General features: G+C 64.8%; 54 protein-coding genes (1 of these 54 running past the window's edge). 30 read left to right on the top strand and 24 right to left on the bottom strand.

The window, feature by feature from the left end:
- Positions 1-1,136, bottom strand: a 1,136-nt coding sequence (locus IF803_RS09545; RefSeq protein WP_461191972.1) for a HAMP domain-containing protein, incomplete at its 3' end; no start/stop codon positions are given.
- A gap of 277 nt (positions 1,137-1,413) precedes the next feature.
- Between IF803_RS09545 and IF803_RS09550 the strand changes: the two genes are divergently transcribed.
- Positions 1,414-3,402, top strand: coding sequence for a hybrid sensor histidine kinase/response regulator (locus IF803_RS09550; RefSeq protein WP_461191973.1), 1,989 nt, complete (start codon positions 1,414-1,416; stop codon positions 3,400-3,402).
- A gap of 15 nt (positions 3,403-3,417) precedes the next feature.
- Here the strand turns inward: IF803_RS09550 and IF803_RS09555 are convergent, their stop codons facing one another.
- Positions 3,418-3,600 carry a hypothetical protein gene (locus IF803_RS09555; RefSeq protein WP_225646739.1) on the bottom strand — a complete coding sequence of 61 codons (183 nt, stop codon included), beginning with the start codon at positions 3,598-3,600 and terminating at the stop codon, positions 3,418-3,420.
- A gap of 169 nt (positions 3,601-3,769) precedes the next feature.
- Positions 3,770-4,078, bottom strand: coding sequence for a hypothetical protein (locus IF803_RS09560; RefSeq protein ID WP_461191974.1), 309 nt, complete (start codon positions 4,076-4,078; stop codon positions 3,770-3,772).
- Between the two features lie 61 nt (positions 4,079-4,139).
- Here IF803_RS09560 and IF803_RS09565 point away from each other — a divergent pair, with 61 nt between their 5' ends.
- Both IF803_RS09565 and IF803_RS09570 read left to right on the top strand, forming a co-directional pair.
- Positions 4,140-4,340 carry a DUF3072 domain-containing protein gene (locus IF803_RS09565; protein ID WP_229162996.1) on the top strand — a complete coding sequence of 67 codons (201 nt, stop codon included), beginning with the start codon at positions 4,140-4,142 and terminating at the stop codon, positions 4,338-4,340.
- A 118-nt stretch (positions 4,341-4,458) separates the two neighbouring features.
- A complete protein-coding gene (locus tag IF803_RS09570; protein WP_016845793.1) occupies positions 4,459-4,713 on the top strand; it encodes a hypothetical protein in 255 nt (84 codons plus the stop codon).
- Positions 4,714-4,885: 172 nt separating this feature from the next.
- On the opposite strand, the gene IF803_RS09575 is transcribed toward IF803_RS09570, so the two are convergent.
- A complete protein-coding gene (locus IF803_RS09575; protein WP_028340665.1) occupies positions 4,886-5,143 on the bottom strand; it encodes a hypothetical protein in 258 nt (85 codons plus the stop codon).
- 112 nt (positions 5,144-5,255) lie between these two features.
- Between IF803_RS09575 and IF803_RS09580 the strand changes: the two genes are divergently transcribed.
- Positions 5,256-7,325, top strand: a complete 2,070-nt coding sequence (locus tag IF803_RS09580; protein WP_461191975.1) for an ATP-dependent helicase — start codon at positions 5,256-5,258, stop codon at positions 7,323-7,325.
- A gap of 161 nt (positions 7,326-7,486) precedes the next feature.
- Here the strand turns inward: IF803_RS09580 and IF803_RS09585 are convergent, their stop codons facing one another.
- Positions 7,487-8,218, bottom strand: a complete 732-nt coding sequence (locus tag IF803_RS09585; protein WP_304495393.1) for an adenylate/guanylate cyclase domain-containing protein — start codon at positions 8,216-8,218, stop codon at positions 7,487-7,489.
- Positions 8,219-8,303: 85 nt separating this feature from the next.
- Positions 8,304-8,555 (bottom strand): PilZ domain-containing protein, encoded by a 252-nt coding sequence (locus IF803_RS09590; protein WP_016845781.1) that lies wholly within the window; start codon positions 8,553-8,555, stop codon positions 8,304-8,306.
- Between the two features lie 264 nt (positions 8,556-8,819).
- Between IF803_RS09590 and IF803_RS09595 the strand changes: the two genes are divergently transcribed.
- Genes IF803_RS09595 through IF803_RS09605 form a run of 3 tightly spaced genes read left to right on the top strand, consistent with a single transcriptional unit; the run spans position 8,820 to position 11,851 of the window.
- A complete protein-coding gene (locus IF803_RS09595; RefSeq protein ID WP_461191976.1) occupies positions 8,820-10,226 on the top strand; it encodes an MFS transporter in 1,407 nt (468 codons plus the stop codon).
- A gap of 11 nt (positions 10,227-10,237) precedes the next feature.
- Positions 10,238-11,425, top strand: a complete 1,188-nt coding sequence (locus IF803_RS09600; protein ID WP_461191977.1) for an acyl-CoA dehydrogenase family protein — start codon at positions 10,238-10,240, stop codon at positions 11,423-11,425.
- Positions 11,426-11,449: 24 nt separating this feature from the next.
- Complete coding sequence (locus IF803_RS09605) at positions 11,450-11,851, top strand: VOC family protein (protein ID WP_461191978.1); 402 nt, start codon at positions 11,450-11,452, stop codon at positions 11,849-11,851.
- A 300-nt stretch (positions 11,852-12,151) separates the two neighbouring features.
- Here IF803_RS09605 and IF803_RS09610 read toward each other — a convergent pair whose 3' ends face one another.
- Entirely contained in the window at positions 12,152-12,889 is a 738-nt protein-coding gene (locus IF803_RS09610) for a Spy/CpxP family protein refolding chaperone (RefSeq protein ID WP_461191979.1), read from the bottom strand.
- Positions 12,890-13,343: 454 nt separating this feature from the next.
- Here IF803_RS09610 and IF803_RS09615 point away from each other — a divergent pair, with 454 nt between their 5' ends.
- The 9 genes from IF803_RS09615 to IF803_RS09655 all read left to right on the top strand — a co-directional run bounded on the left by IF803_RS09615 (position 13,344) and on the right by IF803_RS09655 (position 22,899).
- Positions 13,344-14,684, top strand: a complete 1,341-nt coding sequence (locus IF803_RS09615; RefSeq protein ID WP_028340671.1) for an ABC transporter substrate-binding protein — start codon at positions 13,344-13,346, stop codon at positions 14,682-14,684.
- A 116-nt stretch (positions 14,685-14,800) separates the two neighbouring features.
- Positions 14,801-15,739, top strand: a complete 939-nt coding sequence (locus tag IF803_RS09620) for a carbohydrate ABC transporter permease (RefSeq protein ID WP_028340672.1) — start codon at positions 14,801-14,803, stop codon at positions 15,737-15,739.
- Entirely contained in the window at positions 15,739-16,650 is a 912-nt protein-coding gene (locus IF803_RS09625) for a carbohydrate ABC transporter permease (RefSeq protein ID WP_028340673.1), read from the top strand. The genes IF803_RS09620 and IF803_RS09625 overlap by 1 nt, the downstream gene beginning before the upstream one ends.
- Positions 16,651-16,654: 4 nt before the next feature.
- Positions 16,655-17,755 carry an ABC transporter ATP-binding protein gene (locus IF803_RS09630; RefSeq protein WP_461191980.1) on the top strand — a complete coding sequence of 367 codons (1,101 nt, stop codon included), beginning with the start codon at positions 16,655-16,657 and terminating at the stop codon, positions 17,753-17,755.
- Between the two features lie 29 nt (positions 17,756-17,784).
- Positions 17,785-18,774 (top strand): hydroxyacid dehydrogenase, encoded by a 990-nt coding sequence (locus IF803_RS09635; RefSeq protein WP_028340675.1) that lies wholly within the window; start codon positions 17,785-17,787, stop codon positions 18,772-18,774.
- A gap of 69 nt (positions 18,775-18,843) precedes the next feature.
- Entirely contained in the window at positions 18,844-20,268 is a 1,425-nt protein-coding gene (locus tag IF803_RS09640) for an amidase (RefSeq protein ID WP_461191981.1), read from the top strand.
- A 142-nt stretch (positions 20,269-20,410) separates the two neighbouring features.
- Complete coding sequence (locus tag IF803_RS09645) at positions 20,411-21,061, top strand: hypothetical protein (RefSeq protein ID WP_461191982.1); 651 nt, start codon at positions 20,411-20,413, stop codon at positions 21,059-21,061.
- A gap of 40 nt (positions 21,062-21,101) precedes the next feature.
- Positions 21,102-21,890 carry a transporter substrate-binding domain-containing protein gene (locus tag IF803_RS09650; protein ID WP_461192030.1) on the top strand — a complete coding sequence of 263 codons (789 nt, stop codon included), beginning with the start codon at positions 21,102-21,104 and terminating at the stop codon, positions 21,888-21,890.
- Between the two features lie 172 nt (positions 21,891-22,062).
- On the top strand, positions 22,063-22,899 hold the full coding sequence (locus tag IF803_RS09655) for a DUF2147 domain-containing protein (protein ID WP_461191983.1): 837 nt from the start codon (positions 22,063-22,065) through the stop codon (positions 22,897-22,899).
- A 205-nt stretch (positions 22,900-23,104) separates the two neighbouring features.
- Here IF803_RS09655 and IF803_RS09660 read toward each other — a convergent pair whose 3' ends face one another.
- Entirely contained in the window at positions 23,105-23,509 is a 405-nt protein-coding gene (locus IF803_RS09660; protein ID WP_016847553.1) for a (R)-mandelonitrile lyase, read from the bottom strand.
- Positions 23,510-23,532: 23 nt separating this feature from the next.
- Positions 23,533-24,231 carry a ribonuclease activity regulator RraA gene (locus IF803_RS09665; protein WP_076828879.1) on the bottom strand — a complete coding sequence of 233 codons (699 nt, stop codon included), beginning with the start codon at positions 24,229-24,231 and terminating at the stop codon, positions 23,533-23,535.
- A 211-nt stretch (positions 24,232-24,442) separates the two neighbouring features.
- Between IF803_RS09665 and pxpB the strand changes: the two genes are divergently transcribed.
- The 4 genes from pxpB to IF803_RS09685 all read left to right on the top strand — a co-directional run bounded on the left by pxpB (position 24,443) and on the right by IF803_RS09685 (position 27,553).
- Positions 24,443-25,174, top strand: coding sequence for a 5-oxoprolinase subunit PxpB (gene pxpB / locus IF803_RS09670; protein ID WP_304495381.1), 732 nt, complete (start codon positions 24,443-24,445; stop codon positions 25,172-25,174).
- Positions 25,171-26,205 (top strand): 5-oxoprolinase subunit C family protein, encoded by a 1,035-nt coding sequence (locus IF803_RS09675; protein WP_461191984.1) that lies wholly within the window; start codon positions 25,171-25,173, stop codon positions 26,203-26,205. The genes pxpB and IF803_RS09675 overlap by 4 nt, the downstream gene beginning before the upstream one ends.
- Before the next feature lie 30 nt (positions 26,206-26,235).
- Complete coding sequence (locus IF803_RS09680; protein WP_092084758.1) at positions 26,236-27,009, top strand: LamB/YcsF family protein; 774 nt, start codon at positions 26,236-26,238, stop codon at positions 27,007-27,009.
- A gap of 151 nt (positions 27,010-27,160) precedes the next feature.
- Positions 27,161-27,553 carry a hypothetical protein gene (locus tag IF803_RS09685; protein WP_461191985.1) on the top strand — a complete coding sequence of 131 codons (393 nt, stop codon included), beginning with the start codon at positions 27,161-27,163 and terminating at the stop codon, positions 27,551-27,553.
- A gap of 74 nt (positions 27,554-27,627) precedes the next feature.
- On the opposite strand, the gene IF803_RS09690 is transcribed toward IF803_RS09685, so the two are convergent.
- From IF803_RS09690 to IF803_RS09700, 3 genes are all read right to left on the bottom strand, one after another.
- Positions 27,628-27,780: a hypothetical protein gene (locus IF803_RS09690; protein ID WP_016844408.1), complete on the bottom strand. Its 153-nt coding sequence runs from the start codon at positions 27,778-27,780 to the stop codon at positions 27,628-27,630.
- Between the two features lie 250 nt (positions 27,781-28,030).
- Positions 28,031-29,188: a CmpA/NrtA family ABC transporter substrate-binding protein gene (locus IF803_RS09695; protein ID WP_461191986.1), complete on the bottom strand. Its 1,158-nt coding sequence runs from the start codon at positions 29,186-29,188 to the stop codon at positions 28,031-28,033.
- Entirely contained in the window at positions 29,185-29,775 is a 591-nt protein-coding gene (locus tag IF803_RS09700) for an ANTAR domain-containing response regulator (protein WP_028332037.1), read from the bottom strand. The genes IF803_RS09695 and IF803_RS09700 overlap by 4 nt, the downstream gene beginning before the upstream one ends.
- Positions 29,776-30,511: 736 nt before the next feature.
- On the opposite strand from IF803_RS09700, the gene IF803_RS09705 reads away from it, so the two are divergent.
- From IF803_RS09705 to IF803_RS09715, 3 genes are all read left to right on the top strand, one after another.
- Positions 30,512-31,027: a Cache 3/Cache 2 fusion domain-containing protein gene (locus IF803_RS09705; protein WP_461191987.1), complete on the top strand. Its 516-nt coding sequence runs from the start codon at positions 30,512-30,514 to the stop codon at positions 31,025-31,027.
- Between the two features lie 425 nt (positions 31,028-31,452).
- Positions 31,453-32,772: a 30S ribosomal protein S12 methylthiotransferase RimO gene (rimO, locus tag IF803_RS09710; protein ID WP_461191988.1), complete on the top strand. Its 1,320-nt coding sequence runs from the start codon at positions 31,453-31,455 to the stop codon at positions 32,770-32,772.
- 233 nt (positions 32,773-33,005) lie between these two features.
- A complete protein-coding gene (locus tag IF803_RS09715; RefSeq protein ID WP_461191989.1) occupies positions 33,006-34,202 on the top strand; it encodes an acetylornithine transaminase in 1,197 nt (398 codons plus the stop codon).
- A 98-nt stretch (positions 34,203-34,300) separates the two neighbouring features.
- On the opposite strand, the gene IF803_RS09720 is transcribed toward IF803_RS09715, so the two are convergent.
- The 3 genes from IF803_RS09720 to pcsA all read right to left on the bottom strand — a co-directional run bounded on the left by IF803_RS09720 (position 34,301) and on the right by pcsA (position 36,885).
- Entirely contained in the window at positions 34,301-35,275 is a 975-nt protein-coding gene (locus IF803_RS09720) for a quinone oxidoreductase family protein (RefSeq protein WP_026192759.1), read from the bottom strand.
- A gap of 159 nt (positions 35,276-35,434) precedes the next feature.
- Positions 35,435-36,160 carry a TerC family protein gene (locus tag IF803_RS09725; protein WP_461191990.1) on the bottom strand — a complete coding sequence of 242 codons (726 nt, stop codon included), beginning with the start codon at positions 36,158-36,160 and terminating at the stop codon, positions 35,435-35,437.
- Positions 36,157-36,885 (bottom strand): phosphatidylcholine synthase, encoded by a 729-nt coding sequence (gene pcsA, locus IF803_RS09730; protein WP_461191991.1) that lies wholly within the window; start codon positions 36,883-36,885, stop codon positions 36,157-36,159. The genes IF803_RS09725 and pcsA overlap by 4 nt, the downstream gene beginning before the upstream one ends.
- A 133-nt stretch (positions 36,886-37,018) precedes the next feature.
- Between pcsA and IF803_RS09735 the strand changes: the two genes are divergently transcribed.
- The gene (locus tag IF803_RS09735; protein WP_461191992.1) at positions 37,019-38,203 is read left to right on the top strand and encodes a UbiH/UbiF family hydroxylase; all 1,185 of its coding nucleotides are present in this window, start codon (positions 37,019-37,021) and stop codon (positions 38,201-38,203) included.
- 12 nt (positions 38,204-38,215) lie between these two features.
- Here the strand turns inward: IF803_RS09735 and IF803_RS09740 are convergent, their stop codons facing one another.
- Positions 38,216-39,169: an AEC family transporter gene (locus IF803_RS09740; RefSeq protein ID WP_016845765.1), complete on the bottom strand. Its 954-nt coding sequence runs from the start codon at positions 39,167-39,169 to the stop codon at positions 38,216-38,218.
- Positions 39,170-39,290: 121 nt separating this feature from the next.
- Between IF803_RS09740 and hspQ the strand changes: the two genes are divergently transcribed.
- The gene (hspQ, locus tag IF803_RS09745; RefSeq protein ID WP_021081543.1) at positions 39,291-39,623 is read left to right on the top strand and encodes a heat shock protein HspQ; all 333 of its coding nucleotides are present in this window, start codon (positions 39,291-39,293) and stop codon (positions 39,621-39,623) included.
- A gap of 47 nt (positions 39,624-39,670) precedes the next feature.
- Here hspQ and IF803_RS09750 read toward each other — a convergent pair whose 3' ends face one another.
- Both IF803_RS09750 and IF803_RS09755 read right to left on the bottom strand, forming a co-directional pair.
- Complete coding sequence (locus tag IF803_RS09750; RefSeq protein WP_461191993.1) at positions 39,671-40,945, bottom strand: MFS transporter; 1,275 nt, start codon at positions 40,943-40,945, stop codon at positions 39,671-39,673.
- A 340-nt stretch (positions 40,946-41,285) separates the two neighbouring features.
- A complete protein-coding gene (locus tag IF803_RS09755; protein WP_028340693.1) occupies positions 41,286-42,116 on the bottom strand; it encodes an invasion associated locus B family protein in 831 nt (276 codons plus the stop codon).
- A 334-nt stretch (positions 42,117-42,450) separates the two neighbouring features.
- Between IF803_RS09755 and IF803_RS09760 the strand changes: the two genes are divergently transcribed.
- The 3 genes from IF803_RS09760 (at position 42,451) to IF803_RS09770 (ending at position 47,151) form a co-directional block, all read left to right on the top strand.
- Positions 42,451-44,235, top strand: a complete 1,785-nt coding sequence (locus tag IF803_RS09760; protein ID WP_461191994.1) for an extracellular solute-binding protein — start codon at positions 42,451-42,453, stop codon at positions 44,233-44,235.
- A 28-nt stretch (positions 44,236-44,263) separates the two neighbouring features.
- On the top strand, positions 44,264-45,817 hold the full coding sequence (locus IF803_RS09765) for an AMP-binding protein (RefSeq protein WP_461191995.1): 1,554 nt from the start codon (positions 44,264-44,266) through the stop codon (positions 45,815-45,817).
- 107 nt (positions 45,818-45,924) lie between these two features.
- Entirely contained in the window at positions 45,925-47,151 is a 1,227-nt protein-coding gene (locus tag IF803_RS09770) for a GGDEF domain-containing protein (protein WP_461191996.1), read from the top strand.
- Between the two features lie 63 nt (positions 47,152-47,214).
- Here the strand turns inward: IF803_RS09770 and IF803_RS09775 are convergent, their stop codons facing one another.
- Both IF803_RS09775 and IF803_RS09780 read right to left on the bottom strand, forming a co-directional pair.
- Positions 47,215-48,150: an arginase family protein gene (locus IF803_RS09775; RefSeq protein WP_461191997.1), complete on the bottom strand. Its 936-nt coding sequence runs from the start codon at positions 48,148-48,150 to the stop codon at positions 47,215-47,217.
- Positions 48,147-49,154, bottom strand: a complete 1,008-nt coding sequence (locus IF803_RS09780) for a M20/M25/M40 family metallo-hydrolase (RefSeq protein ID WP_461191998.1) — start codon at positions 49,152-49,154, stop codon at positions 48,147-48,149. Before IF803_RS09780 ends, IF803_RS09775 begins: the two co-directional genes overlap by 4 nt.
- Here IF803_RS09780 and IF803_RS09785 point away from each other — a divergent pair.
- Positions 49,140-49,274 carry a hypothetical protein gene (locus tag IF803_RS09785; RefSeq protein WP_461191999.1) on the top strand — a complete coding sequence of 45 codons (135 nt, stop codon included), beginning with the start codon at positions 49,140-49,142 and terminating at the stop codon, positions 49,272-49,274. The two genes, IF803_RS09780 and IF803_RS09785, sit on opposite strands and share 15 nt — an antisense overlap.
- 115 nt (positions 49,275-49,389) lie before the next feature.
- Here the strand turns inward: IF803_RS09785 and IF803_RS09790 are convergent, their stop codons facing one another.
- The 3 genes from IF803_RS09790 to IF803_RS09800 are packed head-to-tail and all read right to left on the bottom strand — an operon-like array spanning position 49,390 to position 51,662.
- Positions 49,390-50,055, bottom strand: coding sequence for an amino acid ABC transporter permease (locus IF803_RS09790; protein WP_018271600.1), 666 nt, complete (start codon positions 50,053-50,055; stop codon positions 49,390-49,392).
- 8 nt (positions 50,056-50,063) lie between these two features.
- The gene (locus tag IF803_RS09795; protein WP_304495366.1) at positions 50,064-50,858 is read right to left on the bottom strand and encodes an ABC transporter substrate-binding protein; all 795 of its coding nucleotides are present in this window, start codon (positions 50,856-50,858) and stop codon (positions 50,064-50,066) included.
- 27 nt (positions 50,859-50,885) lie between these two features.
- Positions 50,886-51,662, bottom strand: coding sequence for an amino acid ABC transporter ATP-binding protein (locus IF803_RS09800; protein ID WP_461192000.1), 777 nt, complete (start codon positions 51,660-51,662; stop codon positions 50,886-50,888).
- Between the two features lie 190 nt (positions 51,663-51,852).
- Between IF803_RS09800 and IF803_RS09805 the strand changes: the two genes are divergently transcribed.
- Complete coding sequence (locus tag IF803_RS09805) at positions 51,853-52,758, top strand: LysR family transcriptional regulator (RefSeq protein ID WP_461192001.1); 906 nt, start codon at positions 51,853-51,855, stop codon at positions 52,756-52,758.
- Positions 52,759-52,783: 25 nt separating this feature from the next.
- On the opposite strand, the gene mfd is transcribed toward IF803_RS09805, so the two are convergent.
- A protein-coding gene (mfd, locus tag IF803_RS09810) for a transcription-repair coupling factor (RefSeq protein ID WP_461192002.1) crosses the window boundary here: on the bottom strand, positions 52,784-56,197 show its 3' portion. The gene runs 105 nt beyond the window's last position; 3,414 of the gene's 3,519 nt are visible here — the last part of the coding sequence; its start codon lies beyond the right edge, outside the window; it ends in the stop codon at positions 52,784-52,786.

Raw genomic sequence — 56,197 nt, forward strand, 5'->3', positions numbered from 1 at the left:
GCAACGCCGGGCACCTGGGCCTGGCCGCCGAGCTTGCCTTCGGTGCCGACCTCGCGCGCCACGCGCGTCACTTCCGACGCGAACGAGTTGAGCTGGTCCACCATCGTGTTGATGGTGTCCTTCAGCTCCAGAATCTCGCCGCTGACGTCGACCGTGATCTTGCGTGACAGGTCGCCGCGCGCCACGGCCGTGGTCACGTTGGCGATGTTGCGCACCTGGGCGGTCAGGTTGCCGCACATCGCGTTCACCGAGTCGGTGAGGTCCTTCCAGGTACCGGCGACGCCGGGCACGATCGCCTGGCCGCCGAGCTTGCCGTCGGTGCCGACCTCACGCGCCACGCGCGTCACTTCCGAAGCGAACGAACGCAGCTGATCGACCATCGTGTTGATGGCTTCCTTCAGCTGCAGGATCTCGCCGCGAACGTCGACCGTGATCTTCTTGGACAAGTCGCCGTTGGCGACCGCGATCGTCACCTCGGCGATGTTGCGGACCTGGCCGGTCAAATTGTTGGCCATCGAGTTGACGCTCTCGGTCAGGTCCTTCCAGACGCCGGTCACTTCGGGCACCTGGGCCTGGCCGCCGAGCTTGCCCTCGGTGCCGACTTCGCGCGCCACGCGCGTGACCTCCGAGGTGAACACCGAGAGCTGTTTGATCATCGTGTTGACGATGTTCGCCGACTGCAGGAATTCGCCGCGCAGCGGCCGGCCCTCGACGTCGAGCTGCACGGTCTGCAGCAGGTCGCCCTGCGCCACCGCGGCGACCGCGCGGGTGACCTCGCGGGTCGGCCACAGCAGATCGTCGATCAGCGTGTTGACCGAGCTCTCCATATCGGCCCAGGCGCCGCTGGCGAGGCCGAAATTGACGCGCTGGCGGGTCTGTCCCTCGCGGCCGACGACCTGGCCGACGCGCGCCAATTGCTGCGCCATGCGCTCATTGGCGGCTGCGATTTCGTTGAAGGCGTCCGCGATCTTGCCGTCGATGCCGAGATAGTCGCCACGCATCCGGACCGAGAAGTCGCCGGCGCGCATCGCTTGCAGCGACTGCAGCAGATCGTGCGAGGAATCGAGGCTTCCGTTTGATGATTGGCTGCGGCGTGTATCAGCACGGGGACGAGGCGGCGAACCGAGATCGGTCATGTAATTTCCCCTACGCGCTGGCCGCGAATCCAGAGACTCGGCAATGCCAGTGTGACCATAAGAATGACTGCCCTTGATCTATTCAAGCGGGAAAACGCCAAAACCGCAATTTGTGACGCAAACCGAGTACCTTAATCGCGACTGGAACCAAAAAGTTCCAACCGCCGGCGGGACTTTTCTGAAGGCCAACCCAAGGCGGTCGGATTACCCCGCAGTCCTCATGTTCGCATGGAACATTGGCTTTCCCCGCGCGTTTCGGGCGGGGGCAGGATCGGTGATGGTTAAGAAATCAGAACAGCTCGAACGCGGTATTGTTGCGAACCGGCGCAATTTTCGGCCGGCGGCTGGCGGCGTGGTCGACTACGCCATTTGCATGCTCGCCCCCGATGGCCGGGTCATCAACCGGAACAAGGGCGCTGAGCGCATCACCGGCTATCCGGCCAAGGCGATCCTCGGCAAGCACTTCTCGATCTTCTATCCTGCCGAAGACCGCGCATCCGGCGTTCCGGCGAAAGCGCTGCAGATGGCGCGGAAGGAAAAGCACTCAGCGGCCGAAGGCTGGTGTCTCCGCAAGGACGGATCGCAATTCTACGCCGCTGTGGTCATCGATCCGATCCATGAGAAGCGCAAGCTTGTCGGCTACGTGATGGTCATCCGCGACATCGCCGAGCGGCATCAGGCGCGCGAGGACCTCGAGGCCAGCGAAAGTCAGTTCCGTCTGCTGGTGAGCAATGTCACCGACTATGCGCTCTATATGCTGACGCCGGCTGGTATCGTTGCCAATTGGAACGCCGGCGGTGAGCGCATCAAGGGCTATTCGCCCGGCGAAATCATCGGCCAGAGCTTCTCGCGGTTCTATACGCCGGCCGATCAGGCCGCCGGCAAGCCGGCCCGCGCGCTCAAGATCGCGCAAGAGACCGGGCACTATGAGGAGGAAGGCTGGCGGGTCCGCAAGGACGGTTCGTTCTTCTGGGCGAGCGTCGTGATCGATCCGATCCGCGACAGCGACGGCAGCCTGGTCGGCTTTGCCAAGATCACACGGGACATTTCCGAGCGGCGCGAGGCGCAACAGAAGCTCGAACAGGTGCAGCGTCAGCTGGCGGAGTCGCAGAAGATGGATGCGCTGGGCCAATTGACCGGCGGCGTCGCGCACGACTTCAACAACCTGCTGATGATCATCTCCGGCAATCTGCACCGGATCAAGCGCGAGGTGACAAGCGAGCGGAGCAAGCTTGCGCTCAGCGCGATCGAAACCGCATCCGAGCGTGCCGCGTCCCTGACCAGGCAGCTCCTCACCTTCGCGCGTCGGCAGAGTGTCAATCCGCAGACCATCAATGTCACTGACAGGATCACCGCGGTGCGCGAGGTTTTGACCAGCGCACTCGGCGGCGCGATCAAGTTGAACATGGAGATCAGAGCGGATCTCTGGCCGATCTTCGTCGATCCGACCGAATTCGAGACCGCGCTGATCAACCTCGTGGTCAATGCGCGGGATGCGATGGCCGGCGGCGGCACGCTGACCATCGCGGCGTGCAATGTCCCGGAAGCCGCCCAGGTGGTCGTCAGCGTTACCGACACCGGCGAAGGCATTCCTGACGATGTCATGAACAGGGTCTTTGATCCCTTCTTCACTACCAAGCCGGTCGGCAAAGGGACTGGCCTTGGGTTGTCCCAGGTTCACGGTTTCGCGCACCAGGCGGATGGCCGGGTCGAGATTACAAGCGCGCTCGGCAAGGGCACGACGGTCAGCATCTACCTGCCGCGGGGGACTGCGGCCGCAAAGTGCACGGCTACGGGGCGCAGCGTGCCCGGCTCGGCCACGATCCTGCTGATCGAGGACAATCCCGCCGTCGCCGATGCGAGCACGGGCCTGCTTGAACAGCTCGGCTACACCGTGCACTGGGCGTCGAACGCAGAGGCGGCCTTGTCGGAAATCGACACCAACGGGATCGACGTGGTGTTCAGCGACATCGTCATGCCCGGCAGGATCGACGGACTGAAGCTGGCGCGCACGATCCGCGACAGGAAGCCCGAGCTGCCGATCCTGCTGACGACAGGCTACAGCGAGAGCGCGCGCGACGTGAGGTCCGACTTTCCGGTGCTGCGCAAGCCGTACCACATCCACGACCTCAGCCGCGAACTCGCGAAGTTGACGGGGCACGGGGTCGACAGCGCGACGAGCGGGCCATCCGCCGACGCTTCGGGCGAGTTCGATGCCATCGCGCATGACGTCGCGGCCAGACCAAAGGCGAAAGCCCGCTCCTAGTTCAAAATGGAAAGGCTAGCGTTCCGCCGGCCAGCTTCGCCGCACCAATTGCACCCGCTCGATGCGGCTGCATTGCTCGCAGCGGTACTGAAGGATATCCCTGCCCTCACTGCCCGGATGGCTGCTCTCGAGCCGCATCGTCCTGATGCAGCTGATGCAGGAGATCAGCGTCAGCAGCGGACTGCGATCGTCATTCATCGATGCCCGCGGTGGCGCGGTCGGATCGGCGATCATGGCGCTGGGCGATGCTATGGTGTTGGCTCTCACCAGAAGAAAATGCAGATCCTGCGGCTCGGGTTCCCGCCTTGAAACCTGATTTGGGCCTGAGCCGCTGTTCGAGGCTCCCTTCTTTGGTCGAACGGCCCGATCACACCCGAGCGTTGCTGTGACTGGGCCCGGGCTTCTTCGCCTTATCCAGCTTGGCCTTCGCACCGGCACGGTCCTCGAAGCTCCGGCTGAGCCGCTCCCGCACCGTGGGGAGACGCTCGCCGCCGCCGGCGGCCTTCCACCGGCCGACGAGCTCGGCCACTTCGGCTCGCATCGCCATCAGCCGGTACGACGCTTCACTGCAATCGAGGTCGCGGTTGACCTGATCCCGGATCGACGCCTCGACCAAGGTCATCTCGGCTCGCAACGTGCTGATCTTGCGCCGAATTTCATTGATTTTATTGTCCATGGCTTGTTAGAACAAAAATAGAACATATTGTCAAGTCACGATCCAGCAAGCGAGGCAAGCAATGAGCGTGGCAGCGGTAAGATATGGTGGGGTTGCGGAGCGCCTTGGCGGGCTGATGACCCGCGCCCAGGCGCTGCGGTTGAGGAGCCTTGCCGAGGAGGCCTATCAGCCGAACCAGTACGCGCGCGACCTGACGTCCGAGGAAGCCGAACGGCGCATCGATGCGCTGAGGGCGGAGATCGCACTGGCGGATTCTTTCTGAACCGTCCGCTCCAACCGGGCCGGACGTCCCCTTAAGGCTTTGATATAGCGGCGCAGCTAGGTCTGTTCCTGTTATTGCTGCTTTGTCCTATTGCTGCTTGGTCCTGGGGGAGCCTGACGTGCTGGAGCTGGAGAAGCGGTCGCCGCTTGCGTTCCCGATTACGCTGAAGGACGGGCGAACGCTCGCGACGGTCGGCGACGCCGCGGACTACCTGTCGGCGCTGAACCTGGATCAGCGCGAGCGCGGGTACTGGAAGACGGCGATCATGATGTTCAACAACGCCATGCGCGAGCCGGGCTATCTGAAGATCGCAACCATGAACCTCCGGTCCGCGCTCGTGTATGACCGCCTGGTCGACGACGTTGGCTCCTGATTGTGGTGCGGCGGCTACAGCCGAATCGGCGGTGGTCGCGTAAGGCCCTGTTCGTTATGGCCGCAAACAAGGTAACGGCGGTACACGCGACGGCCGGGCGCGCAATGCGCTTCAGCCGTACTCTCGGGTCGCCTTGGAGGGCCAAGGGAACACCAAGGCGGCCCATTTCTTTTCAAAGCAGTTTCGCGCGGACGAACAGGATCCGCAACGCGTTGGTCGCCTGCACCGTCAGCATGGCGTTGCCGGCCGCTCGCTCGAGCGCAACCAGCGCCTCGTCATGCAGCGAGCGGAACTCCATCCATTCGACGGCGCTGAGATTGCTGATGAAGCGATAGGCCTGGCCGACGGTCGCAAGCGTCACCGTCTCGCCGTTCAGCCGCACCTTGAACGTCGCCTTCAGCGGCGTGTCGGATTTGGATACGTCACCCATGGCGGGGTTGTGCGCCGCGCCGCGTTAATGTCAATCTAATTTCTCTGCGTTCGCCTCGGCGCGTCGGCCCCAATGAATCGCAATGTCTGTTAGCGTTTCGTGGGGGTGATTCGTGACTGATCTTGCCAACACTGCCTATCTCGATGCGCTCAATGCCGAGCAGCGCCGTGCTGTCGAGCACGGGGTCGGCAAGGATTGCATCGTCGGCGCGCCGCTGTTGGTGATCGCGGGCGCGGGGTCCGGCAAGACCAACACCCTCGCCCATCGCGTCGCGCATCTGATCGTCGCCGGCGCCGATCCGCGCCGCATCCTGTTGATGACCTTTTCGCGGCGCGCCGCCGCCGAGATGGCCGGCCGCGTCGAGCGCATTGCGCGCCGCGTGCTCGGCGATCGCGCCTCGGTCATGACCGATGCGCTGAACTGGGCCGGCACGTTCCACGGCATCGGCGCGCGGCTGCTGCGCGAATTCGCCGAGCGTATCGGCCTCGACCCGGCCTTCACGATCCATGACCGCGAGGATTCCGCGGACCTGATCAATCTGGTCCGCCACGATCTCGGTTTCTCCCGTACCGAAAGCCGGTTCCCCACCAAGGGCACCTGCCTTGCGATCTATTCGCGCTGCGTGAACGCGGAGATGCCGATCGAGGCCGTGCTCGGCCAGTTCTTCCCGTGGTGCTCCGGCTGGGCCAGTGAATTGAAACAGCTGTTCGGCGCCTATGTCGAAGCCAAGCAGCGGCAGAACGTGCTCGATTACGACGACCTCCTGCTCTACTGGGCGCAGATGGTGACGGACGCCGCGCTGGCCGAGGAGATCGGCGGCCGCTTCGACCATGTGATGGTCGACGAATATCAGGACACCAACCGCCTGCAGTCCTCGATCCTGCTCGCACTCAAGCCCGCGGGACGCGGGCTCACCGTGGTCGGCGACGACGCGCAGTCGATCTATTCGTTCCGCGCGGCCACCGTGCGCAACATCCTCGACTTCCCGGCCCAGTTCAGCCCGGCCGCCGAGATCGTCACGCTCGACCGCAACTATCGCTCGACGCAGCCGATCCTCTCGGCCGCCAATGGCGTGATCTCGCTCGCCAAGGAACGCTTCACCAAGAACCTGTGGACCGACCGGACCTCGACGCGCAAGCCGCTGCTCGTCACGATCCGCGACGAGGCCGATCAGGCCCGTTACATCGTCGAGCAGGTGCTGGCCAATCGCGAGGAAGGCACCCTGCTGAAGCACCAGGCGGTGCTGTTCCGCACCTCCTCGCACAGCGGACCGCTGGAGGTCGAACTGACCCGCCGCAACATTCCGTTCGTGAAATTCGGCGGCCTCAAATTCCTCGACGCCGCGCATGTCAAGGACATGCTGGCGCTGCTGCGCCTCGCCGCCAATCCACGCGACCGGGTCGCAGGTTTTCGCATCCTGCATCTGTTGCCCGGCGTCGGACCGGCCTCGGCGCAGCGGGTGCTCGACCGCATGACCGAGGCCGCCGATCCGATTGCTGCGCTCGTCGCGCTGCCCGCTCCGCCCCGCGCCGGTGCGGACTGGCGGCTGTTCGTGGAGACCATCGAGAACCTCCGCTACTCGGAATGGCCCGTCGACATCGAGCGCGCCCGCCTCTGGTACGAACCGCACCTCGATCGCATCCACGAGGACAGCGAGGTGCGCCGCGCCGATCTCATTCAGCTCGAGCAGATCGCCGCCGGCTACCCGTCACGCGAACGTTTCCTCACCGAACTCACGCTCGATCCACCCGATGCGACCAGCGACCAGGCCGGCGTGCCGCTGCTCGACGAGGATTATCTGATCCTGTCGACGATCCATTCCGCCAAGGGGCAGGAATGGAAATCCGTCTATGTGCTCAATGTCGTCGACGGCTGCATGCCCTCCGACCTCGGCGCCGGCACGTCGGCCGAACTCGAGGAGGAGCGCCGCCTGCTCTATGTCGCGATGACCCGCGCCAAGGACGATCTGCATCTGCTGGTGCCGCAGCGCTTCTTCGTCCACGGCCAGGCCGCCAAGGGCGACCGCCACATGTACGCCTCGCGCACCCGCTTCATCCCGGAACGATTGCTGCCGATGTTCGAGCGCACCACCTGGCCGCGCGCCGCAACAGCGCAAGCATCCTCGGCCAACCGCGCGCCGCCGATCGACATCGGCGCCCGGATGCGCGGCATGTGGCGCTGATGGCGGCCCCGAACGAGTTTTGACGCGGCCTGGAACGAACTTGCCGGCCTCGCGTTGAGGCGCGTTCGTAATCGGCAAACGACCATCCCCGACGGCTTCGGCGCGCAGTTGCATGCTGGAGCCGTCTTTTTTGCGCCGCGCCAATTCACGCGAAAGCCAATTCACGCAGGAAACAGTGTGACGGGCTGGTCGAAGCCCTTCAGGGTGTAATCGGCACCGGTTGCCGTGATCATGTCGCGGGTTCGATCCCGCACCGCCGTCGTCACTAGAATCTCGCCTGACTTGGCGGCCGCCTGCGCGCGTGCCGCGCGATTGACCACGGTGCCGACTGCCGTCAGATCGCGGTGGGCCTGGCCGAACTCACCGAAATTGGTGTCACCGCTATCCATCCCAATTCCGATGCCGATCTCGAGGTCGCCGGCGCCGATCGCCCGCACCAGCGCGTCGTGCCTGTCGCGAAAACTGCGCTGGATCTGGCGCGCCGCGAGCAAGGCCTGCACGGCATGATCGTCGCGCCGCACCGGGAAATTGAAGATCGCGAACACGGCGTCGCCGATGGTCTTGTTGAGGATGCCGTCATAGCGCCAGATCGCGGCGGCGCAGTCGTCGTAGAACGCGTCGAGCAGCGAGGTCAGCCCGTCCTGCGCGATGGTCTGCGTCAGCGTGGTGTAGCCGCGCAGATCGGCGAACAGGATGGTGGCGTCGATGGTCACGGCGCGCGCCTTCATGATCTTCGAGAAGGCCATCTCGCAGATCGTGCATGTATTCGGGTTCATGCGGCTCGGCCGGACGCCGAACAGACGGAACGGCGCCGACAAGGGCCCGCGCAACGGGATCGGCATATGCAGGTTTTGCCAGCAGCCAAGGCAGATCGTTGCAGGTTCCGGGGTCATCGGCGGATCACCTGCTGTTCCAGCAACGAAACCCGACCGCCTTGGCACGCTGGTTCATGGGCGTCCCCAATCGAGATTGCCGCGCTCAGGCGGTCGCCACGAAACTCACTCCAATTCGCGTCTTCTTGCTCCAGATTACCTGGCACTCATAAACGACAGAGGCGTCGCGGGCCATCACCAGGCGGAATCTGTGCGGGACGAAGGCCGGATTCTCGACCTCAATGGCTGCCCCTTCCGGCGAGATGTTCACGATCGTGCAATGCATGACCGAACCGCCCGACGAGACATAGCCGGGTTCATTGACCTCGGTTCGCGGATGCTTGCGCTTTTCGTCCACCCAACCTGCTCCCCGCCTTCTTCACGTAAACGTGGGCGATCGGCATTGCAGGAGTCAACGGCTCCGGCGGCCCCCATCGGGCTTTCGCACCACCATTTGTGCGCAGCAGTAAGCCGAACCGCTTATCGCGCCAGTGCAGATGAGCCCCGCGTCGGCGCGGCTTGTCGTTCGTGCAGGCGCGAGGATAGCCTCATCCTATGGGCGATGCGCTGGCGCGACGCACGCTCCGAACAATAATGAACAGGCGCCATGGGGAAACGCGCCATGTTCGAGATTCTCGATCGCCGGACGACTCTGACCGGCAACCAGATCAAGATCCTTGCGGCGGCGATCATCGGCGATGCGCTGGAATTCTTCGACTACTTCCTGATCGGCTTCGTGCTCGCGTTCCTGATCGGACCCTGGAAACTCACCTTTGGCCAGTCGGCCACCGTGCTGATGAGTTCCGGCATCGGCGCCATCCTCGGCGCCTATCTCTGGGGCTGGCTCGCCGACCGGGTCGGGCGGCGTATCGTCTTCATCGGCACGGTGCTGAACTTCTCGATCGCGACCGGCCTGCTCTATTTCACACCCGATAATGGCTGGGTCTATCTGGCAATCCTGCGCTTCTTCGTCGGTACCGGCGTCGGCGGTCTTTATTGTGTCGACCTGCCGCTGGTGCAGGAATTCATGCCCTCGCACAAGCGCGGCTGGGTCGGCGGCCTCGTCACCTGCGTGATCCCGCTGGGCGTCGGCCTCGGCGCGGTGCTGGGAGCCGTCATGGGAACCGATCAGTGGCGGCTGTTGTTTGCGATCGGCGTGCTGCCGTCGGTCCTGGTGCTGCTGGTTCGGATCTGGGTCCCGGAGTCGCCGCGCTGGCTGTGCCGGCAAGGACGCTATGACGAAGCCCGCAAGTCGCTGGCCTGGGCACTGCAGGTTCAGCCGTCGGAGCTGCCATTGCCGAGCGCGGCGGATGCCGGCCCGATCGTCAAGACGAGCTGGTTCGACCTGTTCAAATATCCGCGCAGCCTGCTCGTCTCCTGGCTCGGCAATGCCGGCGCGCAGACCGGCGTCTACGGCATCACGCTATGGGCCCCCGCGCTGTTCGTGCTGCTGCTGAAGGTGACGCCGCAGGAAGCCGCCAAGATGATGATCCTGCTCAGCATCACCGGCTTCCTCGGCCGCATCTCGTTCTCCTGGTTCTCTGAGCTGCTCGGACGGCGCGTTGCCGGCGGCCTGCTCGGCTTCGGCGCCGGCGCGCTGACCATCATTGCCGGCTACCACTACGACGCGACTTTGTTCGGCATGTCGGCGTTCTGGCTGCTGTTGGCCGCCACCTTCTTCTTCGCCGATGGCGGCTTTGCGATCGTCGGGCCCTACGCGGCGGAGGTCTGGCCGTCGCATCTGCGCACCACGGGGATGGGATCGGCCTATGGCTTCGGCGGCATCGGCAAGATCATCGGGCCGGTCGGGCTGGCGCTGATCGTCGGTTCGAGCAACTACCTCAAGCCTGACGTGCCACTGACCCAGATCCCGACGGCCTTCGTCTATCTCGGCTGCTGGTTCCTGATGGCGGGTGCCGTCTATTTGTTCTTCGGGCTCGAGACCCGGGGCAAGTCGATCGAGCAGATCGACAAGGAGCTCAACGCGACGGCTGACGTCGCGGCCTCCGCAACGATCCGGCGCGCCTGAGGGAGGCGAACATGAATGTGACTGCTGCGGACCTTACCGGTGATCGCGACGTGATCGCCCGCGCCGAGGCGATCAGGGACGCGGTGGCGGCCGCCTCCAACGATATCGAAACGACGCGCCGCCTGCCGCCCGACCTGCTCGACCGGCTGCATGAGGCGCGGCTGTTCCGCCTGCTGCTGCCGCGTTCAAGCAACGGGATCGAAACCGATCCCGTCACCTTCTTCCATGCCATCGAGACCATCGCCAAGGCGGATGCCTCGACGGCGTGGTGCCTGAGCCAGGCCGGCGGCTGTGCAATGTCGGCGGCCTATCTCGACCTGCCGGTCGCGCAGGAGGTGTTTGCCGACCCGCGCGCCGTGCTCGCCTGGGGCCCCGGCCCGAAGGTCAGAGCGATCGAGTGCGAGGGGGGCTACCGCGTCACCGGGGTCTGGTCGTTTGCCTCGGGCGGGCGGCACGCCACCTGGCTCGGTGCGCACTGCCCGGTCTATGCCGCGGACGGCTCGCCGCGCCGGGATGCCAATGGCGAGCAGGTCGAGCGCACCATGCTGGTGCGGACCGAGGACGTCGCATGGACCGACATCTGGAACACGGTCGGATTGCGCGGGACCGCCAGCGACCAGTTCGCGCTCGACGACTTCTTCGTCCGCGCGGACCATTCGATCACCCGCGAATTCGACCGCGAGTGCCGCGAGCACGGGCCGCTGTACCGGATGAGCAACCACACCTGCTACCAGATCGGCTTTGCCGGGGTCGCCTGCGGCATTGCCCGCAGCGCGCTCGACAATTTCGTCGACGTCGCCCGCAACAAGGTGCCGCGCGGCATGACGAAGACGCTGCGCGACAATGCCGTGGTGCAGTCCGGCCTCGCCCAGGCCGAGGTCAATCTGCGCGCTGCCCGCGCCTTCCTGCTGCAGTCGATGGCCGACATCTGGAAGGACCTGGTTGCTGGCGATAGCATCACGGTCGCCCAGCGCATGACGATCCGGATGGCGGCCACGCACGCGATCCACAAGGCGCGGGAGGCCGTCGATTTCGCCTACAACGCCGCCGGCGCCACCGCGATCTTCGACGGCCATCCGCTGGAGCGGCGCTTCCGCGACATCCACACCGTGACCCAGCAATTGCAGGGCCGCTTCAGTCATTTCGAGACTGTCGGCGCCTGGATGCTGGGCGTCGATGCCGACCTCAGCTTCGTTTAACCCGATTTCTCAAGGAGAAGAACCATGCCATTGGGTGGACTACAGCATTACACCATAGAGCCGCAGGACCTCGAGCGCACCAAGGAGTTCTATTGCGATGTGCTCGGGCTCGAGAACGGCGAACGGCCACCGCTCGATTTCCCCGGCTACTGGCTCTATTCCGGCGGCCAGGCCACAGTCCATTTAATGGGCACCCGCAAGCCGCGCGACGGCATCGTGGTGCGCGGCACCGAGAAGAAATATGACGACACCGGCCGCCTCGACCATATCGCCTTTGCCGCCAGCGACGTCGAGGCCGTGCGCAAGCGCCTGCTGTCGAAGAACGTCACCTTCCGTGAGCAGATCGTGCCGCGCACCGGCGACACCCAAATCTTCCTCTACGATCCGGACGGCGTCGGCGTGGAGCTGAACTTCCCGAAGAGCTAAGCGCCGGCGTTTCCGGATCGCTGATTGCCAGAGCCGTCCGAAGGACATCGGCGCTTTTCCGCGCCAATGTCCCGGTCATTGACGGCTCAATCCGCGCTGGCCTCAGGCGCTGTGGATGGTTCCCGACAAGGCCCTGACTCGGCCATCACTCGGGCGTGATCCGGTCCGCTTTTCTTCAACATTGAATGACGAATTAACCGGGCCGCGCCGCTGCGGCAGAATAGCCGGGTGCTGCGCCTTTAACCTACCCCAGGGCTTGGTGGCCCGGCTATTCGTCCCCACTTCGCCGGCGAGATTTCCTCAGTCGAGCCCGCGTTCGTGGCTCAGGCGGACCATCTCGTTGATGAAGATTTGTTTCTGCTTGTCGTCGAGGCTGGCAAACAGCGGCTCGGCGGCGTCGGCAACGCCGCGCTGATCGACCGCCCGGTCATTGAGGAACTGAGCCTCGTTGCGCATCTGCTCGATGATGTCATCCGGCGGATCGCGCTGTGCCCGCGCGATGCGCAGGTTAAGGCGGTCGGCGCCGTTGTGGCCAAGATAGTGCATCGCACTGTTGAAGCCGGCCCAATTCTTCTCCTGCTCCGGCGTCAGGTTGAGCTCCTTCTTGATCCGTTCGATGTTGGCGTCGCTGTTGGCGACGATCTGTTCGGCCGTCAGCTGCGGCGCGCCGGCCTGGGTCAGCACGGTCGGCGCTTGCTTCGCCCCTTTGTCCTTGGCGCCGGCCTTGGCCGACTTGGAGGCCTTGGCGCCGGCCGCCGGGGCCTGCGCGTTCTTGCCACTGCCGGGAGCGTTATTGCCATTGTTGCCGGTCAATACTCCGGTGACGCCGGTCACCACTCCGACAACGCCGCCGATCGCTCCGCCGAGAACGCCGCCGACCGGCCCGGCGGCCTTGTTGCCCTCGCGCGCACCCTTTTCGACGCCCTGCACGATCTGCGCATCGACCATATGAGGTACTGCGAGCAACGTGACGGTGGCGGCCCCAACCGCGGCGCACAATCTCCATTGCGCTCGCAGCTTCGCTACCGGGATGAGCATGATCGGGTCTCCGTGATCGGTGGTGGATTGCGGACTTGATGCGGGGGTAGGTTCGACGAATCCGGACTGTAGCGTTTCCGGCTTCGGCAAGTCTATCGGCCGCGCCGGGCATCACCATGGCGGAACAGAGTTCGCCGAGGCTTGACCGGAAACCTGCGGCTCAACGGCGCACCGTCTGCTTCCTTGTCTGCGTCACCCTCTGCGTGCATCGCAGCATGATCGCGAGACGCGCGGCAAACCGCCGGCAACTGCAATGATGCGAACGACGCTGCCTGCTATTTGACCACAACGTTAGTTCTACGTGGCATCAGCATCTCGTTTCTCGACAGATGCCGGCAATTCTGTTCTGATCGGTGTCAACGCAATCCCGCGACGTCGCGCAAACGCGACGCACAAAAACAACAACGGGATTCAAAAAAGTCTTTTGTCCGTTGGCTACCAGGGAGGGAATGCCATGTCACGGAAGAAGCTCTCGCGCCGAGAATTCGTCGCGGCGACAGCGCTGTCATCGGCCGCGCTGATTACAGCCCCCTACGTGCGTGGCGCCTACGCAGCCGGAAAGCTCTCGATGGGCTTCTGGGATCACTGGGTGCCCGGCGCGAACAGTGCGTCCACCGAGCTGGTCAATGAATGGGCTGCCAAGGAGAAAGTCGAGGTCCAGATCGACTACATCACCAGCCAGGGCAACAAGAACATCGTCACCATCGCGGCCGAGGCGCAGGCGAAATCCGGTCACGATATTTTCCAGATGCCGACATGGTGGCCCCAGGCCAACGCCGAGCTGCTCGAGCCGGTCAACGACATCATGGATCCGCTCCTCAAGCTGAACGGCGACGTCAACGGCACGGTGAAATATCTCGGCCAGGCCGGCGGCAAATGGCTCGGCGTTCCCGCCAGCGTCGGCAGCCAGATCAAGGGTCCCTGCTCGCGCATCGACCTGATGAAGAAACACGCCAACATCGACGTGCAGGAGATGTATCCGGTCGGAAGCGAGCCGAAAGCCGATAACTGGACCCTCGATACGTTCCTCAAGGCGGCTGAAGCCTGCCACAAGGCCGGATTCCCATTCGGTATCGGCCTTGGCGAAACCAGCGACAGCGTCGACACCGCCGGCGCGATCTTCCAGTCGTTCGGCGCGCAGCTGGTCGATGCCAAGGGCAACCTCACCGTCAAGACCGACGCGGTGCGCCAGGCCCTCGACTACTACAAGAAGCTGCTCGCCTTCCTGCCGCCCGATGTGGCGGCATGGGACGACGCGTCCAACAACAAGTGGCTGGTCGCCGGCAAAGGCGCGATGATCCTGAATCCGCCGAGCGCGTGGGCGGTCGCCAAGCGCGATGCTCCGCAAGTCGCGGAGCAATGCTGGACGCACGGGTTCCCGGCCGGGCCGAAGGGACGCTTCGCGCCCTATCTGCCGTTCTTCTGGTCGATCTGGTCGTTCTCGAAGAACAAGGAGGCGGCCAAGAGCCTGCTGTCCCACCTGTCGCAACCTGCATCGATCGAGAAGATGGTGGTCGCAAGCGGTGGCTATGACCTGCCGGCCTACGAAAAGCTCACGACCTTGAAGGTCTGGGCGGAGCAAGCGCCGCCAAAGGGGACGCTCTACCACTATCCGAACCCCTACAAGCACCAGACGCTGTCGATTGCGGCCTCGCCCGCGCCGCCCAAGATCGCGCAGCAGATCTACTTCCAGGCCACGCTGACCAAGATGTGCCTGCGGTACTACCAGGGTGAAAGCATGGAAAAGACACTCGCCTGGGCCGAGGGCGAGTGCGAAGGCTTCATGCGAAGCTGACGACAAGCGAGGTCTCGCGCGACCGCCCGTAATGTTGGCCGCGCGAGGTCCCGTCTTCACATCCCAGCCGTCGGACCGGCGAGCTGTGCAACCAACCCGCGCGAGGGACCTGCGTTATGGTTGATGTCGCATTCCAATCCAACCGCGCAGCCGCTGCCCAGACGGGACGAAGGCGCGTCGGCCTGCGCAACGCGCTGCGGCGCAAGTCGATGGCCGCGTTCCTGATGACCTTGCCGCTGATCCTCCTGATCGCGATCCTGGTGCTCTACCCGGCCCTCTACTCCTTGCACCTTGCGACGCTGAACAAGGCGATGACGAAGTTCGTCGGGTTCGGCAATTTCGAGTTCCTGTTCAAGCGCGACACCTTCTGGCTGGTGGTCAAGCAATCCTGCATTTTCGCGATCTCGGCGGTGATCTTCAAAGCCCTGATCGGCTTCATCGTCGCGCATTTCGTGCACAACGTACCCGCCAACAAGCAGCGCAAGTGGCGCGGCATGCTGCTGGTGCCGTGGGTGATCCCGCCGGCGATGAGCACGCTGGCGTGGCTCTGGCTGTTCGACCCCTCCTACAGCGCCTTCAACTACACGCTTTCCTTCTTCGGCATCGGGCCGATCCCGTGGACCGGCGATGCGATGTGGGCGCGCTTCTCGGTGATCCTGGTCAACGTCTGGTACGGCGCGCCGTTCTTCATGATCATGTATCTGGCGGCGTTGAAATCGGTACCCGACCAGCTTTATGAGGCGGCCGCGATCGACGGCGCCAATTGGTGGCAGCGCATCTGGTACGTGACCCTGCCGATGATGCGCAACATCATCGCGATCACGACGCTGTTCTCCCTGATCGTGACCTTCGCCAATTTCGACATCGTGCGCATCCTGACCGCGGGCGGCCCGCTCGACCACACCCATATCTTCGCCACCTGGGCATTCCGCGTCGGCATCGAGGGCAGCGATGTGCCGCTCGGCGCCAGCGTTTCGCTGTTCATGGTGCCGATCCTCGCGGTCGCGGCGATCTTCATCCTGCGCGACATCACCAAACGCGGGAACGAAGCCTGATGAGCTCGCTGACGATCGACAAGTCCGGACCGACCCGCAAGGTGAAGTACGGCAGCATGAGCCGCGACCGCGCCTGGGCGCTACGCTGGTCCTATTTCTTCCTGGTGCTGTTTGCGATCTTTTCGCTGGTGCCGCCGCTCTACATGCTGATCACCTCGCTGAAGAGCAGCGCGGAGATTTCCGCGGCGACCAACCCGTGGTGGGTATATCATCCGACGCTCTCCAACTACGCCGAGTTGCTGACCTCGAATCAGTTCCTGCGCTTCTTCTGGAATTCGGCCTGGGTCTCGATCATCGTGGTCACCATCACGATGCTGATCAGCGTGCCGGCGGCTTTTGCGCTGGCACGGATGAAGTTCTGGGGCTCGGCCACGCTCGCGACCGGCGTATTCCTGACCTACCTTATCCCCGACAGCCTGCTGTTCATCCCGCTGTTCAAGATGTTCGCGGTGATCGGCGACTGGACCGGCATCCAGCTCATCAATCGCTGGTATGTCCTGCTGTTCATCTATCCGACGCTGACGGTGCCGTTCTGCACCTGGATCATGATCGGCTATTTCGCCTCGATCCCGAAGGAGCTCGACGAGGCCGCGATCATCGACGGCGCGAGCTGGTTCCAGACGCTGACCCGCATCTTCATCCCGGTCGCCCTGCCCGGCCTGATCGCGGCCACGATCTTTGCCTTCACCGTCTCCTGGGCTCAGTTCCTCTATCCGCTGGTGTTCACGACATCGACCGATCAGCTGGTGCTGCCGGTCGGCATCATCACGACCCTGATCAAGGGTGACGTCTTCAACTGGGGACAGATCATGACCGGCGCCCTGCTCGGCGCCGCGCCGCCGCTGATCATCTACGCCTTCCTGATGGACTACTACATTGCCGGCCTGACCGCCGGTGCGACAAAGGGTTGAACTTATGGCTGACGTCAGTTTGCGGAAGGTTGTGAAGCGTTACGATGAGGTCGAGGCGGTGCGCGGCATCGACCTTGATATCGCCGACCATGAGTTCGTGGTGCTGGTCGGGCCGAGCGGCTGCGGCAAGTCGACGACGCTGCGGATGATCGCCGGCCTCGAGGACATTTCCGACGGCGACATCATGATCGGCGGCGACGTTGTCAACGACGTGCCGCCGAAGGACCGCGACATCGCGATGGTGTTCCAGAACTATGCGCTCTATCCGCATATGACCGTTGCCGAGAACATGTCGTTCGGTCTGCGGCTGAAGCACTATCCCAAGGCGGAGATCAAGAGCCGGGTCACCGAGGCCGCCCGCATGCTCGACATCACCGATCTGATCGATCGCAAGCCGAAGCAGCTCTCCGGCGGCCAGCGCCAGCGCGTCGCGATGGGGCGGGCGATCGTGCGCAATCCGAAGGTGTTCCTGTTCGACGAGCCGCTGTCCAACCTCGACGCCAAGCTGCGCGTGCAGATGCGGATCGAGATCAAGAAGGTGCATCAGAAGGTCCGCACCACGACGGTCTACGTCACCCACGACCAGGTCGAGGCGATGACGCTCGCCGACCGCGTGGTGGTGATGAACCACGGCAGGATCGAGCAGATCGGCACGCCCAACGAGCTCTACCACAAGCCGGCGACCCGGTTCGTCGCAAGCTTCATCGGCTCGCCCGCGATGAACTTCGTGCCCTGTCGGCTCGAGGACACCGCAGGCAAGCTCAACGTGCGGCTGACCGATCGCCTCGCTTTCGCGCTGCCGCCGGCACGCGCCGCCCGCTACCAGGCGCTCTCCCGCACCGACAAGCTGTTGCTGGGCATCCGGCCCGAGCACGTCATGGAGGCGCGGCCGCATGCCGAACCGGGCATCGAGCCGTTCGACGCGATGCTCGACGTCACCGAGCCGATGGGGATGGAGACCCTGGTTTATTTCACGCTCGAGGGCACCCAGGTCTGCGGCCGGGTCAATCCCAATGCCGGTGCGCAGGATGGCAGCCCGCTCCGATTGGCTGTGGACCTCAACAATATGCATTTGCTAAACGAGGTGACCGGCGCCGTCCTTTGACGGCGCACAAGAAACCTCAAGGGCAGGAAATGGCCACCAACAAGAAGAAGATCTTTATTACCCAGACTCTGTCGCCGGGGGCACGGGTGCTCCTCAACGAGCGGGACGACGTCGAACTCATCGAATTTCCCAACCTGATCTCCGCCAAGGACTTTCAGACCATGCTCGAGCAGCATGCGCCGGTCCATGGCGTGGCGCTCGGCGCAACCCGCTTCGGCGAGGCGGAGCTGGAGGCGTCCAAGGGCATGATGGTGGTGACCCGGATCGGCGTCGGCTATGACGCCGTCGATGTTCCGGCGCTGTCGCGCCGCAAGGTGCCGCTGATGGTCGCAGGCACCGCGAACTCTCCGTCGGTCGCCGAACAAGCCTTGTTCATGATGCTGACGCTGGCCAAGCGCGCGCAGGAAATGCACACGATGGTCAAGGACGGCACCTGGGCGAGCCGGCTCGGCGTGCTGCCGTTCGACCTCTACGGCAAGACCGTGCTGATCGTGGGCTTCGGCCGCATCGGCTCCCGCACCGCCAAGCGCTGCCTCGCCATGGAAATGAACGTGCTGGTCTACGATCCCTATAAGCCCGCCAGCGAGATCACCGCGACCGGCTGCGAGGCCGTGTCGAGCCTCGAAGCGGCGCTGCCGCGGGCGGACTTCGTCACCATCCACTGCCCGAAGAATCCCGAAACGGTCGGGCTGTTCAATGCCGCGCGGATGCGGCTGATGAAGCCGACCGCCTATCTCATCAACACCGCCCGCGGCGGCATCGTCGACGAGAAGGCGCTGCACGACGCGCTGGTGTCGGGCAAGCTCGCCGGCGCCGGCCTCGACGTGTTCGAGGTCGAACCGCCGCCGGTCGGCCAGCCCCTGCACGCTTTGCCCAACGTGATCATGGCGCCGCATGTGGCCGGCGTCACGGTCGAGGCCGTCGATCGCATGAGCGAGCAGACCGCACGCAATATCCTGAGCGTGCTGGATGGCAATCCGCTGCGCCAGAATGTGATCAACCAGGACGTCCTCGGCTGAGCTTTCAGCCTTCCTCGTTTGCGCCGCGGCCGATCCGAAAAGATCGGCCCGGCGATGCGGAGTACCCACATGGCTTTCAAGGAATTCGGCAACTACGATGCGGTCGGTCTCGCCGAGCTCGTCCGCAACAAGGACGTGACGCCGAAGGAGCTGCTCGACGAGGCGATCGCGCGCACCGCCGCCGTCGATCCCAAGATCAACGCGGTCGTCGTCAAGCATTACGACTATGCCGAGCGCCAGATCGCCAAGGGGTTGCCTGACGGTCCCTTCACCGGCGTGCCGTTCCTGCTGAAGGACCTCGATCTGCTCGAGGGCACCCGCACCACGTCGGGCGCCAGCCTGCTGAAGGACTTCGTCGCGGATCACAACGGCACCCTGGCCCAGCGCTTCCTCGATGCCGGGCTTGCAATCTTCGGCAAGAGCTCGAGCCCGGAATTCGGGCTGATGCCGACGACGGAATCCCGCCTGTTCGGCCCGACCCGCAATCCCTGGAATCTCGACCATTCCTCCGGCGGCTCGTCCGGCGGCGCTGGCGCTGCGGTCGCAGCCCGCATCCTGCCCGTCGCGCATGCCAGCGACGGCGGCGGCTCGATCCGGATCCCCGCCTCCGCTTCCGGCGTGTTCGGCATGAAGCCGACGCGCGCCCGCAACCCGGTGGGTCCCGATCGCGGCGAAGGCTGGGGCGGCTTCTCAGTCGGCCATGTGCTCAGCATCAGCGTCCGCGACAGCGCGGTCATGATGGATGCGATCCACGGTCCGGAGCCGTCGAGCCTCTATGTCGCGCCGCCGCCGGAGCGACCGTTCTCGCAGGAAGTCGGCCGCGATCCCGGCCATTTGCGCATCAGCTTCACCGACAAGTCGCCCTATGGCGATGCCATTGATCCCGAGATCGCCGCGGCGGTGCGCGACATAGCCAAGCTGCTGGCGGGCCTCGGCCATCATGTCGAGGAGCGCGCGCCGCCGCTTGCCGCCGATCCCGCCGCAGTCATGACGACCATCGTCGGCGGCAACACCGCGCTGACCGTCCGTCTGCTCGAGCAGCGCGTCGGGCGCACCCTGACGTCGGACGATGTCGAGCGGCTGACGCTCGCCAGCGGCCAGAACTCGGCCAAGATGACGCCGGCCGACTACGTCGCCGCGCAGCTTGGGGCATTCCAGATCTCGCGCGCTCTTGCGACCTTCTTCGAGGGTTGCGACATCTTCCTCAGCCCGACGCTGTGCGCGCCGCCGCTCCGCCTCGGCGAGCTCAACACGATGTCCGAGGACCTGACCCACATCGCGCCGGTGCTGCGCCGCTACATGCCGGGCACCTCGATGTTCAACATGTCCGGACAGCCGGCGATGTCGGTGCCGCTGGCCTGGAACAAGGCCGGTCTGCCGCTCGGCATGATGTTCGCGGCCAAGCTCGGCAAGGAAGGACTGCTGTTCCGCTTGGCCGGCCAGCTCGAACAGGTCCGCCCCTGGAAGGACCGGCGTCCGCCGGTTTGTGCCTAGCGACGCTTTCAAGCGAAGCGGATCCCGCTTCGCTTCAAGGCTGCGCGTCGGAACCGCCAGGGCTGACAAAGGATAGTCAGATCAGGTAGATAAGGAGGGCGTCGGCACGATTCCGCGCGGCGTCAGCTTGGGAGACCAAACCGTGAATGATCCGACCGACAATGCGCTGGCCGCAATCGCGAGCATTCTCGACCAGACGACCACACCTCCCGAGACCTCCAAATCGACCGACAAGACGGCGGACAAGCCAGCTGAGCCCGCCGCGGAGCCGTCGGCCTCGATAGCAATGCCGCCGCCTTTGCCGCCGTCCATCCAGGTCGTGTCCGTCACGGCCGTGTCCGTCGAGGCCGCGCCTGCCGAGCCGACGGCGGTCGAGCCGCCCCCGATCGAGGAGCCCGAACCGGTCGAACAGCCTGAGCCAAGTAAAGCTGAGGCAAGTGAACCGGAGCCAAGCGAACCGGAGCCGAGCGAGCCGGAAGCGGAGCCGGAGCCGATCCAGCCGCCGCCCCAAGCGATCGAGGCCAATGGCTATTCGAAATCCGGCCCTGGCCCGATGGCCGCGCTGCGCTTCCGCTGGACGGTGCGCCAGGACGGCGCCCAATATTATGTCGACGAGACCGTCGGCGAGGCATCGACCCCACTCGTCAACGGCCCGATGGATGGGGATGCCGCGATCAAATTCGTCGACGATCGCGAGGCCCAAGCGCGGCGGCGCTTCGAGCATTTCAAGCACGAGATGCTCAGCCGCACTGCGAGCGTCATTCGGGCGAGCGAGGACAGCAACGAGGCCTGAGACGCGATACGTGCCCTTCGGGCATCGCAATCAGATGCGGATGGAGAAGACCTCGATGTTTCGCGCGCTGGCCGGCCTCGCCCTCGCTTTGCTTCTGTCTGCCGCACACGCGCAGCAGGCGCCGTCCCGGCTCGATGAGATCGTCAAGCGCGGCATCCTGCGTGTCGGCATGACCGGCGACTACTTGCCCTTCACCTATCTCGACAAGGAGACCAAGGCCTTCCGCGGCTTCGATGTCGACATGGCGCAGTCACTCGGCAAGGCGCTCGGCGTCAAGGTCGAGTTCGTGCCGACATCGTGGCCGCAGATGACCAGGGATTTCGAGGCCGACGATTTCGACATCGCGATGGGCGGCGTCTCCATCACGTTCGACCGGCAGAAGAAGGGTCTGTTCTCCACGCCAATCATGCGCGAGGGCAAGACGCCAATCACGCGCTGTGCCGACACGGGCAAGTTTGAGACGATCGCCGAGATCGACAAAGCCGGCACCCGCGTCATCGTCAATCCCGGCGGCACCAATGAGCGCTTCGCGCGTGCCCATGTGAAAACCGCCGAGATCCGGGTCTTCAACGACAACACCAGGATCTTCGACGAGATCGCCAAGGGCGACGCCGACCTGATGATGACCGATGCGTCCGAGACGCGCTATCAGCAGAAGCTGCATCCCGGCGTGCTGTGCGCCGTGCATCCCGACAAGCCGTTCGACTTCGCGGAAAAGGCCTACTGGATGCAGCGCGACGTTGCCTTGAAGGCGTTCGTCGACCAATGGCTTCACATCGCGCGCGAAGATGGCAGCTACGCGAAGATCTACGCCGCGTGGTTCGAATAGCCTGCGTCACGCGCATAATTTGAAGCGCGCGGCCTGAAACCAGACCGCAATCCAGCGATTTGAACCTAAGCCGCAAGGATACGACTCATGTTCTGACCGTGATCTGGGACACGTTCAAGGAGGCGGTCACCGGATAGCCTTGCGAACGGAGTTCCCCGCATCGGAGATCGAGATGAGAAAGCTTCTGGCGATCGCCACGCTCGTACTTGCGAGCACGGCCGCAGCGCAGGCGCAGTACACATTCGATTACGGCGGCCGCACCATTCGCATCGATCCCGATCGCGGCACGGTTTCGATCCCCGGCGTCTACGACAATACCGGCCGCGGCACCAAGCGCGCCAAACGCGACGACACCGAGCAGAAGCGCAAGGCTCCGAAGGAAGCCAACACGGACGCCAGGACGGACACCAAGACGGATTCCCAGACCGCGCCGCCCGGCGCGCCCGCGGCGGCTGCTCCGCCCGCTCCGCCGGCCGTCGATCAGGCCGCCGTCCCACCGGCGGCTGCCGCAACAACGACAGAGCCGGCCAGCACGGGTGTTGCCGCCACGCCGCCTTCAGCTACAGCAGCGACCACACCGCCGCCGCCCGCGCCGCCAGCCGTCCAGCAAACTGCTGCGCCGGCCGCAAAGCCCACCACCGCTCCAACCGTTGGTGCCGCCTCGCCGAACGCTCCAACGCCCAAGCCGCTTGCCAACCCCGTGCAAGCAGCGAACTCGCCGCTCGGCGTCTGGCTCACCGAAGAGAAGGAAGGCAAGATCCGCATCGAGCAATGCGGTGCCAATCTCTGCGGCTACGCCGTCGACAAGAAATCGAACGCCAACGGCGAACAGGTCCTGATCAACATGAAGCCGGGCAAGGACAAGTGGAGCGGCCGCATCTTCGATCCGAACAGCGGCAGCACCTACGATTCCAGCATCGCGATGAAGAGCCCGGACACGCTGCGCGTCCAGGGCTGTGCATTCGGCGGCATGTTCTGCGGCGGCCAGACCTGGACGCGGGTGAATTAATCGGCCGGAATTCGTAGCCCGGATGAAGCCAACGGGTCGCGCGAACGCGCGCCCGATGACAGGCTCCGCGAAATCCGGGGTTTTCATCCGAGAGATTGCCCCGGATTGCGCTTCGCTCCATCCGGGCTACGCATACGCCGGGCTACGCATACGAAAGAGCCCCGCTCGAGAGCGGGGCTCTCATCTTGCGAACTGCTACGACGCTTCAGCCGACCTTGCCGTTGTATTCCTCGTCGGTGACGTGCTCCATCCAGGTCGAATAGACGCCATCGAGCGCCTCCTGCATGGCGATGTGGGTCATGCTGTTGTCCGGCGAGGCCCCGTGCCAGTGCTTCTCGTTCGGCGGAATCCAGACGACATCGCCGGGACGGATCTCCCTGATCGGGCCGCCCTTGGCCTGCACGCGCCCGATGCCGGAGATCACATACAGCGTCTGTCCGAGCGGATGGGTGTGCCAGGCGGTGCGTGCGCCGGGCTCGAACGAGACGCGCGAGGCGTTGAGCCGCGCCGGCGCAGGCGCCATGTTGATCGGGTCCTGCAACACGGTGCCGGTAAAATTCTCCTTCGGCGCGCGGCGGGTCGGCCGCGAGCCGGAAACGTGGATGTCCATGGGGTTACCTCCCTTTCTTGACGTTATTTCTTGGTGGCGGCGTAGCGCGCCTTGGTCTCGGCATTCATCGGATACAGGCCGGGCAGCTGGGCGCCATTGTTCACCTCGTTGACGATCCAGGCTTCCATCCGTTCCTGCTCCGGCCCCTCGGCCAGCACGTGATCGAGAAACGCCTGCGGGATCAGCACCGCGCCGTCCTGGTCGGCCACCACCACGTCGTTCGGGAATACGGCAACGCCGCCGCAGCCGATCGGTTCGCCCCAGCCGACGAAGGTCAGACCTGCAACCGACGGCGGAGCCGCGTAGCCGTCGCACCACACCGGCAGGCCGGTGCCGAGCACGCCCTCGACGTCGCGCACCACGCCGTCGGTGATCAGCGCCGTCACCCCGCGCTTGGCCATGCGGGCGCAGAGGATGTCGCCGAAAATGCCGGCGTCGGTGATGCCCATGGCATCGACCACGGCAATGCAGCCCGCCGGCATCGCCTCGATCGCGGTGCGGGTCGAGATCGGCGACGACCAGGATTCCGGCGTCGCCAGATCCTCGCGGGCCGGCACGAAACGCAGCGTGAAGGCCGGTCCGACCAGCCGCTTCTGCCCCGGCTTCAGCGGCTTGGTGCCGCGCATCCAGATGTTGCGCAGGCCCTTCTTGAGCAGGACGGTGGTGATGGTGGCGGTGGACACATGCGACAGCGTCGCGATCGCTTCGGCGGACAGTGACATCTGGAAAGAGTGCTCCGATGGAGGAAAAGACCGGCGCATGTTGCCGGGCAAAGGCTTTGCGTCAAGGGCTGCGCGAAAAAGCTGCGATCATCCAAATTTATCGGCGGCATGCCGATTAATTTATTGAAGTTGCTGCATCATTTTGCACTAAGCGAATTCCGTTTTATCTCGAAACACGCTAGCTTGATGGCTGACGACAGCGCTTGACCCAATGGCCGAACCCTTAAGTCCTCCCCGCCTTTTGCCGAGTGGCGACAGCGCCATCACGGTGGAATTCAGCCGCACCATCGATGACGCCGCCAACCGGCGGGTGCTGGCGCTCGACCGCGTGATATCCGCCGAGCCGATCGCCGGCATCACCGAGACCGTGCCGACCTACCGGTCGCTGCTGGTGCATTACGACCCCATCCAGATCACTTTCGATGCGCTCGGCGAGCAACTGCTGGCACGCGCCGCCAAGGCGCCGCCGACCGAGACCGGAACGCGGCGCTGGCGTATCCCGGTGACCTATGGCGGCGAGCACGGCATCGATCTCGAGGATGTCGCGAAGGCGCTCCAAACCACGCCCGACCAGATCGTGGCCCGCCATGTCGCCGGCGACTATCGCGTCGCCATGATCGGCTTCACGCCGGGCTGGTCCTATCTCAGCGGACTGGAGAAGTTCCTGCACATGCCCCGGCGCAAGGATCCGCGGCTCCTGACCCCGGCCGGCACCATTTCGATCGGCGGCATCCAGACCGGCGTGCAGTGCCTGGCCGGCCCGAGCGGCTGGCACCTGCTCGGCCGCACGCCAGTTCGAACCTACCAGTTGCATCGCGATCCGACCTTCCTGCTCGAGCCGGGCGACGCCATCACCTTCAACGCAGTCGACGCCAAGACGTTTGCCGAACAGGACCGCGCCGCCGAGGCCGGCGAGTTCGTCGCTGAACTGGTGACGCCATGAGCAAGCTCGTCGTCACCTCGATCGGCCCGGCAAGCTCGGTGCAGGACGCTGGTCGTCCGGGCTCGCAGCGCTACGGTCTCGTGCCGAGCGGTGCGATGGACCGGCTTGCGCTGGCCGCCGCCAATACGCTGGTCGGCAACGACCTGTTCGCCGCCGCGGTCGAGATCGGCCCGTTCGGTGCCAGCTTCACCGCGCGCGGCAGCGCGGTGCGTGTCGCCCTCGCCGGCGCGTCGCGCAATGCGGATATCGGCGGCCGGCCGGTCGCGTTCGACAGCTCGGCGACGCTCGCCGAAGGTGAGACGCTCACTCTCGGCTTTGCCCGCGGCGGCTCGTTCAGCTATCTCGCGATCGAGCACGGCATCGAAGGCGAGCCGATGTTCGGTAGCCTCGCCGTCAACGCCCGCGCCGGACTCGGCAGCCCCTACCCGCGGCCGCTGCAAAGCGGCGACGAGTTGACGACGCAGGCCGCGAGCGGCGCGCCCGAACGCCGCATCGAATTGCCGGCCGCGACCGATGCGCCGATCCGCATCGTGTTCGGCCCGCAGGATGACGAGTTCGCCGAGGACCACAAGAAGCTGTTGGTCGACAGCGAGTGGAGGATCTCGGCGACCAGCGACCGCATGGGCTATCGCCTCGAAGGTCCCGTCATCAAGCATCTCGACGGCCACAACATCGTCTCTGACGGCACCGTGAACGGCAGCATCCAGGTGCCCGGCAACGGCCAGCCGATCGTGCTGATGCCGGACCGCGGCACCAGCGGCGGCTATCCGAAGATCGCGACGGTGATCACGGCCGATTTCGGCCGCTTCGCGCAGATCTCGGCCGGCCGGCCGTTCCGCTTCAAGGCGGTGACGATGGCGGAAGCGCAAGCCGAGGCAATCAAGTTCCACGAGCTGCTGCGTTCCCTGCCCGACCGCCTCCGCGGCATCGAGGATTTTGGTCTCAACATCGAAGCGCTGCGGGATGCGAATGTCGCGGGTCAGGCCGTCAACGCCGTCGATGTGTCGACCTGGCAAGTTGCGCTACCCTGAATCTGTACAACAACAGACGGATCGATCGTCATGACCTCAACCATCGACCTCAATTGCGATCTCGGCGAAAGCTTTGGCCCGTGGGAAATGGGCAATGATGCCGCGATGATCGAGCTTGCGACCTCGGTCAACGTCGCCTGCGGCTTTCATGCCGGCGATGCCGACATCATGCGCAAGACGGTCGAGCTCGCGAAGGCGCGCGGCGTCAGCGTCGGCGCCCATCCCGGTTATCGCGACCTGCACGGCTTTGGCCGCCGCCCGATGCCGGGACTGACGTCCTCGGAGATCGAGAACCTGATCGCCTATCAGATCGGCGCGCTGCAGGCGATCGCGACCGCGGCCGGCCACAAGGTCACCCATGTGAAGGCGCATGGCGCGATTTCCAACGTCGCCTGCGAGGACGACATGACCGCAAGGGCGATCGCCAATGCGATCAAGGCGGTCGATCCGAGCCTCGTGTTCGTGGTGCTCGCGAATTCGAAACTGGTGCGTGCCGGCGAGGCTGCCAATCTGCGCATGGCGCATGAGGTGTTCGCCGATCGCGCCTATGAGGACGATGGCAACCTGGTGTCGCGCAAGAAGCCCGGCGCGGTGCTGCACGATCCCAAGGCGATCGCCGATCGTGTGGTGCGGATGGTGCAGGACGGTGCCGTCGTCTCGGTCACCGGCAAGGTGATCAAGATGCAGACCGATACCGTCTGCATCCACGGCGACACGCGCGGTGCCGTCGAGATCGCGCGCGGCCTGCGCGAGGCGCTGAAGCAGGCGGGCATCACCGTTGCACCGTTCAAGACCGCGCACTGAGCCGCGAACGCATCGATCAAAAAAAGGGCCGGCCGCCGCGCTGGCCCTTTAGATTCCGTTAAGAGTCTTCTTAAACCCAAACTTGCCGTTTGATTGTTAGGTGCAGCTTCCGAGCCTTTGATTGTCCTCTTAGGAAATTGGGTACGAAAGCATGTTCCGCACCAGCCTCTCCCTCACCATCGCCGCGGTTGCTACCGCCGCCTTCACCAGCGCGGCATCCGCCGGCTGCTACAGCTGCTATACGCCGCCGCCGCAGCCGTGCACGACCTGCTATCAGGTGCAGAGCGTGCCGCCGCAATATCGCACGGTGCAGGAAACCGTCATGGTGGCGCCGGGCCGCGTCGTCGCGCATCGCACGCCGGCGCAGTATCGCACCGTGATGGTGCCGAAGACGGTGATGGTCGCGCCCGAGGGCGTCGCCTATGAGCGCATCCCGCCGCAATACGCCACCCAGGAGCGCGTGCAGATGGTCTCGCCGGGCTATTCCTACTATGCGCCGGTTCAGCCGACCTGCAACACCTGCGGCGGCGGATACGGCTACTGAGCTGCCAGCATCCACCCAACACAAAGCCGCCGCCTGAGGATATCGGGCGGCGGCTTTTGAATGTTCCGAAGCGCCTAGAACGGGTGGACGGACAGCGTGCCGAACACGATGGCCGCGATCACCGCAAAGGCGCTGTACAGCGCCGCCGTGTGAATTCCGGTCCCGGACTTCCGTGAAATGTTTCGCGCGTAAAGGTGCAGGCGGGCTTCCGCCGATAGCTCGCGCATGGTCGATCTCCAACGCCCCATTCTCGGGCATATGGAATATCGTTCGCGGGCGGATTCAAGCGGGCGGCAAAAATAGCGATGCCGCCGCCTTCGGGAACCCGGTTCCGAGAGGAATATTCCTCCTCGCGCGCTCGACCGAGAATCCTATTCGCTGCAATTCGAGGCGTCGGGAACCCGCACCAGTCCCGCACTAACCAAAATCTCGAAAACAACCCCATGCAAAGTAGCCGGAGGCGGAGTTGCGTCGCGCTCAGGCCTTCCAGCGCCCGATCTTGAACGCCGCCAGATGCCCGGGAACGTCGCTCGGGTCGAACGGCGGGCCGGCGAAAGCCCCAATGGCACTGGAGGCGCCGGCCGGGCGACCCGACGCGGCGTCGTAGAGGTCGGGCCTGAACACGGCCATGGCGGTCTTCAGCGCCTCCGGCCGGTACGGCGCCTGGCCCCAGCGAACCATCTGCGCATAGAGCCAGGCCGCCTGCCCCGGGTCAGGCCGCGCCGCTGCCTCGCGCCCGACCAGCAGATAGCGATTGCTCTCGCGCATGGTGCCGTCGGGCGAGATCTTCAGCTGGCCATCGAGCGTACGTTGGATGACGCTGGCATCGACGCCGATCCGCTCGGGCGGCGCCAGGATGCGCGCGACCTCGGACCGGTTCTCGGGCCGCTCGATGAACTCCACGGCGCGCAGATGTGCGCGCACCAGCGCCGCCACGATATCGGGATGCTTCTCCGACCAGCTCTGCCGCACCGCCAGCACCTTTTCCACCGCGCTGAGCAGGATGTCGGAGACGAAATGCAGGATGTGGCCGATGCCGAGATCGACCGCGATCGAATTCCAGGGCGCGCCGACGCAGAACGCGTCGACATGGCCGTTGGCGAGGCTGTCGACCATATAGGGCGGCGGCAGCACCACGAGCTGGACGTCCTCATCGGGATCGACGCCGCCGGCGGCCATCCAGAACCGCAACTGGTAATTGTGGGTCGAGAACGGGAAGGTCATGCCGAAGGTCAACGGCTCCGCCCCGCTCTTGCGCCGCTTGGCCACCACGCGGGCGAGCGCCTGTGCGGTTGCCATCGGATCGAAGCGGTCGCCGTCGAGCTCTTCCATCAGCGCGGCGTGCAGCGCCGGCGAGACCGTGATGGCATTGCCGTTGAGCCCGAGGTTGAAGGGCGCCGCGATCGGCACCTTGACGTGACCGAGCCCGAGGCTCGAGGCGATCGCCACCGGCGCCAGCAGATGGGCGGCATCGAACAGGCCGATATTGAGCTTGTCGCGGACGTTCGACCACGACACTTCCCGCACCAGCGTGACGTCGAGGCCTTCGGAAGCGGCAAATCCCTTGTCGACGGCAACGATCAGCGCGGCAGCGTCGACCAGCGGAATGAACCCGATGCGCAAAGATGTGGTCATTTCAGGAGCTCCGACGCCGTCAGGATCGATTGCGCGATCTCGCCGATCTTCTTTTTCTCGCGCATCGCGGTCGAGCGCATCAGCACGTAGGCCTCCTCCTCGGTCAGCCCCTTCACCTTCATCAGGATGCCCTTGGCGCGGTCGATCACCTTGCGCTCCTCCAGCGCATGCTTGGTGCGATCGAGCTCGTCCTGCAATTTGGCGAAGGCATTGAAGCGGGACACGCAGAGATCGAGGATCGGTTTCATCCGCTCCTTCTTGAGGCCGTCGACGATGTAGGCGGAGACGCCGGCCTCCACCGAGGCCTGGATCGAGGCGGCGTCGCTCTGGTCGACGAACATCGCGATCGGCCGGCGGACCGCGCGGCTGACCTGGAACATTTGTTCCAGCACGTCGCGGCTGGGGTTCTCGAGGTCGATGACGATGATCTCGGGGTCGAGCGCATAGATTCGCGAGAGCAGGCTCTGCATCTCGCTGATATGCACGACATCCGTATAGCCGGCCTCCCGCAGTCCCTCCTCCAGGATGGCCGCTCGGATCGGGCTCTCGTCGACTATGACGATCTTGGGAGACGACTCAGCGCTCATCGACGACTCTTAAGGACCCGGCAAGGCCATCCATATCATGCCGGAAGCCCCGGGAAAGGGTTGTAATTCTCGGCAATTGGGACTAGCTCCTGCCCATTCATCAGGCAGATCAGAGATATGCAAGAGGCCGCGGCGCCGAAAGTGAGCTTTGTGTCCTTGGGGTGCTCCTGAGACAACAAATTTAAACTTTTGAGCCGCCCACTCCCAAGGAAAAACGGTGCCCGAAGGCAGACTTTCATCTGAACCATCAACTCGTCAAAGCGTGCACTCATTAATGCGAGATGTCGGCTTCCACAGGCGAAGCAGAACTCATGTGCTCAATCCGTGCTTCACCGGTCGTGAATCCACTTCCGACATCACCAGTACCGGCGGGCTCCCGTCCGCCTATTCTCACTAACACTGATCCCTGCTCAGGGCTTGATAAGCGCCCCTATTCCTCCAGCGTCATCTAGGTGGTGCGCCGCACGCTGATTTCGAAACGCCGGCTCTGTGCGAGCTTTTGACGCGGCTGGGATGTCTCAAAGTGATCCACACGCCTATCGGATTTCCGTTACCATTTAGATGATCAAAGATGGCCTTGGCTGAACTTGATCAAGACGCACGCTGGCGACGCCTCTCAGTGCGAGGTGATCGCGTGACGCTAAGCTCAGTCGCCACACCCTGATCCTCCGGGCCTTCATCGATATTGCGGTGAGGCATCTGACGCGTGCCAGCGTTTTCGAGAGGAGGAAACCTCATGAAGCGTAGCGCAATCGGAATGTTCATCGCGTCATGCCTCATCGGGACCGTGACGCTTATGCCGCAAGATTTGCAAGCTCAAGATGCAAAGGTAAGGATGGCGATGGAGACCATGGAGTCGATGGCGCACAAACTCGGCCCGCCAAAACTTGATGGGACGGATTCCGTCGCTGGCAAGGAGGTCCCTGCCATCTACTTCGGTTCAACGAAGATGAACAACAATTTTGAATTAGTGGATGATGTCGTGAAACAAGCTCAAGGCACGGCTACGATCTTCGTGAAGAGCGGCGACGAGTACGTACGGGTTGCGACGAACGTGAAAAAGGACGATGGCTCGCGAGCGATCGGTACCGTTCTGGATCCGAAGGGAAGAGCGATTGAATCCATTAGGAAGGGAGAAGCCTTCTATGGAGAGGTCGATATCCTCGGCAAACCTTACATCACAGGCTACAAGCCAATACGGGACGCCTCGCAAAATGTGATCGGAATCTACTACGTCGGTTACATGAAATAGATTGCGGCGTGATCCGTTAGGCATTGCCGGCTCGGAGAGCTCGGGCAATTGAACAGGACTGCCGTGCGGCACGACATGCTATAGCCTCCGGACAGGGGCCGACTGTCCCTTTCCGGAGGCCAGGTCCGAGTTTGGCCCATCGCGTTGGCTGGCGGATGTCCGCTTTGTGCCGCTTGTGAGTGTTAAGCAGACGTTCAACCAGCCGGCTGATAGAGCGCATCCTTCATCGCTTCGGTAAGCTCGATCGGAACGAGCTTCCACCCACCAGGAACTTTCAGTTCCCTTGGCACTCCTTGATTTCATTCACTATGCAGGACTCTCAATTTTCCATCACGGGAACATGCCGAGCAGTTGAATTTTTCCATCGGATCAATTAGTTGGATCGCCATATCCGAACAATTCAGATCATGGCTCCAGACGACCACATGGAACGAGCGCCCCATATTTCATTCGTCAGTCTTGGCTGCCCCAAGGCGCTGGTCGATTCCGAGCGCATCATCACCCGGCTGCGCGCGGAGGGCTATGAGCTGGCGCGCAAGCATGACGGCGCCGACATCGTCATCGTCAACACCTGCGGCTTTCTCGACAGCGCCAAGCAGGAATCGCTCGCCGCGATCGGCGAGGCCATGGCCGAGAACGGCAAGGTCATCGTCACCGGCTGCATGGGCGCCGAACCCGAGCAGATCGAGAGCGCCTATCCCGGCGTGCTCTCGATCACGGGGCCGCAGCAATATGAGAGCGTGCTGGACGCCGTGCACCGCGCGCTGCCGCCGGCGCACAATCCGCATATCGACCTGGTGCCGCCGCAAGGCGTCAAGCTGACGCCGCGGCACTACGCGTATTTGAAGATTTCCGAAGGCTGCAACAACCGCTGCAGCTTCTGCATCATCCCGAAGCTGCGCGGCGATTTGGTGTCGCGGCCGGCCAATGACGTGCTGCGCGAGGCCGAGAAGCTGGTGAAGGCCGGCGTCAAGGAATTGCTCGTCATCTCGCAGGACACCTCGGCTTACGGGGTCGACCTGAAATACGCCGAGAGCCCCTGGCAGGATCGCAGCGTCCGCGCAAAATTCTTCGATCTCGCCAAGGAGCTCGGCGAGCTCGGCGCCTGGGTGCGGCTGCAATATGTCTACCCCTACCCGCATGTCGACGAGGTCATCGGCCTGATGACCGAGGGCAAGGTGCTGCCCTATCTCGACATCCCCTTCCAGCATGCGAGCCCCGATGTGCTGCGCGCGATGAAGCGCCCGGCTGCGCAGGAGAAGACGCTGACGCGAATCCAGAAATGGCGCGAGCAGTGCCCCGACCTGACGCTGCGCTCGACCTTCATCGTCGGCTTCCCCGGCGAGACCGATTCCGATTTCGCCTATCTGCTCGACTGGCTCGATGAAGCGGGGATCGACCGGCTCGGCTGCTTCAAATACGAGCCGGTCGCCGGCGCCACGTCGAACGCGATTCCCAATGCCGTGCCCGACGAGGTCAAGCAGGAGCGCTGGAATGCGCTGATGGCCCGCCAGCAGAAGATTTCGACGAGGCGCCTGAAGCGCAAGGTCGGCACCCGCCAGCAGGTCATCATCGACGAGGTCGGTCCGACGGTGGCGAAGGGCCGGTCAAAGGCCGACGCGCCTGACATCGACGGCGCCGTCTACCTCACCAGCCGCCGCCCGCTGAAAGTCGGCGAGATCGTCACCGCCAAGATCGAGCGCTCCGACGAATACGACCTCCACGGCAGCGTTGCCGGATTCTGACGCTTGACATGTTCCGGCGTTCGGCTGTATGGGCGTGCGCCATGAAGCTGAACCGGACCCACCGCCGCGCCATCTGCCGTCGTCGCACCCGCGACGATGCTGGGCTGCGCCGTGTCCGACGCCATCGCTGATCTTATAAATCAGCCAAGGTTTTCGAGAAGGCCGCGCCCCCAAAGCGCGGCCTTCTCGCTTTTCGGCCAGCCCCTTCCACACCGACCCCAGAGGAGAACGACATGACCAACGCTACCCATCCGTTCGATGCGCTGATGGACATCACCGCTCGCCCCGAGGTCGTGTTCGTGCGCGGCGCCGGCTCATACCTCTGGGACGCCAATCGCAACCGCTATCTCGACTTCGTGCAGGGCTGGGCCGTGAATCCCCTCGGCCACTCGCCGGTCATCGTGGCCGACGCGCTGGCCGCGCAGGCCAGACGGCTGCTCACGCCAAGCCCGGCGTTCTACAACGAGCAGAGCCTGAAACTGGCAAAGCTGTTGGTCGACAACAGCTGCTTCGACCAGGTGTTCTTTGCCAATTCGGGCGCGGAGGCCAATGAGGGCGCGATCAAGCTCGCGCGCAAATATGGCACGAAGTACAAGAATGGCGCCCACGAGATCATCACCTTCGAAGGCGGCTTCCACGGCCGCACGCTCGCGACCATGTCGGCCTCGGGCAAGAAGGCGTTCGAGCCCCTGTTCGAGCCGAAGGTCTCGGGCTTCCGCAAGGCCCGGCTGAACGACATCGAGTCGGTGCGAAAGTTGATCTCGTCGTCGACGGTCGCGGTCATGCTGGAGCCGATCCAGGGTGAGGCCGGCGTCTGGCTCGCGACGGATGCGTTTTTGAAGGAGTTGCGGGCGCTGACCCAGCAGCGCGGCCTGCTGCTCATTGTCGACGAGATCCAGACCGGCATCGGCCGGACCGGAAAGCTGTTCGGCTATCAGCACGCGGGGATCGAACCCGACATCATGACGCTCGGCAAGGGCGTCGGCGGCGGCGTGCCGCTCGCGGCCCTGCTCGCGACCGAGCATGCCTCGTGCTTCGATCACGGCGATCAGGGCGGCACCTTCAACGGCAATCCGCTGATGTGCGCCGCGGGGCTTGTCGTGCTCGATCAGGTCGGCAAGACCGATTTTCTGAAATCGGTCGTCGATGCCGGTCTTTTGCTCGAGCGCGAATTGCAGCGGCTGTCGTCGCGGCATGGGCTCGGCGAGATCCGGGGCCGCGGCCTCCTGCTCGCGCTCGATCTCAAGATGCCGATCGGCGCGGCCGTCGTCGCCGAGGCGTTCGCGGCCGGCGTGCTGATCAACTCGCCGCAACCGGACACGCTGCGCTTCATGCCGGCGCTGAACGTGACGAGGGAGGAGATTTCCCTTGTCATCGACTGCCTGGATACGGTGCTGACCAAGGTCGGCGCGGCGCGACGGGTGGCGTAGTCGCCACCACCCCGTCATTCCGGGGCGATGCGCAGCATCGAACCCGGAATCTCGAGATTCCGGGTTCACGCTTCGCGTGCCCCGGAATGACGATCTACTTACGGCCGCAATATCGCCGCGCCGGTGGTCGCCCTGCTCTCCAGGTCGATATGCGCCTTGGCCGCATCCTTCAGCGCATAGGCATGGTTGATCGGCACGTGCAGCTTGCCGTTGATCACGGCCGCGAACAGCGTGTCGGCGCCTTCGAGCAATTCCTTGCGGGTGCCGACATAGTCGTTGAGCTTGGGCCGCGTCGCGAACAGCGAGCCGTGGTTGTTGAGCTCGGCGAGCGGGAACGGCGGCACCGGACCCGACGCGTTGCCGAAGGAGACGAACAGGCCGCGCGGCCTGAGGCAGGACAGCGATCCCGGGAACGTGGTCTTGCCAACGCCGTCATAGACGACGTCGCAGAGCTCGCCACGGCTGATCTGCTTGACGCGTTCGACGAAGTTCTCCTCGTTGTAGAGGATGACGTGATCGCAGCCATTGGCGAGCGCGAGATCGGCCTTCGCCTTCGAGCCGACGGTACCGATGACATGCGCGCCGAGCGCCCGCGCCCATTGGCAGGCGAGCAGCCCGATGCCGCCCGCCGCGGCGTGGATCAGCACGCGATGGCCCTGCTCGACCTTGAAGGTCTTGTGCAGAAGGTACCAGACCGTGAGCCCCTTGAGCATCAGCACGGCGCCCTGCTCGTAGGTGATGTGGTCGGGCAGTTTGACGAGCTTGTCGGCCGGGATGACGCGCTCGGACGCGTAGCCACCGAGATTGTAGTAATAAGCGACGCGATCGCCGGGGTGGAAATTGGTCACGCCCGGACCCACGGCCAGGACCTCGCCTGCGGCCTCATTGCCGGCAATGAACGGCAGGCCGGGCGCCTTGTAGAGGCCGGTGCGGAAATAGACGTCGATGAAATTCAGACCGACCGCATGCTGGCGGATCCGGACCTCGCCAGTCCCCGGCGCGCCCACCTCGACGTCCTCATAGGTCAGGACTTCCGGTCCCCCCACCTGGTGCACGCGCACAGCCTTGGTCATGTCATCACTCCCCTCAGATATCAGCGTCAAGCGAGCGAATGCCATCGCGGCCGGCTTGTCAACCAAGCGGGCCGGAACCGGCTACGGCATGGTCCGGAAAAGCGCGAAGCGGTTTTCCCTCGCGACAAACGCGCAGCGTTGGCGCGGAGACAATGCCCATTAGCGCGCCGGCCTCTTGCGGTTGCGCTTGGCCATGACGTTGAACGCCTCGACGGCGGCCGAGAAGGCAATCGCGAAATAGATGTAGCCGCGCGGAATGTGGAATTTGAATCCGTCGGCCACCAGCGCCACGCCGATCAGCACCAGGAAGGCCAGCGCCAGCATCTTGGTGGTCGGATGCTCCGCGACAAACCGCGCTACCGGTCCCGACGAGATGTACATGATGACGCAGGCGATCACGACCGCCGCGATCATGATCTCGATGTCCTGCGCCATGCCGATCGCGGTGATGATCGAATCCAGCGAGAACACCAGGTCGATGATGATGATCTGCACGATCACCCAGAAGAACGCGCTGGCGCTCGGCCTGTCGTCGGCTTCCGCCTCGCGCGCCTCGACCTCGCCGTGGATCTCGTGGGTTGCTTTCGCGATCAGGAACAGGCCGCCGCCGATCAGGATGATGTCGCGCCACGACAACTCGACGTCCCTGACTGATATCACCGGCTGGGTCAGCCCGATCAGCCAGACCAGGATCGAGAGCAGCAGAATGCGGAACACCAGCGCCAGCAGCAGGCCGATCTGCCGCGCGCGCTTGGCCTGTGCGGGCGGGATCCGCGACACGATCACCGACAGGAAAATCACGTTGTCGATGCCGAGCACGATCTCGAGCGCAGTCAGGGTCAACAGCGCCGCCCAGGCTTCCGGGCTGGTGATCAATTGCATCATGCTCTGAAGGCTTTCATCCGGCGGATCACGGTATCGCTGCCGATGATGTAGGCGGCGATGGCGCAGAGCCCGAAGGTAATCGGAGCTCCGACCACGAAGTCGTTGGCAAGCGTGTACATGCCGAGCAGCGCCCATGCGGCGAGCAGCCACAGCGTCAGCCAGCGCAGCCGCACCACACGCAGCGGGTGCAGCACGTGGAACGGCGCGAAGGTCAGCGCGATCAGGGCCGCGACCACGATCGTCGACAGCACCGGCGGCAGGTGCAGCAGGAACAGATAGAACGCCGCCGCATTCCACAGCGCCGGGAAGCCGCGGAAATGGTTGTCATCGGCCTTCATGCGGCGGTCGGCGAAATACAGCGCGCTGGAGACCACGATGCCGATGCCGAGGATCGGCGCGGCCAGCGGCAGCAGCATGCCGCTCGCGGTGATCGCATAGGCCGGCACGAACACATAGGTGACGAAATCAACCACCAGGTCGAGCACCTCGCCCGACCAGTTCGGCTGTAGCCGCACCACGTCGAGCCGGCGCGCCAGCGGGCCGTCGATCCCGTCGATGATCAGCGCGACCCCGAGCCAGGCGAACATGTTGGCCCAGTGCTCGCGCACCGCCTCCAGCATCGCCAGCAGCGCCACTCCGGCACCGAGCGCCGTGAAAATATGAACGGAGAATGCGGCGGTCCGCATCCGTTCTGGCAACGCATCAGGCTGGCTCGAATGCTCCATCGGCCGAAGTGCTATCAGGAATCGGACCGGTTTGCATATGCGGTCTTGCGGCGTTCCGCCGCGCAAAGCTTTGGAAACTCTTGGTGGTTAGCGATGGCTTGAAAATCGGGCCAAGCATGTCAAATGTCCTGATATGGCCGACAGCTCGCTGGATTATGACGTTATCGTAATAGGCGGCGGTCCGGCCGGATTGACGGCTGCGATTGCCCTTGCCGACGCCGGTGCACGGACCGCGCTGCTGGCGCGCCGCGCACCCTATGCCGACAACCGGACCACCGCGCTGCTCGGTGCCTCGACCGATATCCTGGACCGGCTGGACGTCTGGCGGCGCTGCAGCGACCGAGCGGCGGCGCTCAAGACCATGCGCCTCGTCGACGACACTGGCCGCCTGATCCGTGCGCCCGAGGTGCGCTTCTCATCCGACGAGATCGGCCGCGAGCAATTCGGCTTCAACATCGACAACCGCTCGCTGGTCGCCGCGCTCGAGGACCGCGCCGGTGAACTATCCGCGCTGACGCGGTTCGACGATGAGGCCGCCTCAGTGCGGCCGGACGATGCCGCGGTCACCGTGGTGACGCGGCAGGGCCAGTCGCTTCAGGCCCGGCTCGTGGTCGGTGCCGACGGGCGCAATTCATTGTCCCGCGAGGCCGCCGGCATCGCGGTGACGAGCCGCGACCTCGGGCAGTCCGCCCTCACCTTCAACATCACCCACACCCGGCCGCACCAGAACATCTCGACCGAGTTCCACACGGAGCACGGCCCCTGCGTGTTCGTGCCGCTCAGCGGCGTCAGAAGCAGCGTGGTCTGGGTCTCGGCGCCCAAGGAGGCCGAGCGGCTGATGGCGCTCGGCGACGACGAATTGTCCCTCGCCGCCGAGCGGCAATCGCATTCGATCCTCGGCCGCGTCGAAGTCCAGGGCGGCCGTCACGTGTTTCCACTGGCGATCGAGCGGCCGCGGCAATTCGCCAAAAACCGGATCGCGCTGGTCGGGGAATCCGCCCATGTGCTGCCGCCGATCGGCGCGCAGGGCCTCAATATGGGACTGCGCGATGCCGCCGATATCGCCGAGATCACGGGCCAGGCGATCGGTCGCGGCGAAGATCCCGGCGCGCCCAATGTGCTGTGGCGCTACCAGGCGGCGCGGCGCCCTGATGTCGCCAGCCGGACCTGGGCGATCGACATCGCCAACCGATCGCTGCTGAGCGATTTCCTCGGCATGCAGACGGCGCGCGCTGCCGGCCTGCATCTGCTCGGCGCATTCGGCCCGTTGCGGCGACTAGCGATGCGCGAAGGCCTCGCGCCGTCATGGCGGCGCTGAGAACGGCGTACGTTAAGGAAACACCAGCCGTCCGCTCTGGATGAACCACATCACGCTGGTCAGCGTGACCACCGAGGCGAAGGTGCCGATCAGCACCGCGACCGAGGCCGGCTCGATCCAGGTGTCGTTCTGCCGCGCGATCACGAACACGTTGAGCGCCGGCGGCAGCGAGGCCATCAGCACCGCTGTCGCAGCCCAAGGCTGCGCGAACGGGCCGAACAGCAGCATCAGGCCAAACGCCAGCAGCGGATGGATCAAAAGCTTGATCGCGACCACGCCCGGGACCTCCCACGGCACCCGCTCGAACGGCCGCAGCGCCACCGTGATGCCGAGCACGAACAGCGCCGTCGGCGCGGCGGCGTTTTCCAGGAACTGGATGGTGCGATCGAGCGCGACCGGGATCGGGATATGAAACGCGGCGACCAGCGCCCCGAACACGGCCGACATGATCAGCGGGTTCTGCACGATCTGCCGCAGCACCACGCCAAGTGCATGCAGCAGCGAGGGATGGTCGCGGTCGGTGAGCTCGATCAGCAGCGGCACGATTGAGAACAGGAAGATGCTGTCGCAGCAGAAGATCAGCGCGGTCGGCGCCGCCGCCTTGGCACCGAGCACGGCGAGCGCGAGGCCAGGACCCATGTAACCGATATTGCCGTAGGCGCCCGACAGGCCGGCCAGCGTCGCCTCGCGCAGCGTGAGCCCGCCGATCACCTTGCCCGCGACCATCGCCAGGAAGAACGCGAGCACGGTTCCGAGCGTGGTGGCGATCAGGAATGGCGGGTTGTTCAGCTCCGCAAACGGCGTCTTGGACATGATCCCGAACAGCAGCGCCGGCAACGAAACGTAAAGCAGGAAGAAATTCATCCAGGCGAGCCCGCTCTCGGGCAAACCCTTGGCCTTGCCGCACGCGTAACCGATGAAGATCAAGCCGAAATACGGCAACGCCAGATTGAGGATATCGATCATTCTGAAAGTAGTTTCTCGGCCGGATTTCGGGTCGTTTTTGCAGGGCTGGAATCGGTAAAGCGCGGGTTAATTCGGACCTTAGCCCCTAGCATCGGCCACAATGTTGGTCTATCGACGAGCCATGATCAAAGCGCGCACCGCCAAGTTTCAGATCGGGCAGATCGTCCGTCACCGGGTGTTCTCCTTCCGGGGCGTGATTTTTGATATCGACCCGGAGTTCAACAACACCGAGGAATGGTGGCTGTCGATCCCCGAGGACATGCGGCCCCACAAGGACCAGCCGTTCTACCATCTGCTCGCGGAAAACTCGGAGACCGAGTACGTCGCCTATGTCTCGGAGCAGAACCTCTTGCCCGACGAGTCGGGCGAGCCGATCCGGCATTCGCAGGTGGCGGAGATCTTCATCAAGGACAAATCGGGCGGCTACCGTCCGCGCAATCCGTCGCTGAACTGAGGTCCGGCGGCGCTCCGGCGAATGCCACGGCTTTCGCGCTGCCACGCTCACACCCCCTCGCGCCTGGCCAAGACAACCGCGATCGCCCAGACGACAAATCCCGCCAGCGCCAGCCCCGCCCCGACGAGGCCGGTCGACGTCCAGCCATAACCCGCGGCAACCGCCATTCCGCCGAGCCACGGACCCAGCGCATTGGCGACGTTGAAGGCTGAGTGGTTGAGCGCGGCGGCGAGGCTCTGCGCCTCGCCCGCGACGTCCATCAGCCGGGTCTGCAATACGGTGGCGAGCGCCCCGCCCAGCCCGATCAGGAACACGTCGGCGGTCAGCGTCCAGAAATTTCCGGCCGCCAGCGGATAGAGCGCGAGCGTCGCCGCCGACCACAGCAGGAGCCCGCCTGCGGTTGCCATCAGCGCGCGGTCGGCGAAGCGCGGCACGATGATGTTGCCGGCGGTGAGGCCGGCGCCGAACACGCACAGCGTGACCGGCACCAGCGCCGGCGACGAGTGGGTTACCGCCAGCATGGTCGACGCCAGATAGGTGTAGACCGAGAACAGCCCGCCGAAACCAATGGCGCCGATCGCCAGCGTCAGCCAGACATGCTTGCGCCCGAGTGCCGACAGTTCACGCAGCGGGCTCGCATTGCGGTTTGCGGCATCACGCGGGGCGAAGATCAGGACCAGGATCGCGGTCAAGAGCGCGAGACCGGCGACGATCGCGAAGGCCCAGCGCCAGCCGATGGCCTGCCCGACCCCGTTGGCGAGCGGAACGCCGATCGTCGTCGCGATGGTGAGCCCCAGCAGCACGCGGCCGACGGCCGCTGTGCGCTTGTCGATCGGGACCAGCGAGGCTGCGACCAGCATGGCAATGCCGAAATAGGCGCCGTGCGGCAGCCCCGCCATGAAGCGCAGCGCCAGCATGGTGTGATAATCGGGCGCGAGCCCCGAAAGGCCGTTCATCAGCGCGAAGAAGCCCATCAGCGCGATCAGCAGCGTCCGCCGCGTCATGCGCGCCGACAGCACCGCGATGACCGGCGCGCCGACGACGACGCCGAGCGCGTAGGCGCTGATCGCGTGGCCGGCCTGGGGCTCACTGATGTGCAGGTCATGGGCGAAGAACGGCAAGAGGCTCATGGTCGCGAATTCGGCGATGCCGATCGCGAACCCGCCCATCGCCAGCGCGAGATGGACGATGCCGGGATGAAACGCTCGGGGGATGTTGTCCTGGCCAACGCGAACGCCAGCATCGACCGAAGGGCGGCCGGTCGGCCGTTCCGGAGGCCGGGAGCGCGGTTCGCGCCGCTGCGTGCTGACTTGCTGGGACATAGCGCGACTTCCATGACTGCGAACGGCGGCCAGGATTCGCGGAAGAACCACGCGCAGATTTGCGCATCGAAGGCGCTGTCTGCGCTTTCGTCTGGCCTCCCGTATCGGATTTATGATTGTGCTTCGACGCCGGACTTGTCCGGACGAGGCACGAACGATGCGCGCTCATCGCGCGACGCAATCGAACCACCCTTCGATGACCATCGCACACGATCTGCGCGATCACCAGCGCAGCAGGCTGCCAGCAGCCAGTCTGTTTCGCATGACAAAAAAAGGCGCCCTTCCGGGCGCCTTTTGATCGCGATGATCTCGCGTTTTCCTGAACGCGAGATTGAAGTGTTTACTTGGCCGCCGGATTGGCCGGCGCCGGAGCCTGCGCAGAGCCACCGCCCGCGCCTTCCAGCTTCTTGCGCTGCTCTTCGGCGCGCTTCTGCAACTCTTCCTGCAGCTTCTTCGAGTTTTCCTCGAACACCTTCGGATCGGTCGGCGGGCCGTCATAGGCCTTGGCGAATTCGGTGTTGAGCGGCAGCGGCAGCGTCAGCGGCGCGCCGTTCGAATTGATCGCCTGGACCACGAGGTTCTGGCCCTTCTTCATGTTGGCGATCAGCTCGGGCGTTGCTTCATAGTCGGACATGCAGCCGTTCTGGAAGCAGATCACATAGGGCGCCTGCTGCGGCGGGTTGCCGTCGACGATGATGCGGGTGCCGTGCACGAGCTGCATGCCGAGCGGCAGCGTGACGCGCAGGATCTTTTTCGGCTCGCCTTCCGGCTCGATGATCACGGCCGCAATCACCGGCTGGCCGGACTCGATGCGGCCGTCCTTGCCGGTGAAGCACACCTGCTTGGCGTTGGCTTCCTGGCCCTTCAGGCAGAACTTGGTCCAGGGGGCGTAGATCAGCTGGATCTGCTGATCCTGCGCCGGCGGCTGGGCGGCCGCAGCGGGCGGCTGGCCGGCGGCCGGTGCTTGGGCGGGCGCCTGGGCTGCCGGAGCCTTCGGAGCTGCCTTGGGTGCCGCCTTGGGCGCAGCCTTCGGTGCCGCAGGCGCCGGCGCTGCCGGCTGCTGGGCCCGAGCGGCAGGAACCAGGAGCGCTGCAGAGAATGCCGTCGCCGCCATCAGGGCAACAATTCGCCCATGCGGCCGGACCGGGGCGGCCAAGATACGGAAATTCATTGCGGAAAACCCTTTCTGAACGGAAGCCCGAAACCGCTGCAGGCGCCGACACATAGCCGTTTGGGCGGCTGTCTCCTAGTCAATTGAGGCGGATACGTGACAGGCGTTCCCGCCTTCGAATTGCACGCCTTCAATACAGCGGCGCGCGGAAAGATCAATGCCGACAAGCGTATTTGCCCGCATCTCCCGGCGGGTTTCAGCGGCCTGTGATAAACCTCGGGACGTGACGTTTCGCGAATCAAATCCGGCGCCTCACGCACGTGTTCCCGGGCACACTTGGCGCGCCGCATGGGCCGCGATCTGGCTGGTCTTGGCATGGCTGGTCTTGGGATGCATGACGAGCGGGCTGGCCCCTGTGGCGGCCGCCGAGAGCCACGCGATCGCGATGCATGGCGCCCCGGCGCTGCCACCCGACTTTACCCACCTGCCCTATGCCAATCCCGACGCTCCCAAGGGCGGCCGCCTGATCCAGGGTGTGATCGGCACCTTCGACAGCCTCAATCCGATGATCATCCGGGGCGTCGCCGTGCAGCAGGTCAGGGGCTACGGCTATGAGCGCGGTTATGTCTACGAAAGCCTGATGGCGCGGGGCAATAACGAGCCGTTCACGCTGTACGGCCTGCTCGCGCGCAGCGTCGAGACCGACGACGCCAGAAGCTATGTGACATTCCACATCGATCCCCGCGCCCGCTTCTCGGATGGCCGGCCGGTACTCGCCGACGACGTGCTGTTCTCGTTGGCGCTGCTGCGCGACCACGGCCGTCCGATGCACCGTCAGTATTATTCGAAAGTCGCAAAGGCCGAGGCGCTCGACCCGCTCACGGTCCGGTTCGATTTCGGCGGCGTGGCGGATCGCGAATTGCCGCTGATCCTCGGCCTGATGCCGATCCTGCCGCGGCACGCCATCGAACCGGAAAAATTCGAGGAAACAACCTTGGCGCCGCCGATCGGGTCCGGCCCCTACCGCGTGACGGCGGTCAAGCCCGGCGCCAGCGTCACCTTCACGCGTGATCCCAATTATTGGGGCCGCGATCTGCCCATCAACCTCGGCCTCTGGAACTTCGACGAGATCAGGCTCGATTACTACCGCGAGGCCAACGGCATGTTCGAGGCCTTCAAGCGCGGGCTGTATGATTTCCGGACCGAGACCGAGCCGCTGCGCTGGCACGACGGCTATGACTTCCCGGCGGCGCGCAACGGCGAGGTGATCCGCGACACCATCAAGATCGGCACGCCGCGGCCGTCCGAATTCCTGGTGTTCAACAGCCGGCGGCTGAAATTTGCCGACCTGCGGGTGCGTCAGGCACTGGCGATGCTGTTCGATTTCGAATGGGTCAACCGCAACTACTATTTCGGACTGTTCTCGCGCGCCGGCGGTTTCTTCGCCGGATCGGATCTGTCCGCCTATGGCCGTCCCGCTGACGATCGCGAGCGCGAGCTGCTCAAGCCATACCTGTCGCACATCCAGCCCGATATCCTCGACGGCCGCTATCGTCTGCCGGTCACCGACGGGTCGGGACGCGACCGCAGCCTTCTGCGCAGTGCGCTCGCGCTGCTCGCCGAGGCGGGCTACGCACTCGACGGCACAGTCTTGAAGCAGCGCTCGACAGGGACGCCGCTGCGCATCGAGATCCTGGTGACGACGCGCGAGCATGAGCGGATCGCCCTCGCCTATCAGCGTGACCTGAAGCGGGCCGGCATCGAAGCCACTGTGCGGGTGGTCGACGCGGTGCAGTTCGAGCAACGCCGGGTCGGCTATGACTTCGACATGATTCCCATCCGCTGGGACCAGTCGCTGTCGCCGGGCAACGAGCAGTGGTTTTACTGGGGCAGCCAGGCCGCCGATGTGCCGGGCACAAGGAATTACATGGGCGCCAAGGATCCCGCCATCGACGCCATGATCGCGGCGCTGCTCGCAGCGCGCGAGCGGCCGGCCTTCGTCTCGGCGGTGCGGGCGCTGGACCGGGCCCTGATGTCGGGCTTCTACGCTATCCCCCTATTTAACTTGGGAGAGCAATGGATCGCGCGCTGGAATCGGATAGAACGGCCTTCGACCACGGCGTTGACGGGCTACCTGCCGGAGACCTGGTGGCAGAAGCCCGGCCCGCAATCCAGATGATTGGCCGGGTGATGCGACCCGACGCGGCATGATCTGGTCCGACCGAAGCGATGCAACCGACGTTGAACCCGTGAACCAGTCGATCACCTCGCCAACGCTCGATACCCTGTTCAAGCGCACTTTGGCGCGGCAGCCCGAGGCGCTGGCGCTGGTCGACCCGCTCAACAAGCAGCGCATCACCGGACAGACCCGCAAGCGCCTGACCTATGCCCAGGCCGACCGCGCGATCTCGGCGATCGCCGCCCACTTCGTCCAGAGCGGGTTGCCGGCCAACACGGTGATCGCCGTGCAGCTGCCCGGCACGGTTGAATTCGCCCTCACGGTCCTCGCCGCGCATCGGGTAGGCTTGGTGGTGGTGCCGCTGCCGCTGCTGTGGCGGCAGGCCGAGCTGACATCCGTGCTCAACCGCACCGCGGCGCGGGCGATCGTCAGCTGCGGCCGGATCGACGGCGTCTCCTATGCCGACATCGCCATGAACGCCGCGGCGGAAGCCTTCTCGATCCGCCATGTCTGCGGCTTCGGGAATGATCTGCCCGAAGGCATGGCCTCGCTCGACCAGGCGATCCTGGAGGACTCCCGGGCCTCGCGCCCGATGATCGAGGACGGCCGCAAGCCGGCGCTGATCTCGTTCGACGTCACCAGTGAAGGTTTGCGTCCGGTGCCGCGGGCGCATTTCGGCCTGATTGCCGGCGGACTCGCGATGTCGCTGGAGAGCGATCTGCCGCCAGGCGCCACCATCATGTCGGCGTTCGCGCCGATGTCGTTCGCCGGCATCTGCGCGTCGCTGGTGACCTGGCTGCTGTCGGGCGGAACGCTGGTGCTGCACCACCCGTTCGACGAGGACGCGTTCGAGACCCAGTTCAACGATCACGCCTGCAACACGCTGATCGCGCCGGCGCAGCTCGCGCTGCGGCTCGACGAGCGCGGCCTGTCGGAGCGCCTGCCCAGCCTGCGCAACGTGATCGGCCTCTGGCGCACGCCTGAGCAAGTTGCCTCCAGTGCGCACTGGACCTCGCGGCCGGTGACCATGACCGACGTCTATCTGTTCGGCGAGGCCGGGCTGTTCGGCGCCCGCCGCACCGCCGAGGACGGCTCGCCGGCCCTGATCAAGCCGGGGCCGCACAGCGCGCCGCGCGAAGCGCCCGGCGCATCGATCGCCGGCGAGATCCTGCTGACGCCGAAGGGTACGCTCGGCTTGCGCGGCCCGATGGTACCGGTCGCCGCCTATGCGCCGCCGCCTCCGCCCGGCGACAGCCTGATCGCGCCGCCGCCGCGCGATTTCGTCGACACCGAATATGCCGCACGGGTCGATCGCGCGACCGGGGCCATCAACATCACCGCGCCGCCGTCGGGGGTGATGACGGTCGGCGGCTACCGCTTCCTCGCCCAAGAGCTGCAGGAGTGGTCGCGCCGCCTCGGCCAGGGCGCGCTGCTCACGGCATTGCCGGACCGTCTCAGCGGCCACCGGCTGGCCGGACGGGCGCAGGACAATGCGCGCGCCCGCGACGCCCTCACAGAACTTGGGCTTAACCCCTTGATGGTCGAAGCATTTCGCGACCGTGGTGGCGCCGGACTGAGTTAAAATCTTATCATTGCGTTAGTCTTATCATTGTGTTGACGCTGCATTAAGCCATGCGAACTAGCATCGCAGCCGTTTGCTGATCTTAAGCATTGGTTTCGAGCGTTCGAATGTCCCAACAAGGTCCGGTCCTCATCGTATCGGCGTCGACAAAGCCGTCGTTTGCCGCAGTCCTCGATGAGACGAAACTGTTCCCGGTCGTGGTCAGCGACTGGAACGAGGCCGGACGGGCCATCGAGCAGGTCAAGCCGGCAGCGATCATCGCGGCCGCCGAGGGCGTCGACTTCGTCACCCTGTCGGGTCTCGCCAAGCGCGCCGCCGCCCGCGCGCCGTATCTGCCGCTGATCGCGGTCGATCCTGCGACCACCCTGCCCGACACCGTGATCGCATTCTTCCAGAACAAGGGTCTGCCGGATCGGCTGGTCGCCCGGCTCAATGCGTCGTTACGCGTTCGCGGCCTGCATGCCACCGTGATGCGCCGCCTGGTGCCGCCGGCACCGATCGCCCTGTCTGACATCGATCCGATCGGAGAGGCCACCGCGCTGTTGATCGGCCGCGGCGGCGCCTACCCGACGCTGTCGGTCGCGCTCGGCGAACGCGCCGGCGTGGTCGGCGCGCTCAGCATCGAGGCCGCCGCCAAGCATCTCTCGAGCCGCGACATCGACGGCATCGTGCTGGCGGAAGGCTTCACTCCGCGGGTGATGGATGCGTTCCTGACCGTGCTGACCGAGGACGTCCGCTTCCGCCCGTTGCCCGTGATCGTCGCCTCGGGCGAGCTGACGCCGCGATACGAGCTGCCCAATCTCGAGATCGTCACGGCCGGGCCGACGCGCATCGCCGACATGGCGTTGCCGATGATCCGCCAGCACGCCTTCGAGGCGCGGCTCGGCCGCATGCTGAAGGCGATCGACGCCAGGGGCCTGATCGACGCCCGCACCGGGCTGCTCACCAAGGCCGCGTTCGAGCGCGACTTCGCCACCACCGTCTACCAGACCGCCGAGCGCGGCGGCGCGCTTTCGGTGGCGCGGTTCACGTTCGACGACACGCAGCCGCGCGCGCAATTCGACGGCGCGCGGATCATCAGCCGGCTGATGCGCCAGGCCGATTTCGGCGCGGTACATGACGACCGCTCGCTGGTCGTGGCGTTCGCCGGAACCGACCTGCGCAATGCGCAGGCGATCACGCGGCGTCTGGCCAGCGTGATGCGCCACACCCAGAACGGCCGCCGCGACACGCGTGCCGAGCCCGCGGTCAGCGTCGCAACGCTGATGCCGGGCGATTCCGCGATCTCGCTGCTCGGGCGCCTGTTCGGGATGCCGGAGCGCGCGGCGTCGTAAGGCCCGCGGATTTTAGGGCACGGTCATCGCCGGCGCGGCATACCCCATCAAGCCGCTGCGATTTCAGTCCGGCAACAGCCCCATGCCCGCGGCAAGCAGTACGAGAGCCTCCATGATCATATGGGCGCAGAGCTGGGCGGCCATTCCCTGAACGTCCTGTGGCGGGCTGACCGTGTTGAAATCCATCGCGACGATATTCAAGCCTGAAAGGCTGCGCAGCAATTCGATCCCCTCCCGGGCCGACAGGCCTCCCCAGGCGGGCGTGCATACGCCGGGAGCGACCGATGGATCGAACACATCCATGTCCCAGCACAGATAGACCGGTCGCGCGCCGACGACCTGGCTGAATTCCGCGACGGTCTGCGCGAAACCGCGCCGCATCAGCTCCTCGATCGTGACGACGCGAAATCCGAGCGACCGCGTATGTTCGAGCACACCCGGGCAATAGGTGAATCCGCGCACGCCGATGTGCCAGGATCGGCCGGCGTTCACCACGCCTTCCTGCGCCGCATTGGTGAACTGCGTGGCCGCATTGTACTGATCGTCCGGCGTATACGGATATGCATCGGTATGGCTGTCGATATGCAGTGCGACGAGATCCTTGTGGTACCGGGCGGCGGCGCGCATCAGCGGAAGCGAGACCGAACCGTCGCCGCCGATCCCGACCGGCACCGCGCCAAGCTCGAGAATTCGACCGGCGGCAGCCTCGATCTTCACAAAGGCGTCTTCGATGCGTCCCGGCACCAAGGCCACATCGCCGGCATCGACTGCACCCAGCAATGACAGCACGTCGACGTCGGCAAGCGACGGATGATAGCGGCGAATGAGCCGCGACTCCCGCCGGACCTCCAGCGGGCCTTGCCGGGCGCCGACGCGGAACGGATGCGTGCCGCAGTCGAACGGCACGCCGAGCACGGCGGCGCGGCTGCCCGGCCGCGGTAACCCCGCCGGCAATCCCATGAATGTTTCCGGACCCACGAAACCCGCCACGTCGCTCATTTTCTGTTCTCTCTTGTCAGCATGTCGAAAGCGGTCAGCGCGTGCACGCGCGACACCGTCGCCAGTTCGGCGATGTCAGCGTACTCATCCGGCGCGCCCATGTTGTGAGGAGTCGGCCCATAGACCACCGTCGGGATTCCGGCCATTCGAAACCAGCGCGCATCGGAGCCGCCGACGCGCATGTTGATCGCCGGCGCCCTGCCGATGATGTCCGTCGCCGCAGTTGCGCAGCGCGTGACGATCTCGTCACCGGGGCCGGTGTGATTGGGTTCGAAGCAGCGCAACACGCGCCATGTGATGCCGGGCAGATCGAGCACCTCCCGCAACCGCGCGAGAACAGCTTCCGACGTGACGCCGACCGGCAGACGCAGATCGATGGCCGCTCGCGCCTGGCTCGGCACCAGGTTCGGTGACGAACCGCCACTCACCGTTCCGATGTTGACCGTGACGCTCGACAGGACGTCGGCTTCGCCGGCGCCGCACAGCGGTTCGGAGACAGGCCTTGCACGGCGGATGGCGTCGGCGACATTGACCGGCATCGCAACTGCCAGGCTGCGCAGCTCACTCACTCTGTCCAGCGCTTCGCGCAAGCGATCGATCGCATTGATGCCGAGATGGACGTGCGCGCCGTGCGCCGCGCTGCCCTCCGCCTCGATCTCGATCCAAAGGAATCCCTTCTCGCCGAAGCGCAGCACCATCGGTGAACCGGCGTCGCCAATGATCACGGCGTCGCCGCTGGCATGGGGGACCTGGTCGAGCAGGTATTTGGTCCCGTACGGACCCATGCTTTCCTCGTCGCCGGCGAGCGTCAGCACCACCTCTCCCGCCCATGCCTCGCTTTGCTCGGCCAATGCGGCCATCGCGGCCATCGATGCCGCGATGCCGCCCTTCATGTCAGCAGCGCCGCGGCCGTAAAGGCGGCCGCCTACGACCTCTCCGTCGGGATTGACCGACCAGCTCATCCGCTCGCCCAACGGATAGGTGTCGAGATGGCCGTTGAACACGATGCGGCGGCCGGGGGCATGGCCCTTGATCCGCGCGACGACGTTGACGATCTCGGCTGTCCCCGGATGCAGCTCAACCGCAACGCCAGGCACATGCGCCCTGAGAAGATCGGCCGCTAGCGCCGCCACGGCGCGCGTGTCGCCGTCCGGATTCGGCGACGGCACTCCGATCAGCCGCATCGCCAGCTCGACGACCTCGCTGGTCCGATCGCTCGAAACCGCGCGGCGAACTTGATCAACGTCGTGCAAGGCGTGCTTCCCATATGCGGATTGAGTGGGTGAGCGGCCAGCAGATCGCGAAATACACCACCGCGATAAAGGTGAATATTTCCAGCGGCCTGAACGTCGACGAAGACAACTCCATGCCGCGCCGCGTGACCTCGCCGACCGACACCACGGACGCAAGCGAGGAATATTTGATGAGCTGGACGAAATTGGCGGCGAGCGGCGGCAGCACGCTGCGAATCGCCTGCGGGCCAACGATCCGCACAAAGCTCTGCGCGGGCGTCAGGCCGAGCACCTGCGCCGCTTCGCGGTGCCCGACCGGAACGGTCTGGATGCCCGCTCTGAAGACCTCGGAGATGAACACCGCCGAATAGAGCGAGAGACCGAGGATCGACGCGGCCAGCGCATCGATCCTCACATTGAAGACGATCGGCAGCACGTAATAGACCCATAGCAGCTGCACGAGGATCGGCGTATTGCGGACGATTTCGCCGACCGAAAGCGCGATGATGCGCGCGAAGCGGAAACGGGACATCTGCATGATCGCGATGACGAGCCCCAACAGGGTCGCCACCACGAGCGTGACAATTGAAATGAACAGGGTCATTTCCATGCCGGAGGCAAGAAAACCCAGATTGTTCGGGATGACGTCCCAGCGAAAGCTGTAGCTTTGCATCTGATGTCTCAGGGCGCGACGATCGGTCCGAGCTTGTTCTTCTCGGCGGCGGCCTTGAGCCGGCCGTCGAGCTTGATGGTGCGAACGAACAGGTTCACGTAGTTCAGCCAGATCTGGTCACCCTGGTTCATGACGTACGCGTACGGCGTCACGGACAGGTTTTCCGGCGGCGCCACCGTTGTGGTCCAGTCGAACTGGGCATTCATTTTGATCGAGGCCGGATAATCGGTCATGACGACGTCGACGCGTTGCGCCATCAGCTCAGCCGGGGTCGTGGCCGGAGGTGCAACCGCGACGGTCTTGGCGTTCTTGAAGTAGGACCGCATGAAGTTCTCGACATAGCTGCCGAGCGAGACGCCGGCGTTGACGCCCGGCTTGTCGATATCCGCCCAGGATGTGATCGGGCCGCCCTTGCGCACGACGGCATAGACGCCGCTCGTCAGATACGGGTCCGAGAACGCGACGGCCTGCGCACGCTTCATCGTCGCCCCGACGCCGAACATGCCGAGATCGCATTTGTTGGCCTGCAGGTCGGCGATGAAACTGCCAAAGCTGGTCTCCACATAGTCCAGCTTCACGCCCATGTCCTTTGCGAGCTCCTTGGAGAGGTCGATGTCGATCCCCTCGAGCTGTCCGCTATCCGGATTGCGGAACGAAATCGAATAGTACATGGGCCAGATGCAGACCCTGAGTACCCCGCTCTTGGTGATCTCGTAGAGGCGCGACTGCGTCTGCTGGGCAGCCGCCGGCGTCATCGAGAGAAAGAGCGCGCAAACGAAGGCAAGTCGGCGCAGATTTGGCATGAGCTTCAATCTCCTGTCTTGCGGTGATCACTCGTCAAACTGATTGAGAAAGCGCTTGGCGCGCTCGGTCGTCGGCCGTTCGAAAAAAGCGGCGGGCGTGCCGTGCTCAACGATCATCCCCTCGTCCATGAACACGACATGGCTCGCCACGCGCCGGGCGAAGCCCATCTCGTGTGTCACCACGAGCATCGTCATGCCTTCGAGCGCGAGCGTGCGCATGACCTGCAGCACCTCGCGGCGAAGTTCGGGGTCGAGAGCCGACGTCGGCTCGTCGAACAGGAGTATCTTCGGCTGCATGGCAAGCGCCCGGGCGATCGCGACACGTTGTTGCTGGCCTCCGGACAGCCTGGCCGGATAGGCATCGCGCTTCGCCTCCATGCCGATCTTCTGAAGCAGCCGTTCGGCCGTGACGACCGCCTCATCCCGGCTGACGCCGCGCACGCGCATCGGGGCCTCGATGATATTTCCCAGCACCGTCATGTGCGGCCACAGATTGAACTGCTGGAACACCATTCCGATTTCCGGCCGCACCTTGCGGGCAGCGAGCCGCACATCCGACGATGGCCGGGCCTGCGAGACCGTCGCCCCCTCCATCACGACGCGCCCGTCGGAAGGAGCCTCCAGCAGCGCCATGCATCGCAGAAGGGTCGTCTTGCCGGAGCCACTTGGACCGATGATGCAGGTCGACTGCCCGGTGCCCAGCGCAAGGTCCACGCCGTTCAGAACGGTGTGGGCGCCGAAGCGTTTGACCACCGCCTCGGCGGCCAGGACCGACGCGGCGCATGATGCGTGGCTAATGTTCATCCCCGCAGACCCTCCAGACGAGTTCATCCCGAAACATAAGCAAATATAATGCCAATGCTCGTCACGCTCAGATTGCGGTAACATTATCTGGAATTTCGCCGGCGTGATGTGCGAAAATTCCTTGTATTATTGGCGTTTCCCTCCATGCTCATACCACGAGCATCATCGAAACGATATATAGATATTGGTTATGGATCGTCGTCTTGTTGAGATTTTCCATGCTGTTATGCAGCATCGATCGGCAACCGAGGCTGCGCGCGCACTCGGCATATCGCAGCCGGCTGTGAGTACGGCCTTGAAACGGCTGGAGGCGGATGTCGGCTTTGCGCTGTTTCGCCGGGAGAGCCGCCATATCGTGCCTACGCCGGAGGCGCATCTGCTGCACAATGAAGCGATCCGGGCGCTCGCCGGGTTTGCCGAACTGGAGGACGCCGCTGCCGGGATCTCCGCAGGCAAGCGCGGCGTTCTGACGATCGCGAGTCCGGGACCTGGGATCGTCTGGCTTCCGCGCGTCGTCAGCCGCTTCCAGCGCGAGCGTCCGTCAACAACGATCAGGCTCCTGACCCGAAGCTCCGAGAATGTCCGGAGCCTGGTCTCGGCGCGTGCATTCGACTTCGGAGTCGCCGAGCCGCCGTTCGACCGCACCAATGTCGTGTTGCGGCGCTACCGGATGTCGCTCGACTGCGTGATGCCCGCAACGCATGCACTGGCTGACCGGAAAGTCGTCACTCCCGATCTTCTCGAGCGACATGATCTGATCATCACCTCGCAGAGCCGATCGACCTATGCCGCGGTATCGCGCGCCTTCGAAGCCAGCGGTACGCCGTTTCATCCGGCGATCGAGTGTGAATTCTTTGCCGTCGCGCTCAACCTCGTCATCGATGGCGCGGGTGTCTGCCTCGTCGACGCGCTCAGCGCGTCCGAAACGCTCAGGCGAACCAGCGGCGCGAGCGCGCTCGTCGTCCGCCCCTTCGCGCCGGCGATCCACTACGAGGTCGGGGTCCTCAAGCCGACGATCGGCGAACTCAGCGTTCTCGCCGAGCAGTTCCTGAAGCTGCTCGACGACCACGTTGCGCCATATTTGATCCGATCCTGAGCAGGGGCTTGCGTCGAACCGCGTGTCAAGCCGCCTTCTTGCTCTCCGCGAGGTTGGCGAGCTGGCGCAGGATCTCGGTGGTGCCGGCGAGGCGCTCTTCCGGCGTATCCCACTCCTGGAAGAACACCACCTTCATATCGGGCCGCACCTTGGCGGCCTGGCCGTGCTGGCGGATGAAGCTCACCAGCCGCTCCGGATGCGCGAAGCTGTTATCGCGGAATGCGATCACGGCGCCCTTCGGGCCGGCATCGACCTTCCCGACATTGGCCCGGCGGCAATAGGCCTTGATCGCCGCGACCTTGAACAGATAGCGCACCTCGTCCGGCAGCACGCCGAAGCGGTCGCGCATTTCGGCGGCGAAGGCGTCGATGTCCTCGTCGGTGTCGAGATCGGCGAGCCGACGATACAGCGACAGCCGCACGCTGAGGTCGTTGACGTAGTCCTCGGGGATCAGGACCGGCATGCCGATCGTGATCTGCGGCGACCAGCGGTCGGCAGCCGGCTCGGCGACGCCGGCCTTGAGGTTGACGATCGCCTCCTCCAGCATCGACTGGTACAGCTCGAAGCCGACTTCCTTGATGTGGCCGGACTGCTCTTCGCCGAGCAGATTGCCGGCGCCGCGGATGTCGAGGTCGTGCGAGGCGAGCTGGAAACCGGCCCCCAGCGTCTCCAGCGACTGCAATACCTTGAGCCGGCGCTCCGCCTGCGCCGTGATCTTCTGCTGCGCCGGCAGCGTGAACAGTGCATAGGCGCGCAGCTTGGAGCGGCCGACGCGGCCGCGCAGCTGGTAGAGCTGGGCGAGGCCGAACATGTCGGCGCGGTGCACGATCAGCGTGTTGGCGTTCGGGATGTCGAGACCGGACTCGACGATCGTGGTCGACAGCAGGATGTCGTACTTGCCGTCGTAGAACGCGGACATGATGTCCTCGATAACGGTCGGCGGCATCTGGCCGTGGGCGACCGCGACCTTCATCTCCGGCACGTTCTTGTCGAGGAAGTCCTTGACGCCGGCGAGGTCCTCGATCCGCGGCACGACGTAGAACGCCTGTCCGCCACGGTAGCGCTCGCGCAGCAGCGCCTCGCGGATCATCAGGGGATCGTGCGGCGCGACGAAGGTGCGCACCGCAAGGCGATCGACCGGCGGCGAGGCAATGATCGAGAGCTCGCGGACGCCGGTCAATGCAAGTTGAAGGGTGCGCGGGATCGGGGTTGCCGACAGCGTCAGCACATGGACCTGGGCGCGCAGCTGCTTCAGCCGCTCCTTGTGGCTGACGCCGAAATGCTGCTCCTCGTCGACGATCAGCAGGCCGAGATCCCTGAACTTGATGGCCTTGCCGAGCAGCGCATGGGTGCCGACGACGATGTCGACATTACCGTCGGTGAGCCCCTTCTTGACCTGGTTTAGCTCCTTGGTCGAGACCAGCCGCGAGGCCTGCGCGATATTGACCGGGAAGCCGCGGAAGCGCTCGGTGAAGGTCCGCGAGTGCTGGCGCGCCAAGAGCGTGGTCGGCACCACGACCGCGACCTGCTTGCCCTCCAGCGCCACGGCGAACGCCGCACGCAGCGCCACCTCGGTCTTGCCGAAGCCGACGTCGCCGCAGATCAGGCGGTCCATCGGGCGGCCGATCTCGAGGTCCTTCAAGGTCGAGGTGATCGCCCCGAGCTGATCCTCGGTCTCCTCATAGGGGAAGCGCGCGCAGAACTCGTCATAGACGTGCGGCTGCAGCGGGAATTTCGGCGCTTCGTGCAGCTGCCGCTCGGCCGCGATCTTGATCAATTCGCCCGCGATCTCGCGGATCCGGTTCTTCAACTTGGCCTTGCGCACCTGCCAGCCGCCGCCGCCGAGACGGTCGAGCTCGACATTGGCGCTGTCGGTGCCGTAGCGCGACAACAGCTCGATGTTTTCGACCGGCAGGAACAGTTTTGTTTCGGCGGCATAGTGCAGTTCGAGACAATCATGCGGCGCGCCGGAGACTTCCAGCGTCTGCAAGCCCACAAAGCGGCCGATGCCATGCTCGACGTGCACCACGAGATCGCCGGTCGCGAGGCTCGTCACCTCGGAGATGAAATTGTCGAGCTTGCGGCTCGCCTTGCGCGGCCGCACCAGGCGGTCGCCGAGAATGTCCTGCTCGCTGATGACGGCGAACTCGTCGGTCTCGAAGCCGGATTCCATGCCGAGCACGGCCAGCATGGTCTCGTTGCGCGGCGTCGCCTGCACGATCCGCCAGGTGTTGACGCTGGTCGTGTTCAGGAGCTTGTGGTCGCGCAGCATCGCGCCCATGCGGTCGCGCGAGCCCTCGCTCCACAGCGCGATCACCACCTTCTTGCGCTGCGACTGCAGCGCGCCGACATGACCGACCACGGCCTCGAACACGTTGACGTTGCTGTCGGCGCGTTCGGGGGCGAAATTGCGGCCCTGCCGCGCGCCGGCGTCGAACACCTCGGGCGTGCCTTCGGGCACCGCGAACGGCGTCAGCCGCGCCAGCGGCGCATCGCCGAGCAGCTTGGTCCATTCGGCCTCGGTCAGATAGAGCTGGTCCGGCGGCAGCGGCTTGTAGATCGCGCCGCTGCCCGGATGCTCCAGCGCCTCGCGCCGCGCGTCGTAGTAGTCAACGATCTGCGAGAAGCGCTCGCGCGCGGCGTCCTCGCCCTGCGGCTCGATCGCGACCGTCGCGCCGTCGAGATAATCGAACAGCGTGTCCATCCGCTCCTGGAACAGCGGCAGCCAGTGCTCCATGCCGGGATGACGCCGTCCTTCGGAGACGGCTTCATAGAGCTGATCGTCGCGCTCCGGCGCGCCGAACGCGGCGACATAGCCCATGCGGAAACGCCGGATGGTTTCGGTGGTGAGCTGGAATTCGGAGACCGGCACGAGATCGAGCCCGCGCATGTCGAGCAGCGTGCGCTGGGTCTCAGCATCGAAGGTGCGGATCGATTCCAGGCTGTCGCCGAAGAAGTCGAAGCGCACCGGCTGGTCGAGGCCGGCCGGAAACAGATCGAGGATGCCGCCGCGCACGGCATATTCGCCGGGCTCGCGCACCGTTGACGAACGGGTGTAGCCGTTGTGCTCGAGCCAGGCCACGACCGAATCCATCGGCACCACATTGCCTGGCGCAACCGACAGCGCTTGCGCTGCGACCTGGTCGCGCGCCGGTACCCGCTGCACGGCGGCGTTCACTGTCGTGAGCACGATCAGCGGTTTGTCGCTGCCGACCAGCCGCGACAACTTGGCCAAAGCGGTCAGGCGTTGCGCCAAAATGCCTGAATGCGGCGAGACGCGGTCATAGGGCTGGCAGTCCCAGGCCGGAACCTGCATCACGGCGATGTCGGGTGCAAAGAACTCCAGCGCGCGGGCGAGCTGCTGCATCCGCGCGCCGTCGCGGCACACCACGGCAAGGCTCACCGCCGGACGCTTCGGCTGCGCCGCGATGGCGCGCGC

Source organism: Bradyrhizobium sp. UFLA06-06 (genome assembly GCF_054820065.1).

Bases quoted from the DNA above. Each gene is read 5' to 3' on its own strand.
- IF803_RS09605 (WP_461191978.1), top strand. From the start codon at position 11,450: ATGCCATTGGGTGGACTACAGCATTACACCATAGAGCCGCAGGACCTC.
- IF803_RS09750 (WP_461191993.1), bottom strand. From the start codon at position 40,945: ATGTCCCAGCAAGTCAGCACGCAGCGGCGCGAACCGCGCTCCCGGCCT.
- IF803_RS09685 (WP_461191985.1), top strand. From the start codon at position 27,161: ATGTTCCGCACCAGCCTCTCCCTCACCATCGCCGCGGTTGCTACCGCC.
- IF803_RS09770 (WP_461191996.1), top strand. From the start codon at position 45,925: ATGTCCCAACAAGGTCCGGTCCTCATCGTATCGGCGTCGACAAAGCCG.
- IF803_RS09595 (WP_461191976.1), top strand. From the start codon at position 8,820: ATGTTCGAGATTCTCGATCGCCGGACGACTCTGACCGGCAACCAGATC.
- IF803_RS09600 (WP_461191977.1), top strand. From the start codon at position 10,238: ATGAATGTGACTGCTGCGGACCTTACCGGTGATCGCGACGTGATCGCC.
- rimO (WP_461191988.1), top strand. From the start codon at position 31,453: ATGGAACGAGCGCCCCATATTTCATTCGTCAGTCTTGGCTGCCCCAAG.
- IF803_RS09625 (WP_028340673.1), top strand. From the start codon at position 15,739: ATGAGCTCGCTGACGATCGACAAGTCCGGACCGACCCGCAAGGTGAAG.
- IF803_RS09695 (WP_461191986.1), bottom strand. From the start codon at position 29,188: ATGACCACATCTTTGCGCATCGGGTTCATTCCGCTGGTCGACGCTGCC.
- IF803_RS09630 (WP_461191980.1), top strand. From the start codon at position 16,655: ATGGCTGACGTCAGTTTGCGGAAGGTTGTGAAGCGTTACGATGAGGTC.
- IF803_RS09660 (WP_016847553.1), bottom strand. From the start codon at position 23,509: ATGGACATCCACGTTTCCGGCTCGCGGCCGACCCGCCGCGCGCCGAAG.
- IF803_RS09560 (WP_461191974.1), bottom strand. From the start codon at position 4,078: ATGGACAATAAAATCAATGAAATTCGGCGCAAGATCAGCACGTTGCGA.
- IF803_RS09785 (WP_461191999.1), top strand. From the start codon at position 49,140: ATGGCCGTTGAACACGATGCGGCGGCCGGGGGCATGGCCCTTGATCCG.
- IF803_RS09775 (WP_461191997.1), bottom strand. From the start codon at position 48,150: ATGAGCGACGTGGCGGGTTTCGTGGGTCCGGAAACATTCATGGGATTG.
- pcsA (WP_461191991.1), bottom strand. From the start codon at position 36,885: ATGGAGCATTCGAGCCAGCCTGATGCGTTGCCAGAACGGATGCGGACC.
- IF803_RS09755 (WP_028340693.1), bottom strand. From the start codon at position 42,116: ATGAATTTCCGTATCTTGGCCGCCCCGGTCCGGCCGCATGGGCGAATT.
- IF803_RS09650 (WP_461192030.1), top strand. From the start codon at position 21,102: ATGGAGAAGACCTCGATGTTTCGCGCGCTGGCCGGCCTCGCCCTCGCT.
- IF803_RS09715 (WP_461191989.1), top strand. From the start codon at position 33,006: ATGACCAACGCTACCCATCCGTTCGATGCGCTGATGGACATCACCGCT.
- IF803_RS09680 (WP_092084758.1), top strand. From the start codon at position 26,236: ATGACCTCAACCATCGACCTCAATTGCGATCTCGGCGAAAGCTTTGGC.
- hspQ (WP_021081543.1), top strand. From the start codon at position 39,291: ATGATCAAAGCGCGCACCGCCAAGTTTCAGATCGGGCAGATCGTCCGT.
- IF803_RS09760 (WP_461191994.1), top strand. From the start codon at position 42,451: ATGACGAGCGGGCTGGCCCCTGTGGCGGCCGCCGAGAGCCACGCGATC.
- pxpB (WP_304495381.1), top strand. From the start codon at position 24,443: ATGGCCGAACCCTTAAGTCCTCCCCGCCTTTTGCCGAGTGGCGACAGC.
- IF803_RS09740 (WP_016845765.1), bottom strand. From the start codon at position 39,169: ATGATCGATATCCTCAATCTGGCGTTGCCGTATTTCGGCTTGATCTTC.
- IF803_RS09720 (WP_026192759.1), bottom strand. From the start codon at position 35,275: ATGACCAAGGCTGTGCGCGTGCACCAGGTGGGGGGACCGGAAGTCCTG.
- IF803_RS09555 (WP_225646739.1), bottom strand. From the start codon at position 3,600: ATGAATGACGATCGCAGTCCGCTGCTGACGCTGATCTCCTGCATCAGC.
- IF803_RS09665 (WP_076828879.1), bottom strand. From the start codon at position 24,231: ATGTCACTGTCCGCCGAAGCGATCGCGACGCTGTCGCATGTGTCCACC.
- IF803_RS09725 (WP_461191990.1), bottom strand. From the start codon at position 36,160: ATGATGCAATTGATCACCAGCCCGGAAGCCTGGGCGGCGCTGTTGACC.
- IF803_RS09690 (WP_016844408.1), bottom strand. From the start codon at position 27,780: ATGCGCGAGCTATCGGCGGAAGCCCGCCTGCACCTTTACGCGCGAAAC.
- IF803_RS09585 (WP_304495393.1), bottom strand. From the start codon at position 8,218: ATGACCCCGGAACCTGCAACGATCTGCCTTGGCTGCTGGCAAAACCTG.
- IF803_RS09800 (WP_461192000.1), bottom strand. From the start codon at position 51,662: ATGAACATTAGCCACGCATCATGCGCCGCGTCGGTCCTGGCCGCCGAG.
- IF803_RS09735 (WP_461191992.1), top strand. From the start codon at position 37,019: ATGGCCGACAGCTCGCTGGATTATGACGTTATCGTAATAGGCGGCGGT.
- IF803_RS09675 (WP_461191984.1), top strand. From the start codon at position 25,171: ATGAGCAAGCTCGTCGTCACCTCGATCGGCCCGGCAAGCTCGGTGCAG.
- IF803_RS09640 (WP_461191981.1), top strand. From the start codon at position 18,844: ATGGCTTTCAAGGAATTCGGCAACTACGATGCGGTCGGTCTCGCCGAG.
- IF803_RS09700 (WP_028332037.1), bottom strand. From the start codon at position 29,775: ATGAGCGCTGAGTCGTCTCCCAAGATCGTCATAGTCGACGAGAGCCCG.
- IF803_RS09805 (WP_461192001.1), top strand. From the start codon at position 51,853: ATGGATCGTCGTCTTGTTGAGATTTTCCATGCTGTTATGCAGCATCGA.
- IF803_RS09705 (WP_461191987.1), top strand. From the start codon at position 30,512: ATGAAGCGTAGCGCAATCGGAATGTTCATCGCGTCATGCCTCATCGGG.
- IF803_RS09550 (WP_461191973.1), top strand. From the start codon at position 1,414: ATGGTTAAGAAATCAGAACAGCTCGAACGCGGTATTGTTGCGAACCGG.
- IF803_RS09565 (WP_229162996.1), top strand. From the start codon at position 4,140: ATGAGCGTGGCAGCGGTAAGATATGGTGGGGTTGCGGAGCGCCTTGGC.
- IF803_RS09610 (WP_461191979.1), bottom strand. From the start codon at position 12,889: ATGCTCATCCCGGTAGCGAAGCTGCGAGCGCAATGGAGATTGTGCGCC.
- IF803_RS09790 (WP_018271600.1), bottom strand. From the start codon at position 50,055: ATGCAAAGCTACAGCTTTCGCTGGGACGTCATCCCGAACAATCTGGGT.
- IF803_RS09795 (WP_304495366.1), bottom strand. From the start codon at position 50,858: ATGCCAAATCTGCGCCGACTTGCCTTCGTTTGCGCGCTCTTTCTCTCG.
- IF803_RS09655 (WP_461191983.1), top strand. From the start codon at position 22,063: ATGAGAAAGCTTCTGGCGATCGCCACGCTCGTACTTGCGAGCACGGCC.
- IF803_RS09620 (WP_028340672.1), top strand. From the start codon at position 14,801: ATGGTTGATGTCGCATTCCAATCCAACCGCGCAGCCGCTGCCCAGACG.
- IF803_RS09635 (WP_028340675.1), top strand. From the start codon at position 17,785: ATGGCCACCAACAAGAAGAAGATCTTTATTACCCAGACTCTGTCGCCG.
- IF803_RS09615 (WP_028340671.1), top strand. From the start codon at position 13,344: ATGTCACGGAAGAAGCTCTCGCGCCGAGAATTCGTCGCGGCGACAGCG.
- IF803_RS09765 (WP_461191995.1), top strand. From the start codon at position 44,264: ATGATCTGGTCCGACCGAAGCGATGCAACCGACGTTGAACCCGTGAAC.
- IF803_RS09575 (WP_028340665.1), bottom strand. From the start codon at position 5,143: ATGGGTGACGTATCCAAATCCGACACGCCGCTGAAGGCGACGTTCAAG.